33 protein-coding genes are annotated in these 42302 nt (G+C 62.7%); 9 read left to right on the top strand and 24 right to left on the bottom strand.

The features are described 5' to 3' along the window. The coding region (locus GPS82_RS02915) for a U32 family peptidase (RefSeq protein WP_296490745.1) at positions 1-1586 on the top strand (1586 nt) is incomplete at its 5' end. An 18-nt stretch (positions 1587-1604) separates the two neighbouring features. Here GPS82_RS02915 and GPS82_RS02910 read toward each other — a convergent pair. From GPS82_RS02910 to GPS82_RS02895, 4 genes are all read right to left on the bottom strand, one after another. Continuing rightward, a complete protein-coding gene (locus GPS82_RS02910) occupies positions 1605-1922 on the bottom strand; it encodes a DUF1840 domain-containing protein (RefSeq protein WP_296490743.1) in 318 nt (105 codons plus the stop codon). Positions 1923-2088: 166 nt separating this feature from the next. Continuing rightward, positions 2089-4269: a SulP family inorganic anion transporter gene (locus GPS82_RS02905; protein WP_296490742.1), complete on the bottom strand. Its 2181-nt coding sequence runs from the start codon at positions 4267-4269 to the stop codon at positions 2089-2091. Beyond that, positions 4257-8414 (bottom strand): phosphoribosylformylglycinamidine synthase, encoded by a 4158-nt coding sequence (purL, locus tag GPS82_RS02900; RefSeq protein ID WP_296490741.1) that lies wholly within the window; start codon positions 8412-8414, stop codon positions 4257-4259. The genes GPS82_RS02905 and purL overlap by 13 nt, the downstream gene beginning before the upstream one ends. A 90-nt stretch (positions 8415-8504) precedes the next feature. Next, on the bottom strand, positions 8505-9755 hold the full coding sequence (locus GPS82_RS02895) for an FAD-dependent monooxygenase (protein WP_296490740.1): 1251 nt from the start codon (positions 9753-9755) through the stop codon (positions 8505-8507). 100 nt (positions 9756-9855) lie between these two features. Here GPS82_RS02895 and GPS82_RS02890 point away from each other — a divergent pair, with 100 nt between their 5' ends. Then, complete coding sequence (locus tag GPS82_RS02890; protein WP_296490739.1) at positions 9856-10986, top strand: PQQ-dependent sugar dehydrogenase; 1131 nt, start codon at positions 9856-9858, stop codon at positions 10984-10986. A 13-nt stretch (positions 10987-10999) separates the two neighbouring features. Here GPS82_RS02890 and GPS82_RS02885 read toward each other — a convergent pair whose 3' ends face one another. The 3 genes from GPS82_RS02885 to GPS82_RS02875 all read right to left on the bottom strand — a co-directional run bounded on the left by GPS82_RS02885 (position 11000) and on the right by GPS82_RS02875 (position 16420). Further along, complete coding sequence (locus tag GPS82_RS02885; RefSeq protein ID WP_296490738.1) at positions 11000-12853, bottom strand: diguanylate cyclase; 1854 nt, start codon at positions 12851-12853, stop codon at positions 11000-11002. After that, positions 12840-15476 carry a chemotaxis protein CheB gene (locus tag GPS82_RS02880; RefSeq protein ID WP_296490737.1) on the bottom strand — a complete coding sequence of 879 codons (2637 nt, stop codon included), beginning with the start codon at positions 15474-15476 and terminating at the stop codon, positions 12840-12842. Before GPS82_RS02880 ends, GPS82_RS02885 begins: the two co-directional genes overlap by 14 nt. 179 nt (positions 15477-15655) lie before the next feature. Then, a complete protein-coding gene (locus GPS82_RS02875; protein WP_296490736.1) occupies positions 15656-16420 on the bottom strand; it encodes a helix-turn-helix domain-containing protein in 765 nt (254 codons plus the stop codon). Here GPS82_RS02875 and GPS82_RS02870 point away from each other — a divergent pair. Beyond that, on the top strand, positions 16419-16604 hold the full coding sequence (locus GPS82_RS02870; protein WP_296490735.1) for a hypothetical protein: 186 nt from the start codon (positions 16419-16421) through the stop codon (positions 16602-16604). The two genes, GPS82_RS02875 and GPS82_RS02870, sit on opposite strands and share 2 nt — an antisense overlap. Here the strand turns inward: GPS82_RS02870 and GPS82_RS02865 are convergent. Beyond that, positions 16590-17258 carry a response regulator transcription factor gene (locus tag GPS82_RS02865; protein ID WP_296490734.1) on the bottom strand — a complete coding sequence of 223 codons (669 nt, stop codon included), beginning with the start codon at positions 17256-17258 and terminating at the stop codon, positions 16590-16592. The two genes, GPS82_RS02870 and GPS82_RS02865, sit on opposite strands and share 15 nt — an antisense overlap. Then, complete coding sequence (locus GPS82_RS02860; RefSeq protein WP_296490733.1) at positions 17255-18364, bottom strand: PAS domain S-box protein; 1110 nt, start codon at positions 18362-18364, stop codon at positions 17255-17257. The genes GPS82_RS02865 and GPS82_RS02860 overlap by 4 nt, the downstream gene beginning before the upstream one ends. 256 nt (positions 18365-18620) lie before the next feature. On the opposite strand from GPS82_RS02860, the gene GPS82_RS02855 reads away from it, so the two are divergent. Continuing rightward, the gene (locus GPS82_RS02855) at positions 18621-19046 is read left to right on the top strand and encodes an Hsp20/alpha crystallin family protein (RefSeq protein WP_296490732.1); all 426 of its coding nucleotides are present in this window, start codon (positions 18621-18623) and stop codon (positions 19044-19046) included. A 33-nt stretch (positions 19047-19079) separates the two neighbouring features. After that, positions 19080-19748, top strand: coding sequence for a SagB/ThcOx family dehydrogenase (locus GPS82_RS02850; RefSeq protein WP_296490730.1), 669 nt, complete (start codon positions 19080-19082; stop codon positions 19746-19748). On the opposite strand, the gene GPS82_RS02845 is transcribed toward GPS82_RS02850, so the two are convergent. The 13 genes from GPS82_RS02845 to GPS82_RS02785 form a co-directional block, all read right to left on the bottom strand. Next, a complete protein-coding gene (locus GPS82_RS02845; protein ID WP_296490729.1) occupies positions 19724-19975 on the bottom strand; it encodes an acyl carrier protein in 252 nt (83 codons plus the stop codon). The two genes, GPS82_RS02850 and GPS82_RS02845, sit on opposite strands and share 25 nt — an antisense overlap. Before the next feature lie 52 nt (positions 19976-20027). Continuing rightward, positions 20028-21212 carry a dihydrolipoamide acetyltransferase family protein gene (locus GPS82_RS02840; RefSeq protein ID WP_296490728.1) on the bottom strand — a complete coding sequence of 395 codons (1185 nt, stop codon included), beginning with the start codon at positions 21210-21212 and terminating at the stop codon, positions 20028-20030. Beyond that, a complete protein-coding gene (locus GPS82_RS02835; RefSeq protein WP_296490726.1) occupies positions 21209-22198 on the bottom strand; it encodes an alpha-ketoacid dehydrogenase subunit beta in 990 nt (329 codons plus the stop codon). Before GPS82_RS02835 ends, GPS82_RS02840 begins: the two co-directional genes overlap by 4 nt. After that, positions 22198-23211 (bottom strand): pyruvate dehydrogenase (acetyl-transferring) E1 component subunit alpha, encoded by a 1014-nt coding sequence (gene pdhA / locus GPS82_RS02830; protein WP_296490725.1) that lies wholly within the window; start codon positions 23209-23211, stop codon positions 22198-22200. Before pdhA ends, GPS82_RS02835 begins: the two co-directional genes overlap by 1 nt. Further along, entirely contained in the window at positions 23208-24986 is a 1779-nt protein-coding gene (gene acsA / locus GPS82_RS02825) for an acetate--CoA ligase (protein WP_296490723.1), read from the bottom strand. Before acsA ends, pdhA begins: the two co-directional genes overlap by 4 nt. A 14-nt stretch (positions 24987-25000) precedes the next feature. Continuing rightward, on the bottom strand, positions 25001-25465 hold the full coding sequence (locus GPS82_RS02820; protein WP_296490721.1) for a CBS domain-containing protein: 465 nt from the start codon (positions 25463-25465) through the stop codon (positions 25001-25003). 143 nt (positions 25466-25608) lie between these two features. Beyond that, the gene (locus GPS82_RS02815; RefSeq protein ID WP_296490720.1) at positions 25609-26496 is read right to left on the bottom strand and encodes a universal stress protein; all 888 of its coding nucleotides are present in this window, start codon (positions 26494-26496) and stop codon (positions 25609-25611) included. Next, positions 26493-28175: a cation:proton antiporter gene (locus GPS82_RS02810; RefSeq protein ID WP_296490718.1), complete on the bottom strand. Its 1683-nt coding sequence runs from the start codon at positions 28173-28175 to the stop codon at positions 26493-26495. The genes GPS82_RS02815 and GPS82_RS02810 overlap by 4 nt, the downstream gene beginning before the upstream one ends. Further along, positions 28172-28735, bottom strand: coding sequence for a DUF2062 domain-containing protein (locus tag GPS82_RS02805; RefSeq protein ID WP_296490716.1), 564 nt, complete (start codon positions 28733-28735; stop codon positions 28172-28174). Before GPS82_RS02805 ends, GPS82_RS02810 begins: the two co-directional genes overlap by 4 nt. Continuing rightward, on the bottom strand, positions 28736-31444 hold the full coding sequence (locus GPS82_RS02800; RefSeq protein ID WP_296490714.1) for a cation-transporting P-type ATPase: 2709 nt from the start codon (positions 31442-31444) through the stop codon (positions 28736-28738). It abuts the gene before it with no gap. 114 nt (positions 31445-31558) lie between these two features. Then, positions 31559-35584: an ATP-dependent RNA helicase HrpA gene (gene hrpA, locus GPS82_RS02795; RefSeq protein WP_296490713.1), complete on the bottom strand. Its 4026-nt coding sequence runs from the start codon at positions 35582-35584 to the stop codon at positions 31559-31561. A gap of 52 nt (positions 35585-35636) precedes the next feature. Further along, positions 35637-36734 (bottom strand): NAD(P)-dependent alcohol dehydrogenase, encoded by a 1098-nt coding sequence (locus tag GPS82_RS02790; RefSeq protein ID WP_296490749.1) that lies wholly within the window; start codon positions 36732-36734, stop codon positions 35637-35639. A gap of 28 nt (positions 36735-36762) precedes the next feature. Continuing rightward, positions 36763-37368, bottom strand: a complete 606-nt coding sequence (locus tag GPS82_RS02785) for an outer membrane beta-barrel protein (RefSeq protein WP_296490712.1) — start codon at positions 37366-37368, stop codon at positions 36763-36765. A gap of 485 nt (positions 37369-37853) precedes the next feature. On the opposite strand from GPS82_RS02785, the gene argA reads away from it, so the two are divergent. The 3 genes from argA to ppk2 all read left to right on the top strand — a co-directional run bounded on the left by argA (position 37854) and on the right by ppk2 (position 41378). Beyond that, a complete protein-coding gene (gene argA, locus GPS82_RS02780) occupies positions 37854-39203 on the top strand; it encodes an amino-acid N-acetyltransferase (RefSeq protein WP_296490711.1) in 1350 nt (449 codons plus the stop codon). A gap of 123 nt (positions 39204-39326) precedes the next feature. Further along, complete coding sequence (locus GPS82_RS02775; protein WP_296490710.1) at positions 39327-40028, top strand: mobilization protein; 702 nt, start codon at positions 39327-39329, stop codon at positions 40026-40028. A 147-nt stretch (positions 40029-40175) separates the two neighbouring features. Then, positions 40176-41378, top strand: a complete 1203-nt coding sequence (ppk2, locus tag GPS82_RS02770; protein ID WP_296490709.1) for a polyphosphate kinase 2 — start codon at positions 40176-40178, stop codon at positions 41376-41378. 3 nt (positions 41379-41381) lie between these two features. On the opposite strand, the gene GPS82_RS02765 is transcribed toward ppk2, so the two are convergent. Next, a complete protein-coding gene (locus tag GPS82_RS02765) occupies positions 41382-41876 on the bottom strand; it encodes a disulfide bond formation protein B (protein ID WP_296490708.1) in 495 nt (164 codons plus the stop codon). Between the two features lie 35 nt (positions 41877-41911). Next, positions 41912-42142, bottom strand: a complete 231-nt coding sequence (locus GPS82_RS02760) for a hypothetical protein (protein ID WP_296161316.1) — start codon at positions 42140-42142, stop codon at positions 41912-41914. 82 nt (positions 42143-42224) lie between these two features. Here GPS82_RS02760 and GPS82_RS02755 point away from each other — a divergent pair. Next, the coding region (locus tag GPS82_RS02755; RefSeq protein ID WP_296490746.1) for a Fe(2+)-trafficking protein at positions 42225-42302 on the top strand (78 nt) is incomplete at its 3' end.

Genomic DNA, 42302 nt, shown 5'->3' with positions numbered 1-42302 from the left:
CCGCCACCGACCCTACCCGCAGCACGCTCGAGTTTTTTGTGCACGGCGCGCTATGCGTGGCCTACAGCGGCCAGTGCTACATCAGCGCGGCGCACACCGGGCGCAGCGCCAACCGCGGCGAGTGCAGCCAGGCCTGCCGCCTGCCCTACCAAGTGGTTGACGACAAGGGCCGTTTTGTCGCGCACGACAAACATGTGCTGAGCATGAAAGACAACAACCAGAGCGACAACATCGCCGCGCTGGTCGCGTCCGGCGTGCGCAGCTTCAAGATCGAGGGCCGCTACAAGGACATGGCCTACGTCAAAAACATCACGGCGCATTACCGCAAGCTGCTTGACGAGGTCATCGAGGCACGCCAGCACTCGGGTGACCCCCTGAGCCGAGCCAGCAGCGGGCGCACCACTTTCAGCTTCACGCCCGACCCGAATCAAAACTTCAACCGCGAGTTCACCGACTATTTTGTCAACGGCCGCCAGGACAGCATTGGCGCTTTTGACACGCCTAAAAATCCGGGCCAGCCCATCGGTTATGTCACGCAGGTCGGCCCCAACTGGGTTGATCTTGAGCTCAATGACCGCGCCACCGTGCTGCACAACGGCGACGGCCTGTGCTACTACGATCTGCAAAAAGAGCTGGTCGGCCTGGCCATCAACCGCGCCGAACTTGTGAGCGCCAAAAAAGGCAGTTGGCGCGTGTTCCCCAAAGACGCCTTGGCGGGCCTGAAAGACCTGCGCAAAGGCGTCGAGGTCAACCGCAACCGCGATGTCGACTGGCTGCACGGCCTTGACAAAAAGAGCAGCGAGCGGCGCATTGGGGTCTGGGCGCACCTGGCTGACAGCGCCCAGGGCATCACGCTGACCTTGACCGACGAAGACGGTTTCAGCGCCAGTGCCAGCACCAGCCTGGCACTCGCGCCGGCCAAGGACAAAGCCGGCGCACTCGAGACCCTGGTGGACCACGTGTCCAGACTCGGCAACACGATTTTTGCCGCCAGTGATGTGCAAGTGGCGTTTGCCCAGCCCTGGTTTGTGCCGGCCTCTGTGCTGAACCCGCTGCGCCGCGAAGTCGTGCAGGCGCTGGAAGCGGCACGCACTGCCGGCTTTGCACGCTGGCTGCCCGGCCAGGCGGTGCAGCCGCCAGCGCCCTACCCCGAAGACACTCTGAGTTACCTGGCCAATGTCTTCAACCGGGCAGCGCGCACGTTCTATGCGCGCCACGGCGTCAAGGTGATTGCCGCTGCCTATGAGGCCATCGAAGAACCCGGCGAGGTGAGCCTGATGATCACCAAGCACTGCGTGCGCTTTTCGTTGAGCCTGTGCCCCAAACAGGCCAAGGGCGTCACCGGCGTGCAGGGTTTTGTCAAAGCCGAGCCACTGCAATTGATCAACGGCAAAGAAAAACTGACGCTGCGCTTTGACTGCAAACCCTGCGAAATGCACGTCATGGGCAAGATCAAGCCGGCTGTGGCCAGACAGTCACGCGAGGAGTTGTCTTTGGCGCGGACCAACGCGCAGTCAGCAGGGGGCGCGCCCCTGACCTTCTTCAAGGTCCGCCCGCCACCTTCCAACAGTGACTTTGGTCACTGAACCAAGCCGCAGCAAGCGTCACACGCCCCAGACGACGTCTTTGCCCGCCTGGGCGCTGCAACGCAGCATCTCGATGAACGGGGCTGCGCGTTGGCGCAACATGACGCTGTCACCCTCGACTTCCACAGTTTTTTCAGGGTGTTGCGCACGCTCGGCCACGGCGGCCTCGTGCACCACGATGGCGGCTTCCAGTGCGGCAATGGCCGCGGGCACCTGCTCGACCGTGATGATGCCCTGGGCCGAGGGCTCCTTGCCCACAATGGCGAGCATCTGTTCGCCATTGGCCTTTAGCATGATGACGTCGCCGGTGGCCTGGGACTTGAACTTGTAAATCATGATGAAACCTCCAAAAGAAACCTGTCGCAGCCTTTGCAAGCTGCACATGGGGCAAGACTAACATGGCCAAGTCCACTCAGGCAAGGCCAAAAGCCTGGTGTTTGCTCAGGATAATCGCGGCCGGCGCAAAGTCGCCCTGAACCTTGCTTTGTGCGCCTCACCAACCCTATTTGGGGCGGCGCAACAGTTCCGACAGATGAATGGCGATGTTGCGGGTCAGCCGCTCACCCAGCATCGGGTCGCTCATGATCAGGGCGTCAAAAGCTTCGCGCGTCAGCGTCCAGACCACGGCATCAGTGTCGGCGATGGCGTCGGCACTGCGTCCGGCACCGTCAAGCATCGAGATCTCACCCATCATGACGCCGGGTGAAAAACTCACAAAGCGTTGCCTGACAGGGCCGTTGCCACCAATGATCGAGACCGAGCCCCGCGTCAGCACAAACAGCCGGTCGCCCGCATCACCCTGGTGAAACAGGTAGTCACCAGCGCGCAAATTTTGTGTCTGCATGCGTGCCCTGACAGTTGCCAGTTGCCGAGCGCTCAGAGTGCGCATCAGTGTGGCGTCGGCCAGGTCCACCGCCATTTCCGCCGCGTCTATGCCCGCCTCGGCCAGCAACATCTGCTCGGCGGCTTCAATTGCCCGGTCGGCATCAGGCCACCAGTCGGCCCGTCCACCACCAGGCTGGCTGGCTGGAAAACAACCAAAGATTCGCAACCGTTTGCCGCGCGCGTTGTCGGCACTGACTCCAGCCAGCATCAGCGCCACAGCACGGCTTTCAAGCTGCGTGGAGAGCTGTTGCAGCAACATCGACCCCGACGCATCGATCATGCTGACCCGGCTCAGGTCGAGCACTAGACAACGGCAATCTGGCGCCAACGTATTGACTTCGGTGTTGAGACGCTCGGCACTGCCAAAAAACAGCGCCCCCTCGAGTTCAATCAGCACCACACGATGGCGCTCGGCCTGCAGCAGACGGGCCTGCGCGCTGCCATAAATGCGGCGCGACGGCCGCTCCAGGGCGGTGAAACGCCCGCGGAGCAGCGAGCTGTTCATGGCACTGATAAAGATCAGCATGGCCAGCAAGACACCAAACGCCACCGCAGCAAAAAAACCGAACACAACCGTGACAAGCCCAACCAGCGCAACCACCGCCAGGCTGTGCCGCAAATCTGTTGAACGTTCGCCGGACAGCCATTGGCGCAGCAACTGTCGCGTCCAGCGGTCACTGAGGGCCACCGCAATGGTCACCATCATGCCAGCCAGCACCACCTTGGGCAGCAGGGCCAGCAGCGGGCCACCGATGGCGAAGATCACCAAAAAAGCAATGACCGACGCCAGCGCCGGTCCGCGCCCGACGGCGCCCTTTTTAAGCAGCATCACGCAGCGCGTGCTGGACAGCACCAGTGGCAGGCCGGCGCACAAGCCGCTCACCATGTTGGCCGCCCCCAGCGCCAGCAGTTCCCGGCGCGGGTCATGCTGGGAGCTGGCATGCTGGTCCGTGGCCAGCGCCACCAGCAGCGACTCCAGCGAGCCAATCACGGCCAGAACAGCGGCGGTCAAAAACACCGCTTTGCCATGATCGAGCAGCAACGACCACACACCACTGTCGGCCAGCGGCAGCAAGGCATCGGGCCTGACCAGCCCCTGCGGCAAAGGGCCAATGACATCGCCCAGATGCACCCCCGGAAACAGCGCCAGCAACACGGCAAACAAGGCACATCCGCCCGCCAGGCCAGCCAGGGTGGAGGATGCCCTGGACCACTTCCAGCTCACCAGCCAGACCATGCCTGCCGTGGCGAGCCCGACCATCAGCGCCAGCGGATGGGCCTGCGACAGGTCAGGCAGATCGGTCAACCGGGACACCGCGGGCAAGCCCAGCAAAATCGGGATTTGCGAGATCAGAATCAACAGCGCCACCCCATTCATGAAACCCGCCAGCACCGGTTGCGGCACAAAGCGGGCCAGGCGCCCCAGCCCCGCCAAGCCCATCAGAATCTGGAACAGGCCCATCAGCACCACGCTGCTGGCGGTCAGCGCCAGCAACAGGGCGAGCCCGGAGGCGCTGTGAAAGTCGAGTCGGGAATCCTGCGCCAACTGGGCCACCAGGCCCGCCAGAATCAGCGCCGTGGCCGAGGTGGGTCCGGCCGACGGCGATGCCGAACTGCCAAGCAAGGCAAACACCAGCCCACCGGCAATCACTGCCGCAAAAGCTGTGGCAATGCCCAACGGCGCATAGACACCCAAAGGTGCAAATGCCAGCAGGCCCAGCGTGAGCACGATCGCCACCGTTTCCAGCGCCACCAGGGCGCCGGACAAGGTGCGGCCGGTTTGCGTTAACGTACCCACTTTCTGGCGTTCTCCCACAACATCATCCAGGGGCTGAACGCATCACGGTGCTGATCGGTCCAGCTCATCTGGATGTTGCGAAAGACGCGCTCGGGGTGCGGCATCATGGCAGTAAAGCGGCCGTCTGCCGTGGTCACCGCGGTCAGGCCGCCCGGGCTGCCGTTGGGGTTGAACGGGTAGGCCTCGGTCGCCGCACCAAAGTTGTCGGTGAAGCGCATGGCGGCAATGGCCTGGGCGGCGTTGCCACGATGCCTGAAGTTGGCATAACCCTCGCCGTGCGCCACCGCAATCGGCAGCCGGCTGCCGGCCATGCCTTGAAAGAAGATCGATGGCGATTCAAGCACCTCGACCATGCTCAGGCGGGCTTCAAAACGCTCACTCTGGTTGGTGGTAAAACGCGGCCAGGCTTGTGCACCGGGAATGATGTCGGCCAGTTCGGCAAACATCTGGCAACCGTTGCACACGCCCAGGCCAAAGGTGTCGTGGCGCGCAAAAAAGGCCTTGAACTGGTCGGCCAGCACGGGGTTGAAGGTGATGGAGCGCGCCCAGCCAATGCCGGCCCCCAGCGTGTCGCCATAAGAAAAACCGCCGCACGCCACCACGCCGATGAAGTCGGACAGTTTGGCCCGGCCACTCTGCAGGTCGGTCATGTGCACATCAAAGGCCTCAAAGCCGGCCTCAGAAAAGGCGTAGGCCATTTCCACATGCGAGTTGACGCCCTGCTCGCGCAGCACCGCCACCTTGGGGCGCGACAGCATCAGCGCCGCCGAACCCTGCGGGCTTTTTGTGGGTTCAGGCAATGGCAGGTGAACATGCATCCCCGGATCAGCGGGCGCACCGGCTGCGGCATGCTCGGCATCGGCGCAGGCCGGGTTGTCGCGCACTTTGCAAATCTTCCAGCTGGTGGCATCCCAGACCTGGTGCAGGTCGGCCAGTTCGGCGCTGAAAATGGACTTGGCATCACGCCACACCTGCACCGCGCCAATGCCTGCCGTGATGGTCGAATCAGCCGGCCGGGTCTTGCCCACCACATGGCTGCAGGCGCTCAAGTGATGCTCGCGCAAAATTTGCATGACGGCGTTGCGCGACTCGGTGCGCACCTGCAGCAGCACACCCAACTCTTCACTGAACAGCGCCTTGAGCGTGAGCTCGTTGCGGCGGCCACTGACCTGACCGGCCCAGTTTTTGGCATCCCCATAGTCCATGCGGCTGTCGGAAATACCGTCGCCCTCGGTCACCAACATGTCCACGTTCAGCGCCACCCCCACATGCCCGGCAAAGGCCATCTCGCAGGCGGTGGCAAACAGGCCGCCATCACTGCGGTCGTGGTAGGCCAGGATGAGGCTCTGGGCGCGCAGCACATTGACCGCCTTGACCAGATTCACCAGATCTTGCGGGTCATCCAGGTCGGGTACCTCGTCGCCGATCTGGCCAATGGTTTGCGCCAGGATGCTGCAGCCCATGCGGTTCTGGCCGCGCCCCAGGTCCACCAGAATCAAAGAGGTGTCGCCCGCGGCGTCGAGTTGCGGCGTCAGGGTGCCGCGCACATCGGGCAAGGTGGCAAAAGCGGTCACGATCAGCGACACCGGCGAGGTCACTTTTTTGGCGTTGCCCGCCTCGTCCTTCCACTGGGTGCGCATTGACAGCGAGTCTTTACCCACCGGAATCGAGATGCCCAAAGCCGGGCACAGTTCCAGGCCCACGGCTTTCACGGTTTCATACAGCGCGGCGTCTTCACCAGGCTCGCCGCACGCGGCCATCCAGTTGGCCGACAGCTTGACGCGGTCAAGCGCCATGGGCGCGGCCAGCAGGTTGGTGATGGCCTCTGCCACCGCCATTCGGCCACTGGCGGGCGCATTCACGCTGGCCAGCGGCGTGCGCTCGCCCAGCGCCATGGCCTCACCGGCAAAGCCCTTGAAGTCAGCCAGCGTCACAGCGCAGTCGGCCACCGGCACCTGCCACGGGCCGACCATCTGGTCGCGGTGGCTCAGGCCGCCCACGGTGCGGTCGCCAATGGTGACCAGAAAGCGTTTGGACGCCACCGTGGGGTGCGCCAGCACATCAATGGCCGCTTGCTGCAGGCTCACAGCGCTCAGGTTGATCGGAGCAAAGCTGCGCTTGACCGTCTTGACATCGCGCTGCATTTTGGGCGGCTTGCCCAACAGCACGTTCATGGGCATGTTGACGGCCAAGCCCCCATCCACAACTTCCTCCAGTGGGAGAAGGGGTAAGGCAGCGTTGTTGGCTGTGGGCAGCGGCAGATCCACGTCGCCCACCGCCAGCTGGCGTTCCTCGGTGGCCACGCCGACCACGGCAAACGGGCAGCGCTCGCGCTCGCACAGGGCCCGGAACAGCGTCAAAGATTCAGGCGCAATCGCCAGCACATAACGCTCCTGGCTCTCATTCGACCAAATCTCCTTGGGTGCCAAGCCGGATTCCTCGAGCGGCACCGCGCGCAAGTCAAAGCGCGCGCCGCGCCCGGCGTCGTTGGTCAGTTCTGGAAAGGCATTGCTCAACCCCCCGGCGCCGACATCGTGGATCGCCAGAATCGGGTTGGCGTCGGTCATCAGCCAGCATTGGTTGATGACCTCCTGGGCCCGCCGTTCAATTTCAGGGTTGCCGCGCTGCACCGAGTCAAAGTCGAGGTGCGCCGCGTTGTCGCCGGTGGTCATGGAACTGGCCGCGCTGCCGCCCATGCCAATGCGCATGCCCGGGCCGCCAAGCTGGATCAGCAGCGAGCCCGCCGGGAACTGGATTTTGTGCGTTTGCGTGGCGTCAATCACCCCCAGACCGCCCGCCAGCATGATCGGCTTGTGGTAACCGCGCTGCTCGGTTTGCACCTGCTCAGCGCCCGCCGCATCCTTCACCGTGCAACTCAGGCTTTGCTCGTACTCGCGAAAGTAGCCGAGCAAATTGGGCCGGCCAAATTCGTTGTTGAATGCCGCCCCGCCCAGCGGCCCCTCGACCATGATCTGCAGCGGGCTGGCAATGTGCGCCGGCTTGCCGTAAATAATTGGGGTCAGAGTCGAATTATTTTCATCTTTTGATTTTGACGAATTAATTGGAATCTGACCCCAATTGATTTTGGAGACAGTGAATCCGGTCAGGCCGGCTTTGGGTTTGGAGCCACGGCCGGTGGCGCCCTCGTCGCGGATCTCGCCGCCGGCACCGGTGGCCGCACCGGGGAAAGGAGAAATGGCGGTGGGGTGGTTGTGGGTTTCCACCTTCATCAGGATGTGCTGCAAAGCACTGCTTTTTTGATAACTGCCGGTGCTCAACCCCGCCTCATTCAGGCTGGCCTGGCTGCTGAAACGCTCGACCTGGCCGCCTGCCATCACCGAGGCATTGTCCGAGTACGCCACCAGCATGTGCTGCGGGTTGGTCTGGTGGGTGTGGCGGATCATGCCAAACAGGCTGTGCGGCTGCGCCACGCCGTCAATGGTGAATTGGGCGTTGAAAATCTTGTGCCGGCAGTGCTCGCTGTTGGCCTGGGCGAACATCATCAGTTCCACATCGGTGGGGTTGCGCTGCAACTGGGTGAAGGCCTGCACCAGGTAGTCCATCTCGTCGTCGGCCAGCGCCAGGCCAAACTCTGTGTTGGCCCCCAGCAGCGCCGCCTTGCCGCCACCCAGCACATCCACATGGGCCATGGGCGCGGCGGGCAGGCTGGCAAACAAGCCATGCGCCGCGGCGCGGTCAAACATCACGCTCTCGGTCATGCGGTCATGCAGCAGGCCGGCCACTTGCGCCAGTTGCTCGGCGGTGAGCGTGGGCTTGCCCAGCAGGCCACTCTTGAGGCTGACGCGGTATTCCACGATGCGCTCCACCCGGTGCACCAGCAGGCCGCAATTGTGGGCAATGTCGGTGGCCTTGGAGGCCCAGGGCGACACCGTGCCAAAACGCGGCGTCACCACAAACAAGCTGCCGTCAGCCGGGCCGGTGTAGGGCTCGCCATAGGTCAGCAAGGCGCTCAACTGCTGTTGCAGGGCCGGGCTGGGCGCCTGGTCGGAGGCGACCAAATGCACAAAACGCGCGGCGATGCCGCTGATTTTTTCATGCACGGCTTGCAGACCCGGCAGAAGTTGTTGGACACGGAAAGCGCCAAGAGCGCTACCGCCCTCAAATGGGGTGATGTGCAGAGTCAATTGGAGGGCCCCAGGCAGAGACTGTCGAAAGGTTAAAAGGCATGAAACACGCGCGTGCCATGCTAAAAGTTGGCGGATTTTAACTGCCGCTCAGACGCCGCGGTACAACCAGGGCTGATCCATCAAGGCCTCGCCCCGCAGTTTCATGGCGGCGTTGCGGGCCAGGGCCATCAGCCCGCTGGCATGAAAGATCTTGCCGTTGCGGATCGCCGTGGCCTGCACCCGGGCGTTGCGCTGCCAGCGTTGCTGCGCATAGCGGCGCAACAAGCCCGGCACCAAATTGCCTGGTTCCGCTGAACTGCCGGAGTTGGCGTCGCCAAATAAGTCGCCCTGCGCCAGTACTTGCGCCAGCACCGCTGCGTCTTCAATGGCCATGCCCGCGCCCTGGGCCAGGTACGGCAGCATTGGGTGCGCCGCGTCACCCAGCAAGGCCACGCGACCGCTGGCCTGCTCACCGCCGCTGCGCATGGGCGGGCGGATGCTCAACGCCCACAGGCGCCAGTCCGGCACCGCATGGATCAAATCGTTGAGCGGTTTGCAGGTGTCTTGCAGGCGCTGCCGCAGTTCAGCCGCGTTGCCACTGTGATCCCAGTGCGACATGTCGCCCTGCACCTGACCATGCACGATGGCCACCACATTGAGCCAGTCGCCGCAGCGCACCGGATACTGCACCACATGCATCTTTGGCCCCAGCCAGGCGGTGACCTGCGTGGTGCGCAAATGCTCTGGCAAACGCGCCTGCGAGATCAGGGCCCGGTAGGCCAGGTGCCCGGTGGGCAAGGGCGTGCCGTCGGCCAGCAATTGCTCGCGAATGCTGCTCCAGCCACCATCGGCTGCCACCAGCAGGTCGCCATGCGCCTGCTCGTCGTGCGCGAGTTGCAGCACCACATCGGTCTGGGTTTGCTCAAAACCCGTCACCGTGCTGCACAAATTGAGCGCCACCCCGCCCTGCTGCTGCCCTGCGGCAAGCAGCAACGCGTGCAGGTCGGCCCGGTGAATGGTGAGGTAAGGCGCACCATAACGCCGTGCAATCTCATCGCCCAGGCGCAACACGCCCAGCTCAGCCCCGGTGGTTGCGCTGCGCACCTGCAAACGGTCCGGACAAGCCACCACCTTGTGCAAGGCCTCCTGCAGGCCCCAGCCGTACAAGATTTTCACCACATTGGGGCTGAGCTGAATGCCCGCGCCAAACTCTGAAAACTCGGCGCTGCGCTCAAACAGCGCGACGCTGGCACCGGCGCGGGCACAGGCCAGCGCGGCACTCAGGCCACCAATGCCACCCCCCGCAATCAGCACTTTGCGCATGTCAAAAATCAGCTCCGTGATGTGAAGATGCGCCATTGTCAATTCCCAACACTGCACAAGGCTGACAAATGGGCGCCAAGCCCCGGCCTGTGACACGCGCTACCATGCATTCGAGTCCAACCCAGCGGAGCAAGCCATGACGAGATGGATCAAGAATTTGTGGCTGGCAAGCCTTGCCAGCCTGTCGTTTACGGTACCTGCGCAGGCGCTTCGCAGCGAAGTGGTCGCCACCGGCCTGGAACACCCTTGGGCACTGGCATTTTTGCCCGAGGGGCGGTTCCTGGTCACCGAGCGCCCCGGCAGCCTGCGCGTGATCGAAGCCGATGGCCGCCTCAACAAAGCGGTGGTCGGCCTGCCCGAGGTTGCCGCCAGGGGCCAGGGCGGCTTGCTCGATGTGCTGCTGGACGCCAACTTTGCCAGCAACCGCACCCTGTTTTTTTGCTTTTCAGAACCCGGCGCGACGGGCAACAGCACGGCGCTAGCCCGGGCCAGGCTGTCGGATGACCGAACCCGGCTGGAGGCCCTGCAGGTGATTTTCAGCGCCCGGCCCAAAGTGGCCAGCAGTGCCCACTTTGGCTGCCGCATTGCCGAAAGTCTGGTGAACGGCAAGCCTGACGGCCTGCTCTTCATGACGCTGGGCGAGCGCTTCACACGCAAGGACGATGCACAAAAACTTGACAACCACCACGGAAAAATCATCCGCATTGCCAAGGATGGCCGCGTGCCCGCTGACAACCCGTTTGTCAAGACAGCCGGTGCCCTGCCAGAAATATGGTCTTATGGCCACCGCAACCCGCAGGGCCTGGCGCTGTCGCCCAAGGGCGCGCTGTGGGCGCATGAGCACGGGCCCCAGGGCGGCGATGAAATCAATGTGATCGAACCCGGCCGCAACTACGGCTGGCCGGTCATCACCTATGGCGAAAACTATGGCGGCGGCCAGATTGGCGCCGGCATCAGCAGCAAGGACGGCATGGCGCAACCGCTGCATTACTGGGTGCCGTCGATTGCGCCTTCGGGCATGGTGTTTTTGACCAGCACGCGCTACGGCGCGGACTGGGTCGGCAATCTGTGGGTCGGTTCGCTCAAATTTGGCTACCTGAACCGCATTGAGCTGGCAGCGCCGTTCCAGGGCAAAGTGGTTCGGGAACACAAATTGCTGACCGAGGCGGGTGAACGCATTCGCGACGTGCGCCAGGGGCCTGACGGCCTGATTTACGTGTTGACCGACAGTGCTCGCGGGCATCTGATCAGGTTGCAGCCCAAGTAGGCCGGTGCGACCGCTAGCCGGGGTTGTTCCAGCTCATTTCAAGCCGGTCGCGCCCGCCTCTTTTGGCACGGTACAGCGCGGCATCACATTCGGCCAGCAGCTCACCAAATAATGCCTGATGCGTCAGGCTGCTGGCGCCAATGCTCACCCTGTAGTCAACCAGTTGCCCGCCATAGGCCACCGGGTGGGCGCGCACGGCCTCAATGATGCGGTTCGCCAGTGCGCAGCCGCCGTCCTGGGTGGTGTTGGGCAGCAGCACGGCAAACTCCTCGCCGCCAATGCGCCCCACCACATCGGATTCACGCAGCACACCTTTAACGGTTTGCACCAGGCTTTTCAGCACGGCGTCGCCGGTGGCATGGCCATAGCGGTCGTTGACGTTCTTGAAGTGGTCCAGGTCCAGCATCAGCACCACCAGTGGCAACTCATAACGCCTGGCGCGCGCCAGCTCCTGATCGGCCAGGCTCATGAAATGCTGTCGGCTCGTGGCACCGGTCAAGTTGTCCACATTGGCCAACGCCTGGCTGGCAAGCTCAGCCTGTTTGAGCACGCTGACATCTTCGTGCGTCACCACCAGACGTTGCGCCGAATCTTGCACCGGCGTGATCTTGACGGTGAACCAGCACCTTTTGCATTTGCACTGGAGCGGCTCCAGCACATGGAAGTTGGACGCGTCCCCCGCCACCAACGCCGCCATTCCCTCAGCCACTGCCACAAGCGTTGCCGGCACCACAGCATATCGCTCGGACAACAGCGTCAGGTAGTTTGCACCCACCGAGGACTCAAAATTCAACGCTGCCGCATAATTGCGCCATGCCGCATTGGTCTGCTGCACCGTGCCGGCCTGATCCAGCACCGCGATCTGCGAAGAGGTTGAATCAAGCACCGCTTGCTGAAACTTTGCCGCTTCTGCCAGGGCGGCCTCGGTCTGCTTGTTTCTGGTGATATCCACCAGGGTGCCAACCATGCGCAGTGCCTGGCCGTCTGCCGAGCGCAGCACCACGGCGCCGCGTGACAGCACCCAGATCACACGGCCATCCTTGCACAGCATGCGCTGCTCGTTGCGATAGTGGTCAATTTTTCTTGTGATGCAATCCTGCAGCAATTGCACCAGGGCCGGTTTGTCGTCAGGAACGACCAGATCCAGGTTCTCTGACAAATTCTTGCTCATTTCACCCGGGATATAGCCCAGCAGCCTGGCGTAGCTGTCCGAGACCACCACGTTGCCGCTGCTCACCTGCCAGTCCCACACCCCGTCGCCAACTGCCGACAGCGCCAGCTTCAGGCGCTCCTCGCTGTCGCGCAGTTGCAGCTCCATGCGTTTGCGCTCCGACAGGTCAAGCAGCACAAGCTGCCAGCCCAACACGGTGCCAATCCAGACCACCCTGAGCTGCACCGGCAACGAAACCTGGCCGTCTATTTGCAGGTCCAGCTCGTCCACCTGCGCCTCGTGCTCCGCCCTGGCGCGCTCCAGCATGGCATTGAACCGCGCGCGGCTGTGCTGCGCCAGATACAGGCCGAGCTTGCAGCCCAGCAGGCGGGCACGCTCCGAGCCGAGCATTTGGACGCCCGTCAGGTTCAGTTTGGTGATCAAACCATCGGCGTCCAGCAAAATGTTGCCGACTGGTGAGAAATCGTAAAGTTCGTTGTTGAGATTGAGCGCCTGCTCAAGCTGCGCGCGGGCCGAATTCAGGTGGTCGTTTTGCAGCTCCAGCTCAAGCTGGTGAATTTCCAGCTCTTCGAGCAAATGCTGCATCTGCTCATGATCTGGCGTAGCCGCCCCCGGCACACCGCCGAGATCGGTCAGCCGCGCCAGGGCCATCTGCCGCAGAGCCTTGGTGTCGGGTGGATTCTTACGGAATACCATGGCCCGCCTTGTGAGAACCCGGCACCGGCGGCAAACCCTGCAAGCGGCTTTGCGCGTCGCGCAGTTCAGCCTCCAGCTGCTTGCTGGCGCTGATGTCGGCAAAGGTGATCACCAGCCCGTCGATGCGGTTGTCATGGGTGCGGTAAGGCATGATGCGCACCTTGAACCAGCGGCCGTCGTTGGTCGGCACATCGGTTTCCCTGAAGACCAGCGAGCGCGACACCTCCAGCGCGTCGGCCGCCAAACCGGCATAGTCGAGGTCGCACACGATGTCGGTGATGCGGCGCCCGGCGTCGCCGGGGATCAGCTTGAAAATTTTGACAGTCGAGGGCGTGAAGCGGCGCACGCGCAGTGTCTCGTCAAGAAACAACACGGCAATTTCGGTGCTGTCGAGCAGGTTGCGCATGTCATTGCTGGCGCGCGACACCTCGGCCACCTTGATCTGCATCTCCTGGTTGATGGTCTGCAGCTCCTCGTTCATGGACTGCATTTCTTCCTTGGAGGTGGTCAGCTCCTCGTTGGTGGACTGCAGCTCTTCGTTAATGGACTGCAGTTCCTCGTTGGCCGATTTAAGCTCCTCCTGCGAGGTCTGCATTTCTTCGCGGGTGCTGCGGGCGTCCTCACGGGCGTGCTGCAACTCATTCAGCACGGCCTCAATGCGCTGGCCCTCTGGCGTGGTTGCGTCGGAGAGCGCGGGCAACTTGAGCCGCCGCAGCGAAACCATGTCCTTGAAGACAATCAGCACCGTGCCTTTCAGGGCGGGTGGCTCGCTCAGCGGCTGCACCACAATGTCCACGTACCGGGCTGGGCTGCTGCTGTCCACCCTGATCCGCTTGAGCCTGGCGACCTTGTTCTCGCGCACGGCCGGATAAAACGCCTCGGCCAGGGCGCTCCTGATGCCGTCGCGCGCCACGGCAAACAGGCTCAGGTTGGGTTTGCCCGCAGCGGGCTCCAGGTAGTTGCCGGTTTTGCCGCAAAAATAAAGCATCTCGCCCTTGCTGCTCACCAGCAACGCTGCCGGCGCATACTGCGTCAGCACCAGTTGCTCCACCAGCAATTGCAGGTCGGGAGGGGTCGCCATGGCCGCCCCTGGCGCACGCAGGGCAAACCCGAGCGTGCGCTGGCCGGCTGAATCAAAGCCCGGAGCCAGGCCCAGCGGCACGGGTGCCGACACATCAAGTCGGCGGTACAGGCGCGACTTGCCCAGCAGGGGTGAAAACAGCACACTGCTGGCACCCACCGACTCCGAACTGCCCAGCAGCAAACAGCCGCCGGGGTTGAGGCTGAAGTGAAACAACTGAAGCAGCTTTTCCTGCAGCTGGGGCTCCAAGTAGATCAGCAGGTTGCGGCAGCTCAAAAAATCGAGCTTGGTGAAGGGCGGGTCAAAAATGACGTTCTGCTCGGCAAAAATCACCATCTCGCGAATCTCGTTGCTGATCCGGTAGCCCGAGGCCTCAGCCACAAAAAACCGCTTGAGCCGCTCATCAGACACGTCAGCAGCGATGCTCGCCGGGTAAACGCCGCTGCGCGCCCGGGCAATGGCATCCTGGTCGAGGTCGGAGGCGAATACCAGCAATTTGTAGCGCTGCGACACATCGACCTGGTCCAGCGACTCACGAAACAGCATGGCCAGCGTGTAGGCCTCCTCGCCGGTCGAGCAGCCGGCCACCCAGGCGCGCAGCATGGCGCCGTCCGGGTGGTTGGCCTGCAGCGCCGGCAGCACTTCGCGCCTGACCTGCTCCCACACCGGCGGGTCGCGAAAGAAACTGGTGACACCAATCAACAGTTCGGCCAGCAGCAAGTCCACTTCACTGGGGTTCTCACGCAAGTAGCGCAAGTAGTCGTCGATGCGGGGCAACTGGTGCAGGCCCATGCGTCGCTCAACGCGGCGCATGATGGTGTTTTTTTTGTAGGCTGAAAAATCATGCCCGGTGTGGGTGCGCAACAGGACCAGAATCTTGTCCAGAAAACCCGCCGCAGTGCGTTGAAACTCGGCCTCGACCTGGGCCTGCACGTCGCCCACCAAACGCAGGCGGCCGACAAACGCCATCACCCTGGCCGGCAGCTCTTCGGCCGGGGCCACCACGTCCACCACATCGGCAGCCATCGCGCTGCGCGGCATGCTGTCAAATTGGGCCGAGGCGGGCGCCTGTGCAAAAGAGGCGCCGCCGGCCTGGCGGATGGCGCGCAAGCCGGCCGTGCCGTCGGAGCCCATGCCCGACAAAATGACACCGATGCTGTTGTGCTGGCGGTCGGCGGCGAGCGACTTGAGGAAAAAATCAATGGGTTGGCGCAAACCACGCGCCTCGGTGGGCTCAAACAGGTGCAGCACGCCGCGCATCATTGACATGTCGTGGCCGGGTGGAATCACATAAACATGATTGGGCTCGACCGGCATCTGGTCTTGCACCTGCTGCACCGGCATGGGGGTGTGGCGCTGCAACAGCTCCACCAGCATGCCTTCGTTGTGCGGGTCTCGGTGCTGAACCACCACCACCGCCAGGCCGCATTGCTCCGGCACGTGCGACAGAAACTGCTCAAGCGCCACCAGCCCGCCAGCCGAAGCCCCAATGCCCACAACGGGGAAAGCGGCGCTGGCAGCGGGTAGGTTGTTGCTATTCACTCACTCAATCCCATGGGTGGCTCTCGGTTGACCGGTCTGATTTGGGGCGTTTTGTAACAAAATTTTACGCGCAGTCAGGCGGCCGTGGTGCAAAACACCCGGGCACTGCCCAAAAATTAGTCGCAGCCGATTCAAGCCAAGGGGATCAAGGCTGCAGGTCGGTTTGTGGGTGATGCCGGTTACTTGTCGAAGCTGCACAAGGCGTCGTGCGACAAAATATTGATCTCACGGAAATACACCGTGATGATGCCGAGCTGCACCAGGGCCGAAAACGCCCGGCTGACGGTTTCCACCGTCACGCTCAGGTGATGGCCGATGTCGCGCCGGGTCATGGGCAGAATAAAGCGGTTGGGCGAGTAACCCAGGCTGGCAAAGCGCTGTGACATGGACTGCAGGAAGCGCGCCACCCGCGCCTCGGACCTGACCGACCGTGTCAATGAATAGGCCATTTGTTCCTGGGTGATTTCGCGGCTGCTGGCCCAGTAGGCCATGTGCTCCAGATGGTTGTTGTTTCTTTGGGACGAGAACAGCTCGGAGGCCGGGATGCGGATCAGGTCGCAATCGGTCAGCGCCACCACATCACTCATGTAGCTGTTTTTGTAGATGCCGTCAAAGCCCAGCAAATTGCCTTTCATGGGAAACGACAGCACATGCATGCCGCCATCGGCATTGGTGATCAGACTCTTGAGGGTGCCGAGCCGCACCACATACAGGCCGTCAAACGGCTGGCCCATCATCAAAGCCGACTGCCCCTCTTTCAGGCGACGACGGCGAAACAGGTCGCCCTGATTGTCATTGTGCTGGTGGTCCTCGTATTGCAACAGGGTCTTGAGTTCCTGCAAGGTGGAGTACCGCTCGTCGCTTTTGGGTGTCGAAGTGCGGCGGCTTGTCCTGGGTTGCCACAGCGCAGCGGTGGCTTGCGCCTGAGTCTGAAAGTCCAACATGAAAAGCCCCTCTTTCCAGATTATTTTTCAGGTGACCGCGCCCGGCGGGCGACATGGCCAAACCCTGCTGACAACTTTAGGTCAGCCAAGCGGGATCGTCTGTAGGGAGAGTTGGATTGCTGATGCCAGCAAGCGTGGACAAATTGCGCTGAAAGCCGCCAAAAGCCGCTTACATGTCGGATAGGCGCCGGTTGTGCGGGCCGGCATAGTCAGTGTCGATCAGCTTGTGGCGCACCGCCAGCCGCACCAGGTTGGGCACATCCGACACGCCGAGCTTTTTCATCAGGCGGCTACGGTAGGTGGCCACGGTCTTGGGCGACAAATGCAGCGCGGTGCCAATGGCCGAGCTGGAGTGCCCCTCAACCACCATCAGGATGATTTGCCGCTCGCGCGGCGACAGCAGGCTCAGCGGATCATCGTCGTGCTGGGTGAAGGCTTCCATGGCCAGGTCGGCCACATCAGTGCCAAGAAACCTCTTGCCTTGCACCGAAGCTGCAATGGCGGTCATGAGTTCAGTGGCCGGAGAACCCTTGAGCACATAGCCACTGGCACCCAGGCGCAGCGCTTCAGCCACCTGGTGGGGCTGGGCCGACATGGTCAACACCACAGTGCGAACAGGCAGCCGCCGGCGCTGCAACTCGGCTTGCAACTCCAACCCCGAGCGCTCGCCCAGGTTCAGGTCGAGCAGCAGCACTTCGGGGCGCAGGCGCATCAGGTCGGCCAAAGCCTGGGTGGGGTCGGCCGACTCTCCCACCACCGTGTGGCCCCGCGCCTCAAGCAAAACGCGCAGCCCATCGCGCATGATTTGATGGTCGTCCACAAGGTAGAGCGCGGTCATGACAGGCACTGCCAATGAAACGTGACCAGCGTGCCGGCGCTTTGGCCGCGCCCGATGGTCACCTTGGCGCCCACCGCCTGGGCGCGCTCCTGCATGCCCAGAATGCCCAGGTGCCCGGCACCCGAGCCGGCGGCCTCGGGCAGCCCCACACCGTCGTCGGCCACCGTGATGTCGAGCGCCAAAACGCCCCCCTTCACCTCCACCGTGATGGCGCCTGCGCCGGAATGGCGCAGCGAATTTTCAACCGCCTCGCGCACCACCATGAAGGCCGCGTATTCGACCTCGTGCGGCCAGCGCATCAGCTCCAGCCGGTGCGGCACATGGATGGTGATGTCAACTTGCGGCACCGCCAGCGCGCGGTTGCGCAACTCGTTGTCAAGCGCAACACAAAGCCCCTGTTCATCCAGCAACGGGGGGCGAATGTCAACCAGCACCTGCCTCACCTGCGCAATCGCCTGCCCGATGAGGCTGCCCAGGCGCACCTGCAGGTGTTGGTATTCGGCTGGTGTCTGCGCCAGCTCAATCGACAGGATGGTTTCATGGCACATCCGGATGGCGGCCAGCGTCTGTCCGAGCTGGTCATGCAGCACCTGGGCCAGGCGCTTGACCAGCACCCGCTCCTGCGTCATCAGCTTGCGGGTCAGCTCGGCGAGTTGGGAGCGCGAGTGCTGCAACTGCACGTCGGCCTGCAGGCGGTTGGTGACATCGTGCATGCTGATCAGGGCGCTTGGCCCCTGCGGCAGGTTCACATGGCTCATGAAAGCCTCGAGGTCAATCTCCTGGCCATCGGCGCGCAAGCCCTTGACCCGGCGCAAACCCATCATGCGGGGGTCGGAGCCGGACTTGACAAAGTGTTCGTGCGCCTCGTGATGCCCCATGCGCAGGCGCGCGGGAATCAGGATCTCGACCGGCTGGCCTTGCACGCTGGCACTGCTGCGCCCGAAGATGTGTTCTGCCGCGGCGTTGAACAGCGTGATGGCACCCTCGGCATCGGTGCCGATGACGGCATCGGGAACCAGCTTGAGCACGGCGCCGAGCATGTCCTGATCGCGCCCGGCAGCTTCGCCGGCCACCGCAGGGGCATCTGTCTCAGAATGTGCGTTCATTTGGGCTGCTCCACGAAGGGCAGACTTGGCAAGCAATGCTTTTCATATTGGGCTCCGGCACAGTTTGGATCGAATTCTTACATGAGAGTCCGGCCGGGCGAAAGTGGTGCAGCGGCAGTTTTGCCAAAAACAGCGCACAGTTTGCGCCCGAATTGAGAATTGTCATCTGCGCGGCCATGTCCGGCCCATATTCTGAAAGCGCTGCACTGGCAAACCGCCAGGGTTCAGCATATTTTCAACTTTTGGAGGACACACCATGAACAAACTGAGCGTGCTTGATACCTCCATGAAAGACCCGTTTGAATCGGTGTTTCGCGGTTTTCTGGCACCCTTGCGCATCTCTGGCAGCGGCGACGAACTCGACATCAAGCTTGACGTGGTCGAGAACGACGATGCCTTCAAGGTGCACGCCGACCTGCCCGGCGTCAAAAAAGAAGACATCAATGTGCGCATTGACGGCAACCGCGTGCACATCGACGCCGAGGCCCGGCGCGAAAAGGACGTCAAGGAAAAAGGCAAGGTGGTGCGCAGCGAGCGCTACTACGGCACGGTGTCGCGCGTCTTTACCCTGTCGCAGGACGTGGACGATGCCAAGGCGGTGGCCAAGTATGAAAATGGCGTGCTGACCCTGGAGTTGCCCAAGAAGGCCGGTGCGGCTGCCAAAAAACTGGCCATTCAGTAGTCCGGCCAGTCGCTGCCAGCAACTGCAAGCACCATGAATACCCTGACCAAACTGGCTCTTGGCCTGCTCGGAAAACTCCAGCCCGAGCCCGCCGAGGGCAACGCGGTGGACACCATCGTCCTGCCAGAAGCCAACACCAGCGGCGGCATGCCGCTGATGCAGGCGCTGGCACGGCGCCAGTCGCAGCGCGAGTTTGCGCCAGACCCGCTGCCGCTGCCCGTGCTGTCGAACCTGCTGTGGGCGGCGGCGGGGCTGAACCGCCCAGCACTGGGCGGACGCACCGCGCCCAGCGCGCTGAATGCGCAGGAGGTGGATGTCTATGTGGCGCTGCCCACCGGCTTGTACCGCTACGCTGCGCTGGGGCATGCGCTGCATCTGGTGTGCGCCGCCGATGTGCGCCGCGTTACCGGCTACCAGGACTTTGTTGACAGCGCGCCACTCGACCTGATCATGGTGGCCGACTTCTCACGCATGAAACTGGTGCCGGTGGCGCAGCGCATGGCCTATGCCTACACCTGCGCCGGTGCCATGGCGCAAAACGTTTACCTGTATTGCGCAGCGGAAGATCTGGCCACCGTGATCCGAGCCTGGCTCGACCGCGATGCGCTAACCAAAGCCATGGGGCTGGGCACCGAACAACAAGTTTTGCTGTCGCAAACGGTGGGGCGCAAGGCGCCCTACCCTCTTTTGCCATCCAGATAGTCGAGCACGTCGTTGAACGTCACCAGCCGGGCGTAATCCGCTTCGGGGATCGCCAACCTGAAGCGCTCGCTCAGGCTGACCAGAAAGTTGAGCCAGTCCATCGAGTCCAGATCGACCTGGCTGCGCAGGGGCCGCGCAAAATTGAGCGCGTCGGGCTCGATTTCTGGCGCAATGGCGCGCAGCAAGGTCATGACGGTGGTAGCGGGCGTTTCATGGGTAGGGGTCATAAGATGGTGCTCCAAAAGGCAATCGCGGCGGGGGATGTCGGGCCTCGGCAGTTCACGCTAAATCCCCTGCCAGCGTTTGCGGCTCTTGCAACAGGTCGCGCAGCTCTGCCAGAAACAGGGCACCCCGGTGGCCGTCGGAGGCGCGGTGGTCGGCGGCCAGCGTGGCGCACAGCAGCGGCATTGAGACCAGCTTGCCGCCATCGACCCAGGGCCGTTCAGCAATGCTGCCAAAACCCACCAAGGCCACCTGCGGCGGGTAAATCACACCAAACACCGACTGCACGCTTTGCTCGCCCAGATTGGTGATGGTGATGGTGGGGTCGCTCATCTCGGAGCTGCGCAGCGAACCGGCGCGGCTTCGCTTGACCAAGTCGGCCAGCTCGCGCATCAGTTGCGCCAGCGGCTTGCTGCCCGCATCGTGCAGCGCCGGCGCCACCAACCCGCCACCGCGCAGCGAAATCGCCACGCCGGCATGCACGGCGGCGCTGGCTTCAAATTGGCCGTCACGGTAAAAACCATTGAGCTCGGGCGTGCGATTGAGCGCCGCGGCCACCGCCTTGAGCAGCAGCGCAGCGGTGAGGATGCGCTCGGTGATGGGCTGGCCCGCGTTGCGCTGCTGCAGCCAGTCCAGCGCGTTTTTCATGGGAATGGTCTCGGCCAGGTAATAGTGCGGAATCTCGCGCTTGGAGCGGCTCATGGCGGCGGCAATCGCCTTGCGCATCTCCAGTTGCCGGTCGGGGGCTGGCGCCACCGCAACGGCTGGCGCCGGCACCGCCTTGGCTGCCGCCTCGACGTCGGCCAGCGTGACCGAACCCTGGGCGCCGGTGCCAGCCAGGCTGTCGGGGTTGATACCGAGTTCCTTCGCCCGGCGGCGCGCAGAAGGTGACACCGGATGGCGCGTTGTTGGCGCGGGTGTGGCGGCTTCTGGCGCGCGCAACTTGCCCGGCACTGGCGCGGCGGCTGCCACGGCGCCCGCCACCACCGGCGCTGGCGTCACCTCACCCGGCGCCAGCAGCGTGGCCAGCACGGTGTTGACCGGCACTTTGGCACCCACCGGCACCAACAATTCATGCAGCACGCCGTCATGCCAGATTTCAACATCCACGGCGGCCTTGGAGGTGTCCACCACCGCCACCACCTGGCCGCGCCTGACCGCGTCGCCGGGCTTGACGTGCCAGGCCAGCAGCGTGCCTTCGTCCATGTCGGCACCCAGCGAGGGCAGCTTGAATTCGATCATGCGCCGGCTCCCATCAGCGCCTGTACCGCCGCCACGATTTTTGGCACCTGGGGCAGAGCGGCTTCTTCCATGTGGCGGGCATAGGGAATAGGCACCTCTTCGGTGCACACACGCGCCAGCGGCGCATCGAGGTCATAAAACGCCTGCTCGCTGATGCGCGCCATCACCTCGGCGGCCAGGCTGCCGGAGCGCCAGCCCTCGTCCACCACAACCGCGCGGCGGCACTTGCGCACCGAGGCCATCACGGTGGCATCGTCGAGCGGGCGCAGCACCCGCAGGTCGATCACCTCGGCGGCAATGCCTTGTGCCGCGAGCTGTTCTGCCGCCAGCAGGGCTTTGGGCAACGAGCCGCCATGGGTGATCAGGCTCACGTCAGTGCCCGCGCGGCGAACCCGGGCGCGGGCGATGTCCACCGGCAGCGTTTCGTCGTCGGGCAACTCGCCCTCGCTGTTGTAAAGCTGGGCGTGCTCAAAAATCAGCACCGGATCAGGGTCGGCCAGCGCTGCCCGGAGCATGCCGCGCGCATCGGCCACCGTGGCGGGTGCCAGCACGCGCAGCCCCGGCACATGGGCATACCAGCCCTCAAAACTGTTGGAATGCTGCGCTGCCACCTGACGCCCGGCGCCGGTGGCCATGCGAATCACCAGCGGCACCGAAAACTGGCCGCCCGACATGTGGTGCAGCATGGCCGCGCTGTTGACAATCGGGTCGAGCGCCAGCAGGCTGAAGTTGACGGTCATGATCTCCAGAATCGGGCGCATGCCGCCTAAAGCGGCGCCAACGCCGGCACCGACAAAGCCAAGCTCTGACAGCGGCGTGTCGCGGATGCGCTCGGGGCCGAACTCTTCGAGCAGACCCTTCGACACCGCATAGGTGCCGCCATAACAACCCACGTCCTCGCCCATCAAAAACACGCGCGGGTCGGTTTGCAGGGCCTCACGCAGTGCCTCGCGCAGGGCGTCGCGGTAGCTGATGCGTCGGCCCATCATGGCGCTCCCTGTGCGGTGTGCACATCGCGCAGAAAGTCTTCCACCGGTTCCCAGCCTGAGCCCTCGGCAAAAGCCACCGCCGCATCAACCTCGGCCTGCGCCGCCGCGTCGAGCGCCAGGAACTCGGCCTCGCTCAGGCTGCCCTGCTTTTTCAGGCGCGCGCTGTAGGTGTGAATTGGCCCGCGCGTCCTCCAGGCTTCAACCTCCTCTTTGGCGCGGTACAACTCGGGGTCGAACATCGAGTGGGCGCGAAAGCGAAACGTTCTGAATTCGACAAAGACCGGGCAACCCTGCTCGCGCACCTGCCCGGCGGCGCGGCGCATGGTCTCATGCGCCGCCACCACGTCCATGCCATCGACACTGACCGTGTTCATGCCGTATGACGCCGCCTTGGTGCACAGTTCGGGTTGTGACTCGGATCGGGCCAGCGCCGTGCCCATGGCATACAAATTGTTTTCGCAGCAAAACAGCACCGGCAAGTGCCACAGCGCGGCCAGGTTCATGGCCTCATGGAAGGCGCCCTCGGCCACCGCGCCCTCGCCGAAGAAGCAGGCCGTCAAGGCACGCCGGCCAGAGAGTTTGTCGGCCAGCGCCAGCCCGACCGCCAACGGCAAGCCGCCGCCCACGATGCCCTGCCCGCCATAGAAACGATTGGCGCGGTCAAACAAATGCATGGAACCGCCGCGCCCGCGCGAGCAGCCGCCCTGCTTGCCAAACATTTCGGCCATGATGGCGTTCATGCCAATGCCGCACAGCAGCGCGTGGCCATGCTCGCGGTAAGTGGCCACCACGTTGTCTTCAGGGGTCAGGGCGCGCAGTGCGCCCGTGGCCACGGCTTCCTCGCCAATGTAGAGGTGCAAAAAGCCGCGGATCTTTTGCTGGCCGTACAGCTCAGCGGCGCGCTCTTCCATGCGCCGGATGCGCAGCATGTCGGACAACATGCCCAGGGCAAATGGCTTGTCCCACGGCACCGGGCCGCTGGGTGGGGCCGGGACTTTCATTTTGCTCATGCGCCGCTCTCAAGAGTCGAGGTGTCGCCCTCGGGCAAGCCGAGCTCGCGCGCCTTGAGCAGGCGGCGCATGATCTTGCCGCTGCGGGTGCGCGGCAAGACCGCCAAAAAGGCAATTTCCTTGGGCGCCACGGCGGCGCCCAGGCGTCTGCGCGCATGGGCCGAGATGTCCAGCCGCAGCGTCTCGGAGGGCTCGAAACCGGACTTGAGCGAGACAAACGCCTTGACCACCTCGCCCACCATCGGGTCGGGTTTGCCAATCACACCGGCCTCGGCCACGGCCGGGTGTTCCATCAGCGCGCTTTCCACCTCGAACGGGCCGATCAGATGGCCCGCCGACTTGATGACGTCATCAGCGCGGCCGACAAACCAGAAATAGCCATCGGCGTCCCGGCGCGCCAGGTCACCGGTCAGGTACAGGTCGCCAGCGAAGCATTTGGCATAACGCGCCTCGTTGTTGAGGTAGCCGCGAAACATCGACGGCCAGCCGCGCTTCAAGGCCAGCTCGCCTTCGACGTCGGGTGTGTCGATGACGCGCACCCGGGGCGCCTCGCCCTCGGCCTCCAGATGTTCAACGATATAGGCATCAATGCCCGGCAGCGGGCGGCCCATGGAGCCGGGCTTGATGTCAAAGGCAGGGGTGTTGGCAATCATGATGCCGCCGGTTTCGGTCTGCCACCAGTTGTCGTGGATCGGCAGGCCCAGCACCTCCTGGCCCCACCACACCGCCTCGGGGTTGAGCGGCTCGCCCACGCTGGCCACAAAGCGCAGGCAGGGGTAGCGGTGGTGGCGGACCGGCTCCGGGCCGCCCTTCATCAGCATGCGAATGGCTGTGGGGGCGGTGTACCAGACGGTCACATGCTCTTGCGCCAGCAGCGTGTACCAGCGCTCGGCATCGAACTCTTCACAATCCACCAGCGAGGTCACGCCCTGCAACAGCGGCGCGATGATGCCGTAGCTGGTGCCGGTGACCCAGCCCGGGTCGGCGGTGCACCAGTAGCGGTCATGGCGGTGCAGGTCAAGCGCATAACGCGCCGTGGCTTCATGCGCCACCGCCGCGCCATGCACATGCAGCGCGCCCTTGGGCGTGCCGGTGGTGCCGCTGGTGAAATGCAGCAGCGCCGGGTCGTCCTCGCTGGTCTCCACCGTGGTGAAGTTGTCAGAGGCGGCGGCCATCAGCGTGGCCAGGTCGAGGGTGTCGGGCTCGTCGGTGACGCCGCCGTCCTCGGCCACCAGCAGCACATGGCGCAGCGAGGGCATTTGCGCGCGCATCTGGCGCACCTTGCGCTGGTAAAGCGCGTCCGTGGTGACCAGCACCTGACCGGAACCCAGCTGGATGCGGGTGGCAATCGGCTCGGGGCCAAAGGCCGAAAACAGCGGTGTCACCACCGTGCCATTCTTGAGTGCACCCAACAGCGCCACATAAAGCTCGGGGATGCGCCCGGCCAGCAAAAAAAGGCGGTCACCCTTGCCCACCCCCAGGCTTTGCAGCACGTTGGCGAAGCGGTTGGTCTGGCGCGCCAGGTCGGCATAGGTGAGTTCAAGCGCGGGCGCGTCGCGCCTGACAAAGCGCAGCGCCGTTTGGTAGCGCAGCACGCCGCCCGCATGGCGGTCCACCGCCTCGAAGCCGATGTTGAGCCCGCCCCCCGGCAAGCCCTGCAGCGCCAGGCGCGCCTTGCCCCAGGAGAACCGGCGGCGCTCCTCGTCATACTCGGTCCAGTTGGGCAGCAGGCGCTGGCTGCCTGCGTCCTTGTGAATAACAGGGGGTCTTTCCATGGGGTGCCTCCGGTTCAAATCGTGTCAACGCCCCGATTCCGGCCTTCCCGGTCTCGGGCATTGCCCAGATCAGCGGCAAGGTCGGCCAGTTCGCGGGTCAAAACCGACAGCACGTCCTCGAGGGTGACGATGCCAGCCAGACGCCCGTCGTCATCGGTGATGACCAGCCGGCGCAGTCGGTACTTGCGCATCAGTTGCACGGCGTCCATGGCGTCCATCTCGGGTTGCGCCTTGACCAGGTCGACCGACATGATGTCGCCCGCTGTGAACACCGCCGGGTCGAGCCCTTCGGCCATGAGTTCAAGCACCAGGTCCCGGTCGGTGACGATGCCGACCGGCTTGTCTTTGTCAAGGGCATCCACCACCACCAAAGCGCCGATGTGGTGCCGGCGCATGAGCTGGGCCACGACCCGCGCCGAGGTTTCAGGCTCGACGACCGCGACCAGTGTGGTCGCAAATTCCTTGAGTTTGGTTGCCATGGCGACTCCTGTTCGTGAGAAATCCACAATTGGGTCTCAGAATAGCCGTGCCATCGGGCGGGATGTTGCGAATAATCATGTCAGCGGCCGATTTTCCGCGCGCCGGCCAGCCAAGTGCAAAGGGCTGGCAAGGCACCGCGCTTTCAGCGCACCACCACCAGCACATCCGAGTGGGCCTGCCCCAGCACATGCTTGGTGACGCTGCCCAGCAGCAGTTCCTCGGTCATGCCCATGCCGTGTTTGCCCATCACGATCAGGTCGGCACCCTGCTCTTCTTCCTGTTCCAGGATGTAGTCTGGCGGGCTGGCAAAGGCCACCAGGGGGCGCCACTGCGCATCCGTCAGGCCGGCATCTGTGGCGATCTCGCGCAGGCGGACCAGCGCCTCACGGTAAATGGATTCACGGTGCTGGCGGATGATGTCTTCATCAACTCCGGCAAACCGCATCTTGCCCTCAAACGGCAACTCGCAGGCGTGCAGCAAAAAAAGCTGCGCCTGCGGGCTGATGCAGCGTGCCAGTTCGATGGCGCGCAACGACCAGGCCGAAAAATCGACCGGCACCAGCACGCTGCCATAGCTCTGGTGCGGCGCCTCCTTGACCATCAGAATCGGATGCCGGGTTTTGCGCAGCAGGCGCTCGGCCGTGGCGCCCAGCAACCAATGCCGCATGAATCCGGCCCCCCTGGAGCCGACCACCACCAGGTTGGCCCCCAGCGCGTCCGCCTGATCAGAAATGGCGGCCAACACGGCCCCTTCAACCAGGTGATGGCCCACTTCGAGGGGTCCGGTCGCGCTGAGTTCGGCGGCCATTTGGGCCAAGGCAACAGATGCCTGCTGACGAACGCGCTCCTGCATGGCATCACCGGCCTGGCCGAAAAGTCGCTTGAGCTCGGTCAACGCACTTTTTTCAAGCACATGCACCAGGTCAAGCTTGCCACCGGTCTGGCGGGCCAACATGGCCGCGCGCTCGGCGGCATGGTGCGCGGGCGCGGACAGGTCAGTGGCGGCGAGTGGAAAAAGTGCGGTGTTCATGGGGTCTCCCTGGCTTTGGCAACTTCAGCGGTTTCAGCAGTGGCAATGCGGGCAGCAATGTCGAGCGCCGCAAAGTCGGCGGCCTGGTTGAACGGCAGGATGACCTCGACGTTGGCCAAACTGCCCAGCGCCTGCACCTCGGCCTCGTGGCGCGCCACCACGGCAATTTTGCCGCTGAAATGGTGCTCGGACAAGGCGTGGACCAAGGCGCGGTTGGCCGCCGTCTCGGGCAGACTGCTGACCACCCAGGGCACCCCCGCCAGCGGCAGGCTCTCGATGAAGTCCGATGCCTCGCAGTCGCCAAAGCGCGCATCGAGCCCGGTGAGTTGCAAGGTCTTGATGACCTCGGGGTCAAAGTCAACACCCATCACGCGCATGCCCTGCGCACGCAGCTTTTGCGCCAAACGGGAGCCGTAACGGCCAAGGCCAAACACCAGCACATCAGGCCGCACAGATTGGGTGGGTGAATTTTCCACGGCCAGTTCCCTGAAAGGGGTGCGGCGCTCAAAAATGCCAAGCACCGGCGCCAGCCAGTCGTACAGGCGATGGGAGTAAAGAATCATGTAAGACGACAAGGCAATCGTGATCAGCCCCACCAGCGTCGTCAGCCCCAGCGCGCTGGCACCAATATGGCCCAGGCTGATGCCCATGGCAACAAAGATGATGGAGAACTCCGAGATTTGCGCCACCGTGAGCCCCGCCAGAAAACTGGTGCGCTTGCGGTAGCCCATGTAACCCATGATGGCCATCACGATCAGCGGGTTGCCGATCAGCACAAACAGCGACAACACAATGGCGGTGCTGACCTCGTCACCCAGCGTCGAGAAATCAAGTTTGGCGCCCAGGTCAATGAAAAAGAACAGCAGTAAAAAGTCGCGAATGCTGGCCAGGCGCGCGCTGATGGCCTCGCGGTAAGCGGTGGAGGCCAGTGAAAAACCGGCAACGAACGCCCCGGCCTCTTTGCTGAACCCGGTGAATTCGCCCAGCGCAGCCAGCGCGGTGCCCCAGGCAATGGCAAAGATCAGCAGCAGTTCTTGCGAGCGCGCCAGCGTGTCAACCACCCGGGGCAGCACAAAGCGCATCAAAACAAAAAGCAACACCGCAGCGCCACCCAGGCGGGCCAGCAGGTTCAGCGTGAGCGTCAGGCCGCTCACCACCTCACCCCCAATGCCCCCCAGCCCGCTCATGACCATCATGGCAATCACCACCGCCAGGTCTTGCACGATCAAAAAGCCAACGGCAATGCGCCCGTGCAGAGACTCAAGCTCGCGCTTGTCAGACAGCAGCTTGACGATGATGATGGTGCTGGAAAACGTGAGCGCCACCGCCACGTACAAGGCTTCCAGCCAGCCCCGGCCCAGCGCCAATATGATGAAAAAGCCAAACAAAATGGTGAAGCCCAGCTGCCCCAGCCCGGTGGCCAGCGCCACCGGCCCGATCTGGCGCACATGCCGCAAGTCAAGCTTGAGGCCCACCACAAACAGCAGCACCGTGATGCCAATCTGCGCCAGCAGGTCAATCTGGTCATGGGCGCCGACCCAGCCAAAAGCCGACGGTCCCACCAGAATGCCCACAATGATGTAGGCCATCAGCAGCGGTTGACGCAGGCGCACCGCAATGGCGCCCACCACCGCCGAGAGCATGAGGAGCAGCGCGAATTCCTGGTAGGCGCTGTTCATGGCAGGACCTTGGAGGTGGCGTTTTGGCGAATTCTGCTGCGCCGTTTGAGCATCGTGCGCCAGCGCCAGATGAGCGAGATCAAGCCGTAGGTGAGCAAACCCACCAGGACCGCGGTGATCGACAGCCCCACCAGCAGGGGTTTGCCCAGGTTGGTGATGCGCTGCCAAAAACTGACGTCTTCAGGGGCCACGGTGTGTTGCGGATTTTGAAGATCGAGGCTTTTCGGGCGTTCCTTGCTGCCCGTCACCCAAACACCCAGCCGGTAGGCGCCGTAATAAATCGGACCAAAGGTGACCGGGTTGCTGACCAGCGTGCTGGCCACCGCCGTTGGAATATTGGCCCGCATGACAACCGCCGCTGCCACCGAAAGCGGTATCTGTGCGATGGGAATCAGCAGGCCAAAAAACACCCCCAGCGACACCCCCATGGCCACGCCGCGGCGCGACCAGTGCCACAGCTTGGGGTGCTGCAGCCAGGGGCGCAGCCACGACAGCCAACGGTTGTGGGCGATCTGCTCGCGGCTAGGCACATGGTTGCGCAGTCTTTGCAGCAATTTCATTCACAGGCTCCGGATGTTCATGCGCCGCAGCACCATTTTTTCTGCTTCAACCGCCAAAAACTTGAGCCCGCCCAGCCCCAAAATGACGGCCCACGAGGTGGCGTCGAGTGGGGCCGTCTGAAACACTTGCTGCATTGGCGGGGCATAGGTGAACAGCAGTTGCAGGCCAATCAGCAACATACTCATCCAAATGGCCACCGGGTTGTCAGTCAAGATGCCGCGCGAAAAGGCCGATGCCGTGAAGTGCCGCACATTGAACAGGTACACCAGTTCGCCCACCACCAGCATGTTGACCGCCGCGGTGCGGGCCATCTCCAGGCTGCTGCCGCGCGACAGTTCCCACTCAAAAACGGCAAACGTCACGATGATCATCAGCAGGCTCACGTAGGCAATGCGAAACCCGAGGGCGCGCGTGATCAGCGGCTCGGAAGGGCTGCGCGGCTGGCGCTGCATGATGCCCGGCTCGGCGGGCTCAAACGCCAGCGCCAATGCCAGCGTGACGGCGGTGACCATGTTGACCCACAGGACTTGCCCGGCCGTGACCGGCAGCGCCAGCCCGGCAAACACCGCCAGCAAGATCACCCCGGCCTCACCACCATTGGTGGGCAGGATGAACAAAATGGATTTCTTGATGTTGTCAAACACCACCCGGCCCTCGCGCACGGCGCGGGTGATGGTGGCAAAGTTGTCATCGGTGAGCACCAGGTCAGCCGCCTCGCGGGCGGCGTCCGTCCCTTTGTGCCCCATGGCCACGCCAATGTCTGCCGTCTTGAGCGCCGGCGCATCGTTGACACCATCGCCTGTCATGGCCACCAACTCACCTTGCGCCTGCATGGCATCCACCAGACGCAGCTTGTGCTCGGGACTGGCGCGGGCAAACACATCGGTCTCCATGGCCACCTTTTGCAGCGCCAGGTCGTCCAGGCTGGCCAGGGCATCGCCTGTGACCGCGAGGTCGGCACTCAGACCCAGTTGCCGCCCAATGGCGGCTGCGGTGACGGCGTGGTCGCCGGTGATCATCTTGACGCGAATGCCGGCGCCCTGACACTGCGCCACAGCCGCAATGACTTCTTCTCGGGGCGGGTCAATCAGCCCGACCAGCCCGAGCAAGGTAAAGCGCTGGGTGATGTCGGCCATGCACAGCGCAGTGGTGCCCGCGGGCATGTCAGCGCGCGCCAGCGCCAGCACACGCTGCCCGGCACGGGCGGCAGCATCCATTCGGGCGCTCCAGGCCGCGGTGTCGAGCGGTTGACCGCTGGCGTCGATGGGGCACAGATCAAGCACGCGTTCAGGCGCGCCCTTGAGCAACACAAAGGCATGGCCCGCATGGTCGTGGTGCAGGGTGGCCATGAAACGGTGCTCGGACTCGAACGGAATCGCGTCCACGCGGGGTGTGGCGGCCGCGGCATCCAGCGGGTTGAGCCCGGCCTTGTGGCCCAGCGTCAGCAAGGCACCCTCGGTCGGGTCGCCCACCAGGTGCCAGCCTGTGCCGGACTTGTGCCGCAGGCTGGCCTCGTTGCACAACAGCGCACACTGCGCCAGCGCCTGCAACGCCTCGTTTTGGGCGACATCCACCACCGCACCGTCCTGATGGAAACCGCCATCGGGCGCGTAACCGGCGCCGGTGACCTCAAGGGTGTGCGCAGGCAGCATCACCTGCACTGCGGTCATCTCATTTTTGGTCAGGGTGCCGGTTTTGTCGGAGCAGATCACCGTGACCGAGCCCAGGGTTTCCACCGCCGGCAGCCGGCGGATGATGGCCTTGTTGCGTGCCATGTTGCGGGTGCCAATGGCCAGCACAATCGTCACGATGGCCGGCAATCCCTCCGGAATGGCCGCCACGGTCAGACCAACCACGGCCAGAAAAATGTCGAGCATCGGCATGTTGCGCACCCAAAACCCGAACGCAAAGGTGAGCAGCCCGGCGCCAAGGATAAAGAGGGTGATCTGGCTGGCAAACTGGGCCAGGCGGCGTGTCAGCGGGGTGTCGAGCGTCTGCACGTCGCCCACCAGGGTGCTGATGCGGCCGATTTCGGTCTCGCGCCCGGTGCCCACCACCAGGCCCTGCGCCTGGCCAAAGCTGGCCACGGTGCCCGCAAAAGCCATGCCACTGCGGTCGCCAATGGCGGCGCCCTCAGCCACAGGTTCGGCATTTTTTTCGACCGGCACCGACTCGCCGGTCAGGGCGGCTTCGTTGATGCGCAAGTTTTTAACTTGCAGCAGGCGCAAATCGGCTGGCACTTTGGCGCCGGATTCCAGCAACACAATGTCACCCGGCACCAGTTGCACGGCGTCAATTTCTTGCCGCTCGCCGTCACGGATCACCATGGCCCGGCTGGCCAGCATGGCGCGCACGGCATCCAGCGCCTTTTCTGCCTTGCCCTCCTGAATGAAACCGATCAGCGCGTTGATCAGCACCACGGCGGCAATCACGCCCGCATCGACATAGTCCTTCAGGCCAAAGGTCACCACACCCGCAGCCAGCAGCACATAAATCAGCGGGTTGTGAAACTGCAGGACGAAGCGCAACCAGGGCCCGCGACGCCGCGATTCAGGCAGGCTGTTGGGGCCATAGGTGGCAAGGCGCCGGTCAACTTCATCGCTCTCCAGCCCGCTGCTGGCGTCAGCCGTCAAACGCGCCAGCGCCTGATCGCGATCAATGGTGTGCCAGACAACATTCTTGTCTGGCGGTGTGAATTCTTTTGCCATTACCGAGGCCCTTCTAACTTTAGGGTCATCATAAACACGAGCGGCTGATCCAGCCCTTGACGTTTGTCAGTTTCCGCAGCGCCTGTGATGAATTGGGAGCGGCCCGTGATGTCTTCAGCTCAACTGCGCCCAGGCTTTCTCCAGCCGTTTCACACTCACCGGTTGCGGCGTGCGCAGTTCCTGGGCAAAGAAGCTCACGCGTAACTCTTCCAGCAGCCAGCGGAACTCCTGCAGCCGTTCATCGACCACGCCCTTGCGCTCTGCCAGCAGGCGGGTGTAGCGCTGCTCCAGCGGCTGCAACTCTTTGAGGCGAGCCAGGTCACGGGCCGGGTCGGCGCGGTATTTGTCGAGCCGCGCGGTGATGGCCTTGAGGTAGCGGGTGAAATGGTGCAGGCTGGCCCAGGGCGTGACGCTCAGAAAACGCTTGGGCATCAGGCGGGCCAGTTGCTGGGCGGCGTCAAGCGTGGCCTCGGGCGCGTTTTTGGTGTCCTTGATCTTGCGCGCAGTCACCGCATATTCAAGCATGATGGCCGCGGCCAGCCGTGCGACCTCGGTGCAGATCAGGGTCAGCCGGCCCCTGCCCTCGTCAATGCGCTTCTTGAAGGCAAATTCATCGGTGGGCAGTGGTTCGAGCAAAAAGGCGCGGTCGAGCGCCACCTGGATGATCTGCTCACGCAGTTCTTCGAGCGTGCCGCCCGTGCCCGAGCCGTCGGGATTTTTGCCGACCTGCATGTAGGTGACCGCCATTTTTTGCAGGTCAGGGACGTTTTTCTCCAAGTACTTGAGCGCGTCCCTGATCTGCAGGGCAAACAGGCGGCGCAGGCCGGCGCGGTGCTTGGCGGCCGCCACATCGGGCTCATCGAAGACCTCGATGGTCACCGCATCACCGGCGTCGATCAGGCCAGGGTAACCGATCAGGGTCTGGCCGCCTTTTTGAATCTCAAGCAGCTCGGGCAGTTCGCCGAAGGTCCAGGCGGTGTAGCGCTGGGGGGCCATTGGGGCCTGGTGACGCCCGTCATCGCGAGGCCGCAGGCCGTGGCGATCCGTGCCTGCGGATGTCGTGGATTGCCGCGCTTCGCTCGCAATGACGGGCCCGGCGCTCGCAATGACGGGAGAAGTGCCAGCGCTCACAGGGCTGGCAACGCCCTGCCCCAGCTTGAGCCCGGCCAGCGCCTGAAATGCGCCGCGAGCCTTGGCCCCCAGTTCGGCTTTCAGGGCGCCCAGGTTGCGCCCGTGCCCGAGCTGGCGTCCATGTTCGTCGACCACCCGGAAGTTCATGAAAAAGTGGGGCACCAGCATGTCGACTTTGATGTCGGCGCGCACCACGTCCACCGCCGTGGCGGCGCGAACCTGCTTCAGCACCGCATCCAGCAGCGAGCCATGGCCAAACAACTCGGGCGCGTTCAGCGTTTCTGCCATCTTGCGGGCACTTTCGGGCAGCGGCACCAGCCGTGAACGCGGGCGCTGATGCAGGGTTTTGAGCAGCGCCTGGATCTTGTCTTTGAGCATGCCGGGCACCAGCCATTCACAGCGCTCTTCATTCACCTGATTCAGCACAAACAGCGGCACGGTCACGGTCAGGCCGTCTTTGGCATCGCCCGGCTCATGCAGGTAACTGGCCGCGCAGTCGACACCGCCCAGGCGAATGGTTTTGGGAAAGGACTGGGTGGTGATGCCGGCCGCCTCGTGGCGCATGAGCTCTTCACGCGTGAGCAGCAAGAGCTTGCTGTTGCCGGTGGGCGCCGCGCCGCGCACCGGCATCGGCATCAGGTACTCGGGCTTTTTGCAGGCGTCGCGGTACCAGGCATCAAAGCTGTAGCCGCTGCAGACTTCGGCCGGCAACTGCTGGTCATAAAAGGCGTAGATCAGCTCGTCGTCGATGAGCACGTCCTGGCGGCGCGCCTTGTGCTCCAGGTCTTCGACCTGTTTGATCAACCTGAGGTTAGCCTCAAGAAACGGCCACTTGCAATCCCATTGGCCATTCACCAGCGCTTCACGAATGAAGATTTCGCGTGCGCCCACCAGGTCAACCCGGCCGTAGTTGACGCGCCGGCCGCTGTACACCACGATGCCATACAACGTGGCGCGCTCCAGCGCATTGACTTCGGCCGATTTCTTTTCCCAATGCGGATCCAGCAACTGTTTTTTGAGCAAATGGCCGCCAACCTGCTCCAGCCACTGCGGCTCAATCGCGGCAATGCCACGGCCAAACAGCCGCGTGGTTTCGACCAGTTCGGCGGCCACAATCCAGCGCCCCGGCTTTTTGACCAGATGGGCGCCGGGGTGCGGGTAAAACTTTATGCCGCGCGCGCCCAAATATTCACCGCCGCTGCCGCCGCCTTCGGTTTCCAGCTTGTAACCGATGTTGCCCAGCAGGCCCGCCAGCATCGACAAATGCAATTGCTCGTAGCTGGCGGGCAGCGTGTTGAGGCGCCACTTGTGCTCGGCCACCACGGTGTGCAACTGCGAGTAAATGTCACGCCACTCGCGCACCCGGCGCATGCTGACGAAGTTCTGCCGCAGAAGCTGCTCATACTGGCGGTTGCTCAGCTTGTGCTGCCCCACCCCACCCTTGCCATCGTTGATCCATTTCCAGAGCCTCAGGTAGCCGCTGAACTCGCTCTTTTCGTCGTCGAACTTGGCGTGCGCCTGGTCGGCCTGCTGCTGCGCTTCCATGGGACGGTCGCGCACATCCTGCACCGACAGTGCTGACGCAATCACCAGCACCTCGTCGAGCGCCTCGCGCGAGCGGGCTTCCAGAATCATGCGGCCCACGCGGGGGTCGAGCGGCAGCTTGGCCAGTTCCTGGCCCATGGGGGTCAAATCGTTGGCGTCGTCGACCGCGCCCAATTCATTGAGCAGTTGGTAACCGTCGGCAATGGCGCGGCCCGAGGGTTTCTCAATAAACGGAAAATCCTCCACCACACCCAAATGCAGCGACTTCATGCGCAAAATCACGCCTGCCAGCGAACTACGCAGGATTTCCGGGTCGGTAAATTTGGGACGGCCAACAAAATCTTTCTCGTCATATAGCCGGATGCAAATGCCGTTGGCCACACGGCCGCAGCGCCCGGCGCGCTGATTCGCCGAACTCTGGCTGATCGGCTCGACCAGCAACTGCTCGACCTTGCTTCTGAAACTGTAGCGTTTCATGCGGGCGGTGCCCACGTCAATGACGTAGCGAATGCCCGGCACGGTAAGCGAGGTCTCGGCCACGTTGGTGGCCAGCACAATGCGGCGCCCGCTGTGGCTGTCAAAAATACGGTCCTGCTCGGCCTGGCTCAGCCGCGCAAACAGCGGCAGCACCTCGGCACCCCGAAAAAGGGGCTGATGGCTCAGGTGGCCGCGCAGATGGTCTGCAGCTTCGCGGATCTCGCGCTCGCCCGGCAAGAACACCAGAATGTCGCCGCTGTTGTGTGCATCGCGCCAAAGCTCGTCCACGGCATCAGCGATGGCGTTGTTCAAGTCGTAATCCCGCGACTCTTCAAACGGCCGGTAACGCTGCTCGACCGGAAACATGCGCCCTGACACCATGATGATCGGTGCCGACCCATTGCGACTGGCAAAGTGTTCGGCAAACCGCTCGGCGTCAATCGTGGCCGAGGTCACCACCACTTTCAGGTCGGGGCGGCGCGGCAGGATCTGGCGCAGGTAACCCAGCAAAAAGTCGATATTCAGAGAGCGCTCATGCGCCTCGTCGATGATGATGGTGTCGTAGGCCTTGAGCAGCGGGTCGGTTTGGGTTTCGGCCAGCAAAATGCCGTCGGTCATGAGCTTGACCGAGCTGTCACGGCTCAGCCGGTCCTGAAAGCGCACCTTGAAGCCGACCACATCGCCCAAGGTGGTGTGCAATTCTTCGGCGATGCGCTTGGCCACGCTGCTGGCCGCAATGCGCCGCGGCTGGGTGTGGCCGATGAGCTTGCCCGGCGGCGCACGCGAGCCGTCCGGGTTGACGAGCGGGTAATTAAGCTTGCCGCGCCCCAGCGCCAGGGCGATTTTGGGCAATTGCGTGGTTTTGCCCGAGCCGGTTTCACCGCAGACGATGATGACCTGGTGCGCCTGCATGGCGGCCATGATCTCTTCGCGGCGGGCGGAAACGGGTAGCGATTCGGGGAATTCTATTTTCAGAGGTGCAGACATTGGCCGCGATTATCGAGGCTGCCTCAGTGAGTGGCCGACGGGCCACAACCGCCTAGGGTTTGATGGCGATTTTGAGCACGCCGTCGCGCTGGTTGGCAAACAGGTCGTATGCCGCCACGATGTCGTCGAGTGCGTAGGTGTGGGTCACCATCACGCCCAGGTCGAGCCGCCCGCTGGCCACGATGTTCATCAGCCGACGCATGCGTTCTTTGCCGCCAGGGCACAGCGCGGTGTTGATCTTGTGGTCACCCAAGCCAGCGGCAAAGGAGGCCATCGGAATTTTCAGGTCGCTGGAATAGACACCCAGGCTCGACAGCGTGCCGCCGGGCTTGAGCACGCGCAGTGCTGACTCGAACGTGGCCTGGGTTCCCAAGGCTTCAATCGACGAATCTGCGCCTCGGCCACCGGTCAGCTTCATGATCTCATCGACCACGTCGCAGGTGTTGAAGTTGAGTGTGATGTCGGCACCCAGTTTTTTGGAAATGCCCAAGCGGTGGTCGTTGCCGTCCACCGCAATGATCGTGCTTGCGCCCAGCAGGCGGGCGCCGGCCGTGGCGCACAGGCCAATCGGACCCTGGGCAAATACCACCACGGTGTCACCGATGCGGATATTGGCGTTTTCAGCGCCTTTGAAACCAGTGGACATGATGTCGGGACACATGAGCACTTGCTCGTCGGTCAAGCCATCGGGAATCGGGGCCAGGTTGCCCTGCGCGTCGGGCACCAGCACATATTCGGCCTGGGTGCCGTCAATCAGGTTGCCAAAGCGCCAACCCGCCGTGGCCTTGTAGCCATGGCAAGCGCAGCGTCCGCTGGCAATCAGGTAGCTGCCATCTTGCGACGCCACGCCGTCTTGCGCGGCATACGAGTTGAAGTCTGGGCAGATGGCACCGGCAATCACGCGCTGGCCCTCTTTGTAGCCCCGCACCGCGCTGCCGAGCTTTTCGATCACCCCCACCGGTTCATGGCCTATGGTGAGCCCCTTGGCCACCGGGTATTCACCCTTGAGGATGTGGACGTCCGTGCCACAAATGGTGGTGGTGGTGATGCGCAACAACGCATCGTTGGGACCCACGTCAGGCATCGGCTTGGAAACCACCTCGATGCGACCGGGTTCAATAAAGACTGCAGCTTTCATCATGATGGATATCCTTGGTTAATGTGACGTGGGTCGCGCATCAAAAGATGTAGCGAACAGACAGGCTGGTGGCACCAACGCGCTCGTCGCGGTCGCCGGCGAACTTCATCTCTTGCGATTCATACTGCAACACGGTGGACCACTGCGGGGTGAACACATATTCAACGCCCACGCCGTAGGAGAGCCCAAAGCCGTTTTCAGATCCTGCAACAATGCCTGACGCCGGATTTGAAGAGACATCGGTGCGGCTGTAGGTGGTGCCAACCTTGCCCAGCACGTTGAACGCAGGGCTGAGCGGCAATTTGCCAATCAGGCTCAGGTTGACGCCGTCGGCCTTGGTTGTGCCGCCCGCGCGGTTGACCGAGCCGAAGTCGGTGTAGCCAATTTCGACACCAAAATTGGTGCTGAAATAGTTGCCCACCTGAATGCCGTACGAGGTATCGCCTTCATCCGACTCGAACACATCGATGCCGTTGTCCAGGGAGTAATCCGACTTGCCCACGCTGAGGCCAATGTAGCCGCTGCCTGGCGCGCGCACGGATGAGTAATTATTGGGGGTGCTGCTTTGCGCCTGCACACCCAGGGCGGCAGTCAGTGTGGCTGCCGCAAGGATCAATTTGATGGCGTTCTGGGATTTGTTTTTCATGGTAAGTCCTGGATAAAGTGGAGAAGAGTTTTGGCATCCCGATTTGTGTCATGCCTTTGATGGCTTACAAATTGGGGCACGCGCGTGAATTCATTCACCGGATGGCATCCGGCTTGAATACCCGACTAGATTAGTGCCACCCGGCAAACCAGTCTGTGCGTTCTCGCACCAACGCCAGAACCCCTCACCCGGCCGCCACCCCCAAGTACTTTTTGATGCCAAGGGCGAGCGCCCTGATGCACACGCTGGCCTGCCCAATGCCGTCGCGCGCAGGCGCTACACTAATTTTTTATTCCAGGAGCCTCGTCATGTCAAATCTGACCATTGCGCGCCTTGCGTATCGATCACAATCTGAGTGCCAACGACCTGCCCAATGCCTGGTTAGCCGCCTGCGTGCTGCCATAAAAAGCGGTGCTGACAAAGCTCGACCGTGACTTTTTTCGCCCATTGCCTTCCAAACGCCTGCAACTGCCAAAGCCCGCCCTATGAGTTCGATCTTCAACTTCACCTTTGTGCCCTGGTTCCGCTCAGTGGCGCCCTATATCCACAAGTTCAGGCACCAGACCTTTGTCGTGGGCGTGTGTGGCGAGGCGATTGCCGCTGGCAAGTTGCCCAACCTGGCGCAAGACCTGGCGCTGATCCAGAGCATGGGTGTCAAGGTGGTGCTGGTGCACGGCTTTCGCCCGCAGGTGAACGAACAACTTACCGCCAAGGGCCACACACCGCGTTATTTCAAGGGCATCCGCATCACCGATGAGGTGGCGCTCGATTGCGCGCAGGAAGCCGCTGGCCAACTGCGCTACGAGATCGAAGCCGCGTTCAGCCAGGGCCTGCCCAACACACCCATGGCCGGCGCCACGGTGCGGGTGATTTCCGGCAATTTCTTGACGGCACGCCCGGTCGGCATTGTTGAGGGCGTGGATTTTCAGCACTCGGGCGTGGTGCGCAAGATCGACACCGCGGGCATCATGCGCTCGCTCGACATGGGGGCGCTGGTGCTGATGTCACCGTTTGGTTTTTCACCCACCGGCGAGGCCTTCAACCTGACCATGGAAGAAGTGGCCACCTCGGTCGCCACCTCGCTGCAGGCCGACAAACTGATTTTTGTCACCGAAATACCCGGAATTGCCACCCTGGTGGACCAACCGGTGAGCGAAGACAACCCGATTGACACCGAGTTGCCGCTGGCAGCCGCTGAAAAGCTATTGGCAGACTTGCCCAGTGCCAACACCCCCAGCGACACGGCGTTTTATTTGCAGCACTGCGTCAAGGCCTGCAAGGGCGGCGTTGAGCGCAGCCACATCATCCCGTATGCGGTGGACGGCTCGATTTTGCTGGAAGTCTATGTGCACGACGGCATTGGCACCATGGTGGTCGATGAAAAGTTGGAGAGCCTGCGCGAAGCCACGGTGGACGATGTGGGCGGCATTTTGCAACTGATCGAGCCGTTTGAAAACGATGGCACCCTGGTCAAGCGCAGCCGCACCGAAATAGAGCGCGATGTGGGCCTGTACACCGTGATCGAGCACGACGGCGTCATTTTTGCCTGCGCCGCGCTGTATGCCTACCCTGAAGCGCGCACCGGCGAAATGGCCGCCCTCACCGTGTCACCCCAAGTGCAAAGCCAGGGCGATGGCGAACGCGTGCTCAAACGCATTGAGCAGCGCGCCAAACTGACCGGACTGGACAGCATTTTTGTGCTGACCACGCGCACCATGCACTGGTTTTTAAAACGCGGCTTTGTGCAGGTGGATGCCGACTGGCTTCCCGAAGCACGCAAGCGCAAATACAACTGGGATCGCAAAAGCCAGGTACTGGTTAAAAAAATCACCTGATGCACTGAAGCAGTTGCCCCGGTGGTCATTGCGGACCCGATCCGCAATCCATGACTTGTGCACGAGTCTTGCTTGGTCACCAGCGCAATATCAACCATTTCAATCAACTCAACAGGAACAAAAATGAGCTCTCTCAATTTCATCGGTGGCGAAAAAGGTGGCGTTGGCAAATCGGTGGTGGCGCGGCTGCTGGCCCAGTACCTGATCGACAAGGACCTCCCCTTCATGGGCTTTGACACCGATCGCTCGCACACCTCGTTTACCCGTTTTTACGCCGATTACGCCGCGCCAGTGCTGGTGGACAGCTACGAGGGGCTGGACCGGGTGGTGAGCGTGTTCGAAAACGCCAACGAAAGTGAGGCTCCGCGCGTGATCGTCGACCTGGCCGCACAAACCGCGATGCCCCTGTCCCGCTGGATCAAGGACTCCGACCTGTTGCCGCTGCTGGCCGACATGGGCGTTGCCGTGAACTTCTGGCATGTGGCCGACGCCGGCAAGGATTCGGTGGACCTGCTCGATCGCCTGCTGGATGCCTATGGCGAAGGGCCGAACTACCTGATTGTCAAGAACATGGGGCGCGGTACCGATTTTTCACAACTCGAGGCATCCCCTGCCATGGCCAGAGCGCTGGAAATGGGTGCCAAGATCATCACCCTGGCGCAATTGCACGAAGGCAGCATGCGCAAGATCGACCGTCAAAATGCCAGTTTCTGGGCCGCCCTGCACAACCGGTCGGACGCCGATGCGCTGGGCCTGCTGGAGCGTCAGCGTGTCAAGAACTGGCTGCGCAAAAGCTACGAGTCTTTTGACAGCTTGCCAATTTAACTTCTTTGTGGGTCAGACCACCAGACACCTTGCGGGTCAACAGGCGTTGAAACACAAAAGAATTTGATAAGTATCAATAAAGTTTTACGGCCCAGGCAGAAAATCGCGGATTCCCCACGATATCCCAACCCACTTTGAGAGAACCTGATGCCGGAAAACGCAAAAACCCTGAATCTTGTCACCGACAACGCCCCGCTGCCCCAAGCACCCAAGCCAGTCGCCAAAAAGACTCCCAGACGCAAACCGGCAGCGAAATCGACCCTTGAACCGGTGCGTCGCGCCACGCGCGGCGACACCAGTGGTGCCAAAACCAGCGCCGGGGTAGCCCGACAAGTGGTTAAAGCCAAGCTTGATGCCGCTCAGATCAGTCAACAAAGTGCCTTGCGCGACATTCTGGCCAACAGCGCCAGCAAGGCCGACGCGCTCAAGGTGCTGCTGGACGGCTCATCACCCGATGACGTGCTGGCCATCCAGCAGATGCTGATGGAAAGCCAGGCCCTGCCCAAAGGCAAGGGCAACAAGCCCGATGAAGAACTGGCCAGCGACTGGCGCACCGGTGGGTATCCCTACAAAAACCTGATGTCGCGCAAGCGTTATGAGGTTCAGAAATACAGATTGCAGGTGGAGTTGCTCAAGTTGCAAAGTTGGGCCAAGGAAACCGGACAACGGGTGGTGATTTTGTTCGAGGGGCGCGATGCCGCCGGCAAGGGAGGCACCATCCGGCGCTTCATGGAACACCTCAACCCGCGTGGTGCGCGTGTCGTGGCGCTGGAAAAACCGAGCGAATCCGAACGCGGCCAGTGGTACTTTCAGCGCTACGTGCAGCATTTGCCAACCGCCGGCGAGATCGTGCTGTTCGACCGGTCCTGGTACAACCGCGCCGGCGTGGAGCGGGTCATGGGCTTTTGCTCGGAAGCCGAGTACCAGCAATTCATCCACCAGGCGCCGCTGTTCGAACGTCAACTGGTGCAAAGTGGCGTCCACCTGATCAAGTTCTGGTTTTCGGTGAGCCGCAAGGAGCAGCGCCGTCGTTTCAAGGAGCGTGAACTGCACCCCCTGAAACAATGGAAGCTCAGCCCGATCGATCTGGCATCACTGGACAAGTGGGATGACTACACCAAGGCCAAGGAAGCCATGTTTTTCGAGACCGACACGGCTGACGCGCCCTGGACCGTCCTCAAGTCGGATTGCAAGAAGCGGGCGCGCCTGAATGCCATGCGTTATGTGTTGCACAGACTGCCCTACACCAACAAGGTGACCGACAACATTGGCGCACTCGACACCCTGCTGGTGGGCCGGGCCCATGTGGTGTACGAGCGCGGTGAACACCCCGCAGGCGTACTGCTGTAGCGCCTAGCGCCGCATCCAGCGGCGCCCAAGCATCACCAAAGCAAGCAGCACGGTAGCGGAAAAAACAAGGAAAGCCCAGTTGGCAATGGACCCGCCCAAAAAGGTCCAGTCAATGGCTGAACAGTCGCCACTGCCCTTGAAAATCATGGGAATGGCGCGCTGCAGCGGGAAGTTTTCGATCATGCCGTAAAAATCTCGACCACAGGTGGCCACCTCGGGCGGGTACCACTGCAACCAGCTTTGGCGTGCCGCCACAAAAGCCCCAAAACCGGCGGCCAGCAACAGGACAAACGAGCCCCCAAAATGGACGCGGCTTGATTTGCTGGCACTCAGCAGACCCGCAATGATCGCCACAGAAAACAGCGCATACCGCTGGACGATGCACATCGGACAGGGCTCCAGCCCCTGGCTGTGCTGCAAATACAGGCCGAAGGCCAGCATGGTCAGGCAGATCACGCTTAAAAATGCAAAAACGCGCCGGGGCGCGTTGTCAAGCATCACAAGGAATACGTTCACCATGAGGACAGGAAGCCCTATTTGGACGCTTCGTCCAGCGCCTTGCAGGACGGCGAACAGACGGCCTGTGACTTGCCAAGTATTTTCTTGGAAACCATCTGGGATCGGGCGCGGTGCTTGCCACACAGGAAGCACGACATGGTCGCTGCTCCAAATGAGGTGGCGGCGGTGAAAGGCGAGCCCGACACCTTGGATTTGTAACGCAGGCCATCGGCCACGATTTTGGTTTTGGTATCTGCTTTTGACATAGGTCGGATTTTAACGCAGGAGCGCGCTGTGCGAAAAACCTTGCTACAGTTGCACGTTTTGACTCACCCTTGAAAGATTGTTATGGCGCGCACTGTGAATTGCATCAAACTCGGCACGGAAGCTGAAGGACTCGACTTTCCACCCTACCCCGGAGAGTTG

This window comes from Rhodoferax sp. (genome assembly GCF_011391645.1).
Lineage (GTDB): Bacteria > Pseudomonadota > Gammaproteobacteria > Burkholderiales > Burkholderiaceae_C > Rhodoferax.
This window is presented reverse-complemented; position numbering and strand designations above follow the sequence as displayed.

What these genes read in the sequence shown, in the direction of transcription:
- GPS82_RS02910 (WP_296490743.1), bottom strand. Translation starts at nt 1,922, where the DNA reads ATGATTTACAAGTTCAAGTCCCAGGCCACCGGCGACGTCATCATGCTA.
- GPS82_RS02895 (WP_296490740.1), bottom strand. Translation starts at nt 9,755, where the DNA reads ATGGCGCATCTTCACATCACGGAGCTGATTTTTGACATGCGCAAAGTG.
- GPS82_RS02890 (WP_296490739.1), top strand. Translation starts at nt 9,856, where the DNA reads ATGACGAGATGGATCAAGAATTTGTGGCTGGCAAGCCTTGCCAGCCTG.
- GPS82_RS02885 (WP_296490738.1), bottom strand. Translation starts at nt 12,853, where the DNA reads ATGGTATTCCGTAAGAATCCACCCGACACCAAGGCTCTGCGGCAGATG.
- GPS82_RS02870 (WP_296490735.1), top strand. Translation starts at nt 16,419, where the DNA reads ATGAAAAGCCCCTCTTTCCAGATTATTTTTCAGGTGACCGCGCCCGGC.
- GPS82_RS02875 (WP_296490736.1), bottom strand. Translation starts at nt 16,420, where the DNA reads ATGTTGGACTTTCAGACTCAGGCGCAAGCCACCGCTGCGCTGTGGCAA.
- GPS82_RS02865 (WP_296490734.1), bottom strand. Translation starts at nt 17,258, where the DNA reads ATGACCGCGCTCTACCTTGTGGACGACCATCAAATCATGCGCGATGGG.
- GPS82_RS02860 (WP_296490733.1), bottom strand. Translation starts at nt 18,364, where the DNA reads ATGAACGCACATTCTGAGACAGATGCCCCTGCGGTGGCCGGCGAAGCT.
- GPS82_RS02855 (WP_296490732.1), top strand. Translation starts at nt 18,621, where the DNA reads ATGAACAAACTGAGCGTGCTTGATACCTCCATGAAAGACCCGTTTGAA.
- GPS82_RS02850 (WP_296490730.1), top strand. Translation starts at nt 19,080, where the DNA reads ATGAATACCCTGACCAAACTGGCTCTTGGCCTGCTCGGAAAACTCCAG.
- GPS82_RS02845 (WP_296490729.1), bottom strand. Translation starts at nt 19,975, where the DNA reads ATGACCCCTACCCATGAAACGCCCGCTACCACCGTCATGACCTTGCTG.
- GPS82_RS02840 (WP_296490728.1), bottom strand. Translation starts at nt 21,212, where the DNA reads ATGATCGAATTCAAGCTGCCCTCGCTGGGTGCCGACATGGACGAAGGC.
- GPS82_RS02835 (WP_296490726.1), bottom strand. Translation starts at nt 22,198, where the DNA reads ATGGGCCGACGCATCAGCTACCGCGACGCCCTGCGCGAGGCACTGCGT.
- pdhA (WP_296490725.1), bottom strand. Translation starts at nt 23,211, where the DNA reads ATGAGCAAAATGAAAGTCCCGGCCCCACCCAGCGGCCCGGTGCCGTGG.
- acsA (WP_296490723.1), bottom strand. Translation starts at nt 24,986, where the DNA reads ATGGAAAGACCCCCTGTTATTCACAAGGACGCAGGCAGCCAGCGCCTG.
- GPS82_RS02820 (WP_296490721.1), bottom strand. Translation starts at nt 25,465, where the DNA reads ATGGCAACCAAACTCAAGGAATTTGCGACCACACTGGTCGCGGTCGTC.
- GPS82_RS02815 (WP_296490720.1), bottom strand. Translation starts at nt 26,496, where the DNA reads ATGAACACCGCACTTTTTCCACTCGCCGCCACTGACCTGTCCGCGCCC.
- GPS82_RS02810 (WP_296490718.1), bottom strand. Translation starts at nt 28,175, where the DNA reads ATGAACAGCGCCTACCAGGAATTCGCGCTGCTCCTCATGCTCTCGGCG.
- GPS82_RS02805 (WP_296490716.1), bottom strand. Translation starts at nt 28,735, where the DNA reads ATGAAATTGCTGCAAAGACTGCGCAACCATGTGCCTAGCCGCGAGCAG.
- GPS82_RS02800 (WP_296490714.1), bottom strand. Translation starts at nt 31,444, where the DNA reads ATGGCAAAAGAATTCACACCGCCAGACAAGAATGTTGTCTGGCACACC.
- hrpA (WP_296490713.1), bottom strand. Translation starts at nt 35,584, where the DNA reads ATGTCTGCACCTCTGAAAATAGAATTCCCCGAATCGCTACCCGTTTCC.
- GPS82_RS02785 (WP_296490712.1), bottom strand. Translation starts at nt 37,368, where the DNA reads ATGAAAAACAAATCCCAGAACGCCATCAAATTGATCCTTGCGGCAGCC.
- argA (WP_296490711.1), top strand. Translation starts at nt 37,854, where the DNA reads ATGAGTTCGATCTTCAACTTCACCTTTGTGCCCTGGTTCCGCTCAGTG.
- GPS82_RS02775 (WP_296490710.1), top strand. Translation starts at nt 39,327, where the DNA reads ATGAGCTCTCTCAATTTCATCGGTGGCGAAAAAGGTGGCGTTGGCAAA.
- ppk2 (WP_296490709.1), top strand. Translation starts at nt 40,176, where the DNA reads ATGCCGGAAAACGCAAAAACCCTGAATCTTGTCACCGACAACGCCCCG.
- GPS82_RS02765 (WP_296490708.1), bottom strand. Translation starts at nt 41,876, where the DNA reads ATGCTTGACAACGCGCCCCGGCGCGTTTTTGCATTTTTAAGCGTGATC.
- GPS82_RS02760 (WP_296161316.1), bottom strand. Translation starts at nt 42,142, where the DNA reads ATGTCAAAAGCAGATACCAAAACCAAAATCGTGGCCGATGGCCTGCGT.